At 73.3% G+C, this 56,834-nt stretch carries 53 protein-coding genes and 1 pseudogene (2 of these 54 only partly in view); 18 read left to right on the top strand and 36 right to left on the bottom strand.

Annotation, left to right across the window (positions count from 1 at the left end):
- Nucleotides 1-10, top strand: partial view of an MFS transporter gene (locus ACWPWW_RS12100; RefSeq protein ID WP_454050624.1) — the end only. Its footprint begins 1,286 nt before the window's first position; only the last 10 of its 1,296 coding nucleotides appear in the window; the start codon falls outside the window, past its left edge; its stop codon occupies nt 8-10.
- A 29-nt stretch (nt 11-39) separates the two neighbouring features.
- Nucleotides 40-1,383 carry a glycoside hydrolase family 30 protein gene (locus ACWPWW_RS12095; RefSeq protein WP_454050623.1) on the top strand — a complete coding sequence of 448 codons (1,344 nt, stop codon included), beginning with the start codon at nt 40-42 and terminating at the stop codon, nt 1,381-1,383.
- Between the two features lie 150 nt (nt 1,384-1,533).
- Here ACWPWW_RS12095 and ACWPWW_RS12090 read toward each other — a convergent pair whose 3' ends face one another.
- A complete protein-coding gene (locus ACWPWW_RS12090) occupies nt 1,534-3,054 on the bottom strand; it encodes a family 43 glycosylhydrolase (RefSeq protein ID WP_454050622.1) in 1,521 nt (506 codons plus the stop codon).
- Between the two features lie 192 nt (nt 3,055-3,246).
- Between ACWPWW_RS12090 and ACWPWW_RS12085 the strand changes: the two genes are divergently transcribed.
- Nucleotides 3,247-4,509: an APC family permease gene (locus tag ACWPWW_RS12085; protein WP_454050621.1), complete on the top strand. Its 1,263-nt coding sequence runs from the start codon at nt 3,247-3,249 to the stop codon at nt 4,507-4,509.
- Nucleotides 4,510-4,584: 75 nt separating this feature from the next.
- Here the strand turns inward: ACWPWW_RS12085 and ACWPWW_RS12080 are convergent, their stop codons facing one another.
- Nucleotides 4,585-5,574: a Gfo/Idh/MocA family protein gene (locus ACWPWW_RS12080; protein WP_454050620.1), complete on the bottom strand. Its 990-nt coding sequence runs from the start codon at nt 5,572-5,574 to the stop codon at nt 4,585-4,587.
- A gap of 10 nt (nt 5,575-5,584) precedes the next feature.
- Entirely contained in the window at nt 5,585-7,861 is a 2,277-nt protein-coding gene (locus tag ACWPWW_RS12075) for an AAA family ATPase (RefSeq protein ID WP_454050619.1), read from the bottom strand.
- Nucleotides 7,862-8,023: 162 nt separating this feature from the next.
- On the opposite strand from ACWPWW_RS12075, the gene ACWPWW_RS12070 reads away from it, so the two are divergent.
- The 5 genes from ACWPWW_RS12070 to ACWPWW_RS12050 all read left to right on the top strand — a co-directional run bounded on the left by ACWPWW_RS12070 (nt 8,024) and on the right by ACWPWW_RS12050 (nt 11,341).
- Entirely contained in the window at nt 8,024-8,845 is an 822-nt protein-coding gene (locus tag ACWPWW_RS12070) for an alpha/beta fold hydrolase (RefSeq protein ID WP_454050618.1), read from the top strand.
- 56 nt (nt 8,846-8,901) lie between these two features.
- The gene (locus tag ACWPWW_RS12065; RefSeq protein WP_454050617.1) at nt 8,902-9,750 is read left to right on the top strand and encodes a PhzF family phenazine biosynthesis protein; all 849 of its coding nucleotides are present in this window, start codon (nt 8,902-8,904) and stop codon (nt 9,748-9,750) included.
- 46 nt (nt 9,751-9,796) lie between these two features.
- A complete protein-coding gene (locus ACWPWW_RS12060) occupies nt 9,797-10,501 on the top strand; it encodes a hypothetical protein (RefSeq protein ID WP_454050616.1) in 705 nt (234 codons plus the stop codon).
- A complete protein-coding gene (locus ACWPWW_RS12055; protein WP_454050615.1) occupies nt 10,462-10,989 on the top strand; it encodes an NUDIX domain-containing protein in 528 nt (175 codons plus the stop codon). Before ACWPWW_RS12060 ends, ACWPWW_RS12055 begins: the two co-directional genes overlap by 40 nt.
- A 130-nt stretch (nt 10,990-11,119) precedes the next feature.
- On the top strand, nt 11,120-11,341 hold the full coding sequence (locus ACWPWW_RS12050) for a hypothetical protein (RefSeq protein WP_454050614.1): 222 nt from the start codon (nt 11,120-11,122) through the stop codon (nt 11,339-11,341).
- 19 nt (nt 11,342-11,360) lie between these two features.
- Here the strand turns inward: ACWPWW_RS12050 and ACWPWW_RS12045 are convergent, their stop codons facing one another.
- Nucleotides 11,361-12,845, bottom strand: a complete 1,485-nt coding sequence (locus ACWPWW_RS12045; protein WP_454050613.1) for an amidase — start codon at nt 12,843-12,845, stop codon at nt 11,361-11,363.
- A gap of 148 nt (nt 12,846-12,993) precedes the next feature.
- On the opposite strand from ACWPWW_RS12045, the gene ACWPWW_RS12040 reads away from it, so the two are divergent.
- On the top strand, nt 12,994-13,866 hold the full coding sequence (locus ACWPWW_RS12040; RefSeq protein WP_454050612.1) for a helix-turn-helix transcriptional regulator: 873 nt from the start codon (nt 12,994-12,996) through the stop codon (nt 13,864-13,866).
- 117 nt (nt 13,867-13,983) lie between these two features.
- Here ACWPWW_RS12040 and ACWPWW_RS12035 read toward each other — a convergent pair whose 3' ends face one another.
- A complete protein-coding gene (locus ACWPWW_RS12035; protein ID WP_454050611.1) occupies nt 13,984-14,487 on the bottom strand; it encodes a MarR family winged helix-turn-helix transcriptional regulator in 504 nt (167 codons plus the stop codon).
- A 40-nt stretch (nt 14,488-14,527) separates the two neighbouring features.
- On the opposite strand from ACWPWW_RS12035, the gene ACWPWW_RS12030 reads away from it, so the two are divergent.
- Nucleotides 14,528-15,421 (top strand): DMT family transporter, encoded by an 894-nt coding sequence (locus ACWPWW_RS12030; RefSeq protein ID WP_454050610.1) that lies wholly within the window; start codon nt 14,528-14,530, stop codon nt 15,419-15,421.
- An 11-nt stretch (nt 15,422-15,432) separates the two neighbouring features.
- Here the strand turns inward: ACWPWW_RS12030 and ACWPWW_RS12025 are convergent, their stop codons facing one another.
- The 3 genes from ACWPWW_RS12025 to ACWPWW_RS12015 form a co-directional block, all read right to left on the bottom strand.
- The gene (locus ACWPWW_RS12025) at nt 15,433-16,305 is read right to left on the bottom strand and encodes an RNA polymerase sigma-70 factor (protein WP_454050609.1); all 873 of its coding nucleotides are present in this window, start codon (nt 16,303-16,305) and stop codon (nt 15,433-15,435) included.
- On the bottom strand, nt 16,302-16,874 hold the full coding sequence (locus ACWPWW_RS12020; protein ID WP_454050608.1) for a carboxymuconolactone decarboxylase family protein: 573 nt from the start codon (nt 16,872-16,874) through the stop codon (nt 16,302-16,304). Before ACWPWW_RS12020 ends, ACWPWW_RS12025 begins: the two co-directional genes overlap by 4 nt.
- Nucleotides 16,875-16,953: 79 nt before the next feature.
- Complete coding sequence (locus ACWPWW_RS12015; RefSeq protein WP_454050607.1) at nt 16,954-17,304, bottom strand: UBP-type zinc finger domain-containing protein; 351 nt, start codon at nt 17,302-17,304, stop codon at nt 16,954-16,956.
- A gap of 158 nt (nt 17,305-17,462) precedes the next feature.
- On the opposite strand from ACWPWW_RS12015, the gene ACWPWW_RS12010 reads away from it, so the two are divergent.
- Nucleotides 17,463-17,768, top strand: a complete 306-nt coding sequence (locus ACWPWW_RS12010; protein ID WP_454050606.1) for a F0F1 ATP synthase subunit epsilon — start codon at nt 17,463-17,465, stop codon at nt 17,766-17,768.
- Nucleotides 17,769-17,784: 16 nt separating this feature from the next.
- Here the strand turns inward: ACWPWW_RS12010 and ACWPWW_RS12005 are convergent, their stop codons facing one another.
- Nucleotides 17,785-18,399, bottom strand: coding sequence for a dihydrofolate reductase family protein (locus ACWPWW_RS12005; protein WP_454050605.1), 615 nt, complete (start codon nt 18,397-18,399; stop codon nt 17,785-17,787).
- A gap of 135 nt (nt 18,400-18,534) precedes the next feature.
- Between ACWPWW_RS12005 and ACWPWW_RS12000 the strand changes: the two genes are divergently transcribed.
- Nucleotides 18,535-19,788, top strand: a complete 1,254-nt coding sequence (locus ACWPWW_RS12000) for an alanine racemase (RefSeq protein ID WP_454050604.1) — start codon at nt 18,535-18,537, stop codon at nt 19,786-19,788.
- Between the two features lie 46 nt (nt 19,789-19,834).
- Here ACWPWW_RS12000 and ACWPWW_RS11995 read toward each other — a convergent pair whose 3' ends face one another.
- The 7 genes and pseudogenes from ACWPWW_RS11995 to ACWPWW_RS11965 all read right to left on the bottom strand — a co-directional run bounded on the left by ACWPWW_RS11995 (nt 19,835) and on the right by ACWPWW_RS11965 (nt 27,572).
- Nucleotides 19,835-20,212, bottom strand: coding sequence for a RidA family protein (locus ACWPWW_RS11995; RefSeq protein WP_454050603.1), 378 nt, complete (start codon nt 20,210-20,212; stop codon nt 19,835-19,837).
- A 65-nt stretch (nt 20,213-20,277) separates the two neighbouring features.
- Entirely contained in the window at nt 20,278-21,885 is a 1,608-nt protein-coding gene (locus ACWPWW_RS11990) for an N-acyl-D-amino-acid deacylase family protein (protein ID WP_454050602.1), read from the bottom strand.
- Complete coding sequence (locus ACWPWW_RS11985) at nt 21,882-23,546, bottom strand: beta-N-acetylhexosaminidase (protein WP_454050601.1); 1,665 nt, start codon at nt 23,544-23,546, stop codon at nt 21,882-21,884. The genes ACWPWW_RS11990 and ACWPWW_RS11985 overlap by 4 nt, the downstream gene beginning before the upstream one ends.
- 1 nt (nt 23,547) lies before the next feature.
- A complete protein-coding gene (locus tag ACWPWW_RS11980; protein ID WP_454051804.1) occupies nt 23,548-24,351 on the bottom strand; it encodes an IclR family transcriptional regulator in 804 nt (267 codons plus the stop codon).
- Nucleotides 24,352-24,353: 2 nt separating this feature from the next.
- On the bottom strand, nt 24,354-25,166 hold the full coding sequence (locus tag ACWPWW_RS11975) for a carbohydrate ABC transporter permease (RefSeq protein WP_454050600.1): 813 nt from the start codon (nt 25,164-25,166) through the stop codon (nt 24,354-24,356).
- Nucleotides 25,167-25,374: 208 nt separating this feature from the next.
- A pseudogene (locus tag ACWPWW_RS11970) lies at nt 25,375-25,854 on the bottom strand (carbohydrate ABC transporter permease); the annotation flags it as partial.
- A gap of 416 nt (nt 25,855-26,270) precedes the next feature.
- The gene (locus tag ACWPWW_RS11965) at nt 26,271-27,572 is read right to left on the bottom strand and encodes an extracellular solute-binding protein (protein ID WP_454050599.1); all 1,302 of its coding nucleotides are present in this window, start codon (nt 27,570-27,572) and stop codon (nt 26,271-26,273) included.
- Nucleotides 27,573-27,828: 256 nt separating this feature from the next.
- Between ACWPWW_RS11965 and ACWPWW_RS11960 the strand changes: the two genes are divergently transcribed.
- Entirely contained in the window at nt 27,829-28,314 is a 486-nt protein-coding gene (locus tag ACWPWW_RS11960) for a GNAT family N-acetyltransferase (protein WP_454050598.1), read from the top strand.
- A gap of 109 nt (nt 28,315-28,423) precedes the next feature.
- Nucleotides 28,424-29,086: a Type 1 glutamine amidotransferase-like domain-containing protein gene (locus tag ACWPWW_RS11955; protein WP_454050597.1), complete on the top strand. Its 663-nt coding sequence runs from the start codon at nt 28,424-28,426 to the stop codon at nt 29,084-29,086.
- Nucleotides 29,087-29,124: 38 nt separating this feature from the next.
- On the opposite strand, the gene ACWPWW_RS11950 is transcribed toward ACWPWW_RS11955, so the two are convergent.
- Complete coding sequence (locus ACWPWW_RS11950) at nt 29,125-29,916, bottom strand: hypothetical protein (protein ID WP_454050596.1); 792 nt, start codon at nt 29,914-29,916, stop codon at nt 29,125-29,127.
- 373 nt (nt 29,917-30,289) lie between these two features.
- Between ACWPWW_RS11950 and ACWPWW_RS11945 the strand changes: the two genes are divergently transcribed.
- On the top strand, nt 30,290-32,863 hold the full coding sequence (locus ACWPWW_RS11945; RefSeq protein ID WP_454050595.1) for an AAA family ATPase: 2,574 nt from the start codon (nt 30,290-30,292) through the stop codon (nt 32,861-32,863).
- On the opposite strand, the gene ACWPWW_RS11940 is transcribed toward ACWPWW_RS11945, so the two are convergent.
- The 10 genes from ACWPWW_RS11940 to ACWPWW_RS11895 form a co-directional block, all read right to left on the bottom strand.
- Entirely contained in the window at nt 32,860-35,064 is a 2,205-nt protein-coding gene (locus tag ACWPWW_RS11940; protein WP_454050594.1) for a TniQ family protein, read from the bottom strand. The two genes, ACWPWW_RS11945 and ACWPWW_RS11940, sit on opposite strands and share 4 nt — an antisense overlap.
- Nucleotides 35,057-36,160, bottom strand: a complete 1,104-nt coding sequence (locus tag ACWPWW_RS11935) for an ATP-binding protein (RefSeq protein WP_454050593.1) — start codon at nt 36,158-36,160, stop codon at nt 35,057-35,059. The genes ACWPWW_RS11940 and ACWPWW_RS11935 overlap by 8 nt, the downstream gene beginning before the upstream one ends.
- A complete protein-coding gene (locus ACWPWW_RS11930) occupies nt 36,160-38,223 on the bottom strand; it encodes a hypothetical protein (protein WP_454050592.1) in 2,064 nt (687 codons plus the stop codon). The genes ACWPWW_RS11935 and ACWPWW_RS11930 overlap by 1 nt, the downstream gene beginning before the upstream one ends.
- Nucleotides 38,220-38,915, bottom strand: a complete 696-nt coding sequence (locus tag ACWPWW_RS11925; protein ID WP_454050591.1) for a TnsA-like heteromeric transposase endonuclease subunit — start codon at nt 38,913-38,915, stop codon at nt 38,220-38,222. The genes ACWPWW_RS11930 and ACWPWW_RS11925 overlap by 4 nt, the downstream gene beginning before the upstream one ends.
- 141 nt (nt 38,916-39,056) lie before the next feature.
- Entirely contained in the window at nt 39,057-39,440 is a 384-nt protein-coding gene (locus ACWPWW_RS11920; protein ID WP_454050590.1) for a hypothetical protein, read from the bottom strand.
- Nucleotides 39,441-39,460: 20 nt separating this feature from the next.
- Complete coding sequence (locus ACWPWW_RS11915) at nt 39,461-40,390, bottom strand: hypothetical protein (protein WP_454050589.1); 930 nt, start codon at nt 40,388-40,390, stop codon at nt 39,461-39,463.
- The gene (locus ACWPWW_RS11910; protein ID WP_454050588.1) at nt 40,383-40,544 is read right to left on the bottom strand and encodes a hypothetical protein; all 162 of its coding nucleotides are present in this window, start codon (nt 40,542-40,544) and stop codon (nt 40,383-40,385) included. Before ACWPWW_RS11910 ends, ACWPWW_RS11915 begins: the two co-directional genes overlap by 8 nt.
- A gap of 184 nt (nt 40,545-40,728) precedes the next feature.
- On the bottom strand, nt 40,729-41,094 hold the full coding sequence (locus ACWPWW_RS11905; RefSeq protein WP_454050587.1) for a hypothetical protein: 366 nt from the start codon (nt 41,092-41,094) through the stop codon (nt 40,729-40,731).
- Nucleotides 41,078-41,815, bottom strand: coding sequence for a hypothetical protein (locus tag ACWPWW_RS11900; protein ID WP_454050586.1), 738 nt, complete (start codon nt 41,813-41,815; stop codon nt 41,078-41,080). Before ACWPWW_RS11900 ends, ACWPWW_RS11905 begins: the two co-directional genes overlap by 17 nt.
- Nucleotides 41,812-42,177 (bottom strand): hypothetical protein, encoded by a 366-nt coding sequence (locus ACWPWW_RS11895; RefSeq protein ID WP_454050585.1) that lies wholly within the window; start codon nt 42,175-42,177, stop codon nt 41,812-41,814. Before ACWPWW_RS11895 ends, ACWPWW_RS11900 begins: the two co-directional genes overlap by 4 nt.
- Before the next feature lie 639 nt (nt 42,178-42,816).
- On the opposite strand from ACWPWW_RS11895, the gene ACWPWW_RS11890 reads away from it, so the two are divergent.
- Complete coding sequence (locus ACWPWW_RS11890) at nt 42,817-43,074, top strand: helix-turn-helix domain-containing protein (RefSeq protein WP_454050584.1); 258 nt, start codon at nt 42,817-42,819, stop codon at nt 43,072-43,074.
- Between the two features lie 434 nt (nt 43,075-43,508).
- On the opposite strand, the gene ACWPWW_RS11885 is transcribed toward ACWPWW_RS11890, so the two are convergent.
- From ACWPWW_RS11885 to ACWPWW_RS11860, 6 genes are all read right to left on the bottom strand, one after another.
- Complete coding sequence (locus ACWPWW_RS11885; protein ID WP_454050583.1) at nt 43,509-44,798, bottom strand: cellulase-like family protein; 1,290 nt, start codon at nt 44,796-44,798, stop codon at nt 43,509-43,511.
- 48 nt (nt 44,799-44,846) lie between these two features.
- On the bottom strand, nt 44,847-46,856 hold the full coding sequence (locus ACWPWW_RS11880) for a glycoside hydrolase family 2 protein (protein ID WP_454050582.1): 2,010 nt from the start codon (nt 46,854-46,856) through the stop codon (nt 44,847-44,849).
- Between the two features lie 49 nt (nt 46,857-46,905).
- On the bottom strand, nt 46,906-47,853 hold the full coding sequence (locus tag ACWPWW_RS11875) for a carbohydrate ABC transporter permease (RefSeq protein ID WP_454050581.1): 948 nt from the start codon (nt 47,851-47,853) through the stop codon (nt 46,906-46,908).
- A complete protein-coding gene (locus ACWPWW_RS11870) occupies nt 47,850-48,752 on the bottom strand; it encodes a carbohydrate ABC transporter permease (RefSeq protein WP_454050580.1) in 903 nt (300 codons plus the stop codon). The genes ACWPWW_RS11875 and ACWPWW_RS11870 overlap by 4 nt, the downstream gene beginning before the upstream one ends.
- 79 nt (nt 48,753-48,831) lie before the next feature.
- Entirely contained in the window at nt 48,832-50,181 is a 1,350-nt protein-coding gene (locus tag ACWPWW_RS11865) for an ABC transporter substrate-binding protein (protein WP_454050579.1), read from the bottom strand.
- A gap of 62 nt (nt 50,182-50,243) precedes the next feature.
- Nucleotides 50,244-53,642, bottom strand: coding sequence for a DUF5107 domain-containing protein (locus tag ACWPWW_RS11860; RefSeq protein ID WP_454050578.1), 3,399 nt, complete (start codon nt 53,640-53,642; stop codon nt 50,244-50,246).
- A 56-nt stretch (nt 53,643-53,698) separates the two neighbouring features.
- Between ACWPWW_RS11860 and ACWPWW_RS11855 the strand changes: the two genes are divergently transcribed.
- On the top strand, nt 53,699-54,610 hold the full coding sequence (locus ACWPWW_RS11855; protein WP_454050577.1) for a helix-turn-helix domain-containing protein: 912 nt from the start codon (nt 53,699-53,701) through the stop codon (nt 54,608-54,610).
- Nucleotides 54,611-54,614: 4 nt separating this feature from the next.
- On the opposite strand, the gene ACWPWW_RS11850 is transcribed toward ACWPWW_RS11855, so the two are convergent.
- The 3 genes from ACWPWW_RS11850 to ACWPWW_RS11840 form a co-directional block, all read right to left on the bottom strand.
- Nucleotides 54,615-55,253 (bottom strand): NAD(P)-dependent oxidoreductase, encoded by a 639-nt coding sequence (locus tag ACWPWW_RS11850; protein ID WP_454050576.1) that lies wholly within the window; start codon nt 55,251-55,253, stop codon nt 54,615-54,617.
- A gap of 88 nt (nt 55,254-55,341) precedes the next feature.
- Nucleotides 55,342-56,196 carry an SDR family oxidoreductase gene (locus ACWPWW_RS11845; RefSeq protein WP_454050575.1) on the bottom strand — a complete coding sequence of 285 codons (855 nt, stop codon included), beginning with the start codon at nt 56,194-56,196 and terminating at the stop codon, nt 55,342-55,344.
- A 35-nt stretch (nt 56,197-56,231) separates the two neighbouring features.
- Complete coding sequence (locus ACWPWW_RS11840; RefSeq protein WP_454050574.1) at nt 56,232-56,597, bottom strand: DoxX family protein; 366 nt, start codon at nt 56,595-56,597, stop codon at nt 56,232-56,234.
- A gap of 102 nt (nt 56,598-56,699) precedes the next feature.
- On the opposite strand from ACWPWW_RS11840, the gene ACWPWW_RS11835 reads away from it, so the two are divergent.
- Nucleotides 56,700-56,834 carry the start of a TetR/AcrR family transcriptional regulator gene (locus tag ACWPWW_RS11835; RefSeq protein WP_454050573.1) on the top strand. Its footprint extends 552 nt past the window's final position, so only the first 135 of its 687 coding nucleotides appear in the window; it begins with the start codon at nt 56,700-56,702; its stop codon lies off the right edge, out of view.

Here is a 56,834-nt window from a genome sequence, read left to right as displayed (position 1 = left end):
CGTCCGCTGAGCCCGACCCCACGACGAGGAGCACGCGCAGTGACCACCACATGGACCGTGTCCACGGCCGAGCAGCAGTGGGCCGACGGCGGCGCACCGGGCGCCGGAGCGACCGGGGACAAGGGCCTGACCCTGACCGGTGAGCGGGGCCAGACCCTGCGCGGGTTCGGCGGCACGTTCAACGAGCTCGGCGCCCGTGCGATCCGGGCCCTGCCCGAGGCCGACCAGGAGACGATCTACCGGGAGCTGTTCAGCCCCGACGAGCTGAACTTCCGCGTCAACCGGTCGGCCGTCGGCGCGAACGACTTCGCGACCTCCTGGTACTCCTACGACGAGACGCCCGGCGACTACGCGCTCGAGCACTTCTCCGTCGACCGGGACGAGGAGCTGGTCATCCCGTTCATCCGCCAGGCGCAGCGGTACCAGGACGACATGGTCCTGCACTGCTCCCCGTGGAGCCCGCCGACCTGGATGAAGAACCCGCCGGCGTACAACGCCGGCACCCTGGTGATGACCCGGGAGAACCTCGACGCGTACGCGCAGTACTTCGTGAAGTTCGTCCGGGCGTACGCCGACCGGGGCATCACGGTCAGCCAGGTCCACGTGCAGAACGAGGTGTTCGCCGACCAGAAGTTCCCGTCGTGCGTGTGGACGTCGGAGCAGCTGCGCGTGTTCATCCGCGACCACCTCGGCCCCGCGTTCGAGTCCGCCGGCCTGACGACGTCGATCTTCCTCGGCACGCTCAACGGCCCGGAGGACATGACGTTCACCGCCACCGGCCAGGCGCTGACCAACTACGCGCGGTTCGTCGACGGCATCCTGTTCGACGACGAGGCGCGCCGGCACATCGCGGGCATCGGCTACCAGTGGGCCGGGCAGCACGCGATCGCCCGCACCCGGCAGTCCTGGCCCGAGCTCGAGATCATGCAGACCGAGTCCGAGTGCGGGTTCGGCGACAACGACTGGGACGAGGCCGAGTACGTCTTCCACCTGGTCCGGCACTACCTGCAGCACGGCGCCACCGGGTACACCTACTGGAACATGGCCCTCGAGCCCGGCGGCCTCAGCACCTGGGGCTGGCCGCAGAACTCGTTGTTCACGATCGACACCGCCGCGGGGACCTACACCCGCAACTTCGAGTACTACGTGCTGAAGCACTACTCGTCGGCGGTCCGGCCGGGTGCCGTGCCGCTCGGGGTCACCGGCCGGTTCTCGGCGCAGGGCTCGGCGTACGCCAATCCGGACGGCTCCGTCGCGGTCGTCGTCCAGAACGCGCTCGACCGCACGGAGCGGTTCGCCTTCGAGGACCCGTCGACCCCGTCCCGCTCGTTCACGGCCGACCTGCCCCCGCGCAGCCTGAACACCTTCACCATCCCCGCCTGACGCCACGCGGGCCCACCGAGTGGAGAGTCCTGCCGGACACGCCGCGGCGTGTCGGGCAGGACTTTCCACTTCGTGCGTGCGGCCGGCCTGCGGGACGGGGGTCGGGCTCGCGGGGGGGTGCAGCACGACGGTCGAGGTTGTCCGTCGTCGTCAGCGCTGGACGTCCTGCCCCGCGTAGTCGATCGAGCGGACGTCGACCACGCCCTCGCGCGCGTACGGTCCCGCCACCCGCCCGGTGAACGACTCGGTGAAGTCGGAGGACAGGAACGCCCCGTCGACGCCGCCGATCTCGACCCACGCGCCGCCGTCCTCGACCTCGCCGGTGAGCCGGTCGCAGGAGGCGCCGAACGTCGCCTGCCCGACGGGCGGCGGGTCCGCCACGATCCGGAGCCTGACCTCGGCACCGGCGTCGGTGCGCGGGCGGGCCCAGGACTGCTGCAGGCCGCGGGCGGTCATCGTCATCGTCACCAGGTCCGGGGTGGCCTCGACGTCGAGGTGCGAGTGCTCGTCGTACCGCAGGGAGAGGCCGCCGACGCCGGCCGACACGTCCAGCGTCACGGTGATCACGGCGGCCTCGGAGCACTGCCGGATGCCCAGGAACACCGGGTGCGCGTCCTCCATGCCGACGCCGCGGCCGGTGAGGCGCGCCCAGCCGGGCCGGGCGGTGAGGTCGGCGACGTCGCGCGGGAACGCCCGGACGCCGACGACCTCGCCGTCGAACCCGTCCAGCGACGCGGGCGCGTCCGTCGGGAAGGTGACGGAGCGCTCGACGGGCGCGTGCCGGTCGTCCAGGAGCACGGGCTCGGCGTGCGGCCAGCCGTCCTGCCACGTGACGGGCACGACGAACGTCTCGCGGCCCATCGGCGCGAACGCCCGGGTCATCGACCTCGGCCGGGTGCCGAGCAGCACCATCGCCCAGCTGCCGTCGGCCAGCTCGACCAGGTCGCCGTGGCCGGAGTTCTGGACCGGCCGGTCGGAGCCGCGGGCCGTGACCAGCGGGTTGTGCGGGGCGCCCTCGAAGGGACCCTCCGGCGAGGTGCCGCGGGCGATGGTGACGGCGTGCCCGCGCTCGGTGCCGCCCTCGGCGATCATCAGGTACCAGTACTCCCCCACCTGGTAGAGGTGCGGGGCCTCGGGGAACATGCCGCCGGTACCGGACCACAGCGAGATCGGGTCACTGAGCGCCGCGCCGGTCTCCGGGTCGAGGCGGACCTGCGTGATCCCGAGGTGCTTCATGGTGCCGTCGTCCTCGATGCCGAGCCCGGACATCGTGACGTAGCAGGTGCCGTCGGCGTCCCAGGCGATGTCGGGGTCGATGCCGAACACGTCCATCACGACGCCGTCGGACCACGGGCCGGCCGGGTCGTCGGCGGTGAACAGGACGTTGCCGCGGCCGGTGCCCATCATGTCGGGCACCACCAGCCAGAACCGGCCGTCGTGGTGCCGGATGGTCGGCGCCCAGGTGCCCCCGCCGGTCGGGACACCGGTGGTGCCGAGCTGGCCGTCGCGCACGGCCACGTGCCCGATCAGCTCGACGTGCTCCAGGTCGGTCGACCGGAACACCGGGATGCCGGGCAGGTACTCGAAGGTCGAGGTCGCGAGGTAGTACGTGTCGCCGACCCGGCAGACGCTGGGGTCGGGGTGGAAGCCGGGGATGAGGGGGTTGCGCACGGGGCGTCTCCTGACGTGCCGGAGGGACGGGTCGTCGCCGCGGGCCGCCAGCGCTGGAGGCCGGTCCCCGTCGACGGCTCCTAACTTACCAAACGGTAGGTATTGCCGCGGTCGCCGCGGCCACCTCCCGGACACCTTCCTCGGTCAGACTGCCACGAGGGGCCGGCGGTCGGCCCGGACGGGAGGTCACGCGTGAGCGGCTCGGCCGGCCTCGCGCGCCGCCTCGGCACCGGCGACGCCGTCCTGATCGGCCTCGGGTCGATGGTCGGCGCCGGGGTGTTCGCGGCGTTCGCCCCCGCGGCGCAGGCGGCGGGGTCCGCGCTGCTGGCCGGGCTGGCCGTCGCGGCGGTGGTCGCCTACGCGAACGCCACGTCGTCCGCCCAGCTCGCGGCGCAGTACCCCACGTCGGGCGGCACCTACGTGTACGGCCGCGAGCGCCTGGGGCCGTGGTGGGGGTTCGTCGCGGGCTGGTCGTTCGTCGTCGGCAAGACCGCGAGCTGCGCGGCGATGGCGCTCACGTTCGCCGCGTACGCGGTGCCGCCGGCGTGGCAGCGGCCCGCCGCGGTGGGCGCCGTCGTCCTGCTGACGGGCGTGAACCTGCGCGGCATCACCCGGACCGCCCGGCTGACGCGGGTGATCGTGGCGGTCGCGCTCGCCGCCCTGGTGACGGCGGTGGCGGCCGGGCTGCTCGGGGGCGACCCGTCGTGGGCGCGGGTGGACCTGGCGGGGTCTGCGACGTGGTCCGGGGTCCTGGGGTCGGCGGGGCTGCTGTTCTTCGCGTTCGCCGGGTACGCCCGGATCACGACGCTCGGCGAGGAGGTCCGGGACCCCGCGCGGACCATCCCGCGCGCGGTGCAGCTGGCGCTCGGCCTGGCGCTGCTGGTCTACGCCGGCGTCGCGGTGGCGCTGCTGACGGTGCTGGGGCCGGACGGCACGGCCGCGAGCGCCGCGCCGGTCGCGGCGATGGCCGAGGCGACCGGCTGGTCCTGGGCGGTGCCGGTGGTGCGGGTCGGGGCGGTGGCGGCGTCGCTCGGGGCGCTGCTCGCCCTGGTGGCGGGCGTGAGCCGGACGGCGCTGGCCATGGCCCGGGGCGGCGACCTGCCGCGCGCGCTGGCGGCCGTGCACCCGCGCCACCGGGTGCCGCACCGCGCGGAGCTGGCCGTCGGCGCGGTCGTCGTGGTGCTGGTGCTGGCGGTCGACCTGCGGGGGTTGATCGGCTTCTCGTCGTTCGGCGTGCTGCTGTACTACCTGGTCGCGAACCTGGCGGCGCTCACCCAGGCCGGGGCGCACCGGCGGTTCCCGCGCGCGCTGCAGGTGCTCGGCGTGGCCGGCTGCGCGGTGCTCGCGGTGACGCTCCCGCTCGCGGCCGTGGCCGGCGGGGTCGTGGTGCTGGCGGCCGGGGTGGGGGCGCGGCTGCTGCGGCTCCGGGCCGCCGGTGCCGGACGCCGCGGGTAGCGTGCGGGACGTCCCGGCTTCGAGGAGGAGCACGCCGGTACCCGCTGCCCGGCCGGTGAGGCGGGGCAGCGGTCGTCAGGCCAGCGGCGCCGGCTCGCGCGGCGCCATGCCCGCGGCGCGGTAGGCGTCGTCGACCAGGCGCATCGCCGCGACGGCCTGCGTCGTCCCGGACACCGGATCGCCGCCGTGCAGCACCGCGTCCGCGAACGACCGCAGCATCCACACGTACGACCCCGTCGGGTCGACCGGCTCCTCGGTGCTCGCGCCGTCGCGCTCGACGACGATGCGGCCGCCGTTCTGCGGCGCGTACGGTGCGTGCACCGTGATCGTCCCGGCGGTGCCGGTGATCCGCGCCCACGCCCGCTGGTCCTCGGTCTCGACCATGCTCGCGCGCAGCGTGCCGTCGACGCCGCCGGGCAGGTCCAGGTGCACGACGATCGACGCGTCGACGCCGTCGACCTCCACCGCCTCGGCGGAGCGCACGGTCGGCGCCCCGAGCACGTGGGTGAGGAACCGCAGCGGGTACACGCCCAGGTCCATCAGGGCGCCGCCGCCCATCGACTCCTGCCAGCGGATGTCCGACCGGTCGGCGATCTCGACGCAGAAGTCGGCCTCGGCGCTGACGACGTCGCCGATCGCGCCCTCGGCGAGCAGCTCGCGCAGCCGCGCCCACGACGGGTGGTGCTGGGAGTGGAACGCCTCCATCACGACCAGGCCGGAGCCGGCCGCGGCGGCGGCGACGTCCTCGGCCTCCGCCGCGTTCGCCGTGAACGGCTTCTCGCACAGGACGTGCTTGCCGGCGGCGATCGCGCGGAGCACCCAGACGCCGTGCAGGGCGGCGGGCGTCGGCACGTACACGGCGTCGACGTCGGGGTCCGCGAGCAGCGCGTCGTAGTCGTCGAGCACGCGCGGGATGCCGTCCCGCTCCGCCATCTCCTCCGCCCGGGACCGGTCGCGGGCGGCGATCGCGGTCACCTCGACCTCCGGGACGGAGGCGGCGGGATCGACCACCGCGTTCTTGAGGATGCGGGCAGCACCCAGGACTCCGAGACGCACCGTCGACATGGTCCGCACCCTAGCCCGCGGGCACCGGCGTCGGCGCGCCGGCGGCCCGCACCTGCTCCAGGGCGGCGAGCGCCGCCGCCAGCGGCACGTCGAGCCCGAGCTCCCGCCGGGTGGTCACCGCGACCTCGATGTCCGCCACCGCGGCCCCGGTGTCGCCGAGGGCGGCGTGCGCACGGCCCCGGGCCAGGTGCGCGGACGCCACGATCCGTGGCACCCCGAGCGGCGCGGCCAGGCGCAGCGCCTCGGACGCGGCCTCGCGCGCCTCGGCCCAGCGCTCCGCGCTCACCAGCGTGCTCGCCAGGTGCACGTGCGCGTTGGCCTCGGTGTACGCGGCCACCTGGGCCCGCGGCCGCGTCCGCGGGTCGCGGACCCGGGCGATCGTCGCCCGGACGGTCGCGATGCAGTCGTCGTAGCGGGCGAGGCTGGCCTGGGCCTTCGCGAGGGCGAGCATCGCCTGGGGCGCGCCCTCGGCGTCGTCCGCGGCGACCATGAGGTCGACCGCGGCGCGCGCGTCCCGCTCGGCGTCGGCCAGGTCGCCCGACTGCGAGAAGATCCACGACCGGTAGCTGAGGGCCCAGCCCTCCTGCGCCGTGTCGCCGCAGCGCCGCGCGGCGGCGAGCGCCCGGTCCGCTGCCGTGCGGGCGCGGGGCAGGTCGCCCCGGCAGATCGACTGCGCCCACGCCCGGTACCCCTCGTGCACGGCGATCAGGCGGTCGTCGCCCAGGGCCGTCGCGGCGTCCGCCGAGCGGTCGTAGACCTCGGCCCAGCGGTCCCAGGTCGCCCACAGGTCGGAGAACCAGTGCAGCGCGTCCGCGACCTCGGCGACCCGGGCGTGCTGCCCCGCCGCCGACGCCCGGCGCAGGGCCGCCAGCCAGCTCACCGACTCCGCGCGGAGCCACGCCTGCGCCGCGTCCTGCTCGCGCAGGTCGAGGTCCCCCGTCCCGGCGCCGCCCGGCACCGGGTCCGCCGCGTGCTCGGGCTCGAACCGGTACCCCGCGCGCACGGTCGTCGTCAGCAGCCACTCGTCGGCGGCGGCCCGTACCGCGGCGTGCGTGGCGGCGTCCTCCTGGTGGTCCAGCTCCGAGCGCGCGTACAGGCGCAGCAGGTCGTGCAGCTGGTAGCGGTCGCCCGGCAGGTGCTGCACCAGGCTGAGGTCGACCAGCTCGTCCAGCAGGTCCTCCGTGCGCCACACCGTCTCCCCGACCAGCGCCGCGGCCAGCCCGGCGCCCGCGGTCGGCGCGTCCACGAGCGCGAGCCGCCGGAACAGCCGCTGCGCCCCGGGGCCGAGCTGCTCGTACGAGGACGTGAACGCGGCCCGGACCTGCTGGTCGCCCGCCGCGAGGGAGTCGAGCCGGCGCTCGTCGACGGACATCCGCCGCACGAGCCCGGCGATCGACCAGCCCTGCCGCGCGGCGAGCCGGTTGCCCGCGATCCGCAACGCCAGGGGCACGTCGTCGCACAGCGTCGCGAGCTGCTCGAGGTCGGCCGCGCTCCCGCGTCCGGGCAGGATGGCGTCGAGCAGCGCCACGGAGTCCGCCGGCGCCAGACGGTCGAGGGTCGTGCGGTGCACCCCGCCGAGCCCGGCCAGCACGCGCCGGCTGGTGATCAGCACCGCCGCCGGTCCCTCGGCGGGCACCAGGGGCCGCACCTGCTCCTCGGAGGCGGCGTTGTCCAGCACGAGCAGCACCGGGCGGCCGACGAGCAGGCCACGCACGTGCTCGACCGCCGCAGCGGGGTCCGGCGGCACCGTCCCGGACGCGAGCGCCTCGGCGACCCGGCGGACGGCGGCGTCCGGCGCGACGGGCTCGTGGTCGACGCCGCGCAGGTCCAGGAACAGCTGCTCGGGGAACCGTTCCCGCAGATCGCGGGCCACCTGGGCCGCGAGGGTGGTCTTCCCGAACCCCGGCGGCCCGGTGACGAGCGCGACCGGCGACTCGTCCCCCTCCCGGGCTCCGGACAGCACGGCCGCCAGCGCGGCGCGCTCCAGCTCCCGGCCCGTGAAGTCGCCGACGCGCCGGGGCAGCGGCAGGGCGTGCGGCGCCGCGGTCCCCGGACGGCGGCGGCCCTCGCGCGCCAGCCGCAGCAGCGCGTCCCGGTCGTCGGCACCGAGCCGCAACGCGTCGGCGAGCGCGACGACCGTGCGGTGCTGGGGTCCCCGGCTGACGCCGCGCTCGATGTCGCCGATCCCCCGGTCGCTGACGCCCGAGGCCGCAGCCAGGTCCTCGATCGTGAGGTCCGCCTCGCTGCGGTGCCTGCGCAGCAGCTCGCCCAGCCCCTGCTCGCCCACGTGACCCGCCCTCGCTCGCGGCAGGACGCACGTGGTGCGAGTTCTGCCGGTCTTCTTCCTGGTGACCGCGCGGCGCTGCGCGGTCTCATGGTCCACGGGGACGGACATCCCGGGCAAGTGCCGGGGATCGGTCGGTCCGGACCCCGATCCAGAGGAGGCACCATGCCCTACATCACCACGCCCGACGGCGCCGAGATCTTCTACCAGGACTACGGCCAGGGCCGCCCGGTCGTGCTGAGCCACGGCTGGCCGCTGAGCTCCGAGGGCTGGGCCTACGAGCTCAAGGTGCTGGCCGACAACGGCTACCGCGCCATCGCGCACGACCGCCGCGGCCACGGCCGCTCCTCCCGCACCAACGGCGGCAACGACATGGACACCTACGCCCGCGACCTGGCCGCGCTGGTCGAGCAGCTGGACCTCACCGACCTCACCGTCGTCGGCCACTCCACCGGTGGCGGCGAGGTCGTCCGCTACGCCGCGCAGCACGGCAAGGGCCGCGTGTCGAAGGTCGTGACCGCCGGCGCCGTCCCGCCGATCATGGTCAAGTCCGAGTCCAACCCGGAGGGCACGCCGATCGAGGTGTTCGACGGCATCCGCGAGGGCGTCCTGAAGGACCGCTCGCAGTTCTACCAGGACCTGTCGGAGTCGTTCTACGGCGCCAACCGCGAGGGCTCGACCATCAGCCAGGGCCTGCGCGACGACTTCTGGCGCATGGGCATGCAGGCCGAGCTCCAGGCGGCCTACGACTGCGTCGAGCAGTTCTCCGAGACCGACTTCACCGAGGACCTGAAGGCGCTCGACGTGCCGATCCTCATCGCGCACGGCGACGACGACCAGATCGTCCCGATCGCCGCCGCCGCGGAGAAGACGATCGACCTGGTCAAGCTCGGCACGCTGAAGGTCTACCCCGGCGCGCCGCACGGCATCTCCGGCGCCTACCAGGAGGCCCTGATCAAGGACGTCCTGGCGTTCATCGCCGACTGATCCCCCGACGCGCGCGGCCGGCACGTCCCGGCCGCGCGCGGCCGTAACCTGGCCCGATGCAGCCCACGGCCCCGCACCGGTTCTCCCAGGTCGACGTCTTCACCGCCGAGCCGTACCTCGGCAACCCCGTCGCCGTCGTGCACGACGCCGACGACCTCACGGACGCGCAGATGGCTGCGTTCGCGCGGTGGACCAACCTGTCGGAGACGACGTTCCTGCTCCAGCCGACGACGCCGGGCGCGGACTACCGGCTGCGGATCTTCACGCCCGGCGGCGAGCTGCCGTTCGCCGGGCACCCCACGCTCGGCTCGTGCCACGCCTGGCTCGCCGCCGGCGGACGCCCGGCGGACGCCACCGACGTGGTGCAGGAGTGCGGCGTCGGGCTCGTGACCCTCCGGCAGAGCGCGGCCGGCCTGCAGTTCTCCGCGCCGCCGCCGTTCGTCGACACCCCGCTGGACGAGGACACCCTGCGCCGCTTCACCGCCGCGCTCGGGCTCCCGCCGGAGGCCGTGGTCGCCCACCGGTTCCTGGACAACGGGCCCCGCTGGAACCTGCTGCTGCTCGACTCCGCGGAGCGCGTGCTCGGGCTGCGTCCCGACTTCCCGGCGCTCGGGTCGGTGCACCTCGGCGTGATCGGCCCCTACCCGGACGGCAGCCCGGTCGCGTTCGAGCTGCGCGGGTTCACCACGGCGATCGACGTCCCCGAGGACCCGGTCACCGGCAGCCTGAACGCCGTCGCCGGGCAGTGGCTGATCGGCACCGGCCGGGCGCCCGAGCAGTACGTGGCCGCCCAGGGCGCCGTGCTCGGCCGCGCGGGGCGGATCCACGTCGAGCGGGACGCCGCCGGCCAGGTGTGGGTCGGCGGGGCGACCGTGACCTGCGTCGACGGCACCGTGCACATCTGAGGCCCTCGACGGGCGCCGGCGGCCGGTCCTTGCCAGGGTGGACGTCATGCGGACCAGGAAGCGGCTCCTGACCATGACGGCGTGCGCGCTCGCCCTGGCGGGCTGCACCGCGGCGGACCCGGCGGCGTCGGACCCCGCGTCCCGGCCGGCGTCGACGCCCCCGGCCACCCCCTCGGCACCGGCCACCTCCGCGGCCTCGATGCCGGACGTCGCCACGGACGTGCCCGCCGAGGCGCTGCTGCCCGCGACGGCGTGGCCGGCGTCCCCGGGTGCGCGGCAGGACACCGCGGGCGTCGTCGACTGGCGGCTGCCGCAGGACTGCGCGGCCGGGGGCCCGGCTGCGGCGGTCGCGATGCGCACCGTCGGCCAGGGCGACGGCGCGGAGGAGGCACCGGTCGGCGTGCAGCAGGTGGCCGTGTTCGCCGACGCCGACGCGGCGGTCGCGGAGGCGGACCGGCTGGCGGCCGCGCTCACTGCCTGCACCGCCGGCAGCACCAGCTACGTCCTCGAGCCGCTGGCCGTCGGCGCCCAGGGCCTGGGGCTCGCGACGGACTACTACGGCGCGTCCGCCGACGGCGGGCTGGACGGCTCGGTCGGCAGCTACCTGGCCGCCACCCGGCGCGGCACCGCCGTCACGGTCGTGGCGCTGGAGGGCGGCGAGAGCAACGTCGCCGCGGCGCGCGAGACGGTGACCGGGGCGACGCAGGCGGCGTGGGAGCTGCTCTGCGGGTACGACACGGCGGGCTGCTGATCCCCGTGGCCGCGCCCGCCCGGACCAGCGCCGGACTGCTGCTGCACCGCTCGGGCCCCGACGGCCCCGAGGTGCTGGTCGGCCACATGGGCGGGCCGTTCTGGGCGCGCAAGCAGGCCGGCGCCTGGACGGTGCCGAAGGGCGAGCCGCTGGCCGGCGAGGACCCGCGCAGCACCGCGCTGCGCGAGTTCGCGGAGGAGGTCGGCGTCCCGGCGCCGGACGGGCCGGAGGTCGACCTGGGCGAGGTGCGGCAGCGCGCGGGCAAGGTCGTGCACGTCTGGGCGCGGGCGGCGGACCTCGACCTGGCGGCGCCGCGCGGACCGGTCAGCCAGGTCACCGTGCAGTGGCCGCCCCGCAGCGGGCGCACGGTCACGTTCCCGGAGCTCGACGAGCTGCGCTGGCTGCCGCTCGCCGAGGCGCGCCTGCTGGTCGTCGCCGCGCAGGCCGAGCTCCTGGACCGGCTGCGCACGCACCTCGCGCCGGGCTGACCGGCCGTCAGCGGTCGATGTGCTCCCGGACCACCCGCGCCGGGTTGCCGACCGCGACGACGTCCGCCGGGACGTCCCGCGTCACCACGGAGCCGGCGCCGTGTCAGTGGTCGCCCGTACCGTGCCGGCCATGAGCACGCAGCCGATCGACCACGCCCGGCTGACCGAGGTCAGCGAGAGGTTCTTCGCCGCGGGGCGCCGCCAGCCGCCCCGGGACGCCGCGGAGCAGGCGGAGTACGACCGGCTCGCGGGCGAGATGATCGAGGCGATGGGGCTGACCCGCGCGGAGTTCGACCGGATGGCCGCGGCGTACGCGGCCACACGGCGACCGCACCGGGGCCGCGCGGCCTGAGCCGTCGGCGGGCCGACGCTCACCAGACCGGCGGTCGCCGCTCCTGCCAGCGCAGCCGCTCCTCCAGCTGCGCCGCCAGCGCCAGCAGCGTGTGCTCGCCGCCGGGGCGCCCGACCAGCTGCACGCCCATCGGCAGCCCGGCCGGCGCGCCGGCGTCCGGCGCGGTCCAGTGCGTCGGCACCGTGATGGCCGGCAGGCCGCAGACGTTGATCATCGACGTGTACGGCGTGTACTGGCACTGCTGCGCGAAGTTCCGCTCCGGGTCCTCCGCGTCGTACCAGCCGAGCGGCCGGGGCGTCATCGCCAGCGCCGGCAGCAGCACCGCATCGTGCTGCTCGACCCGCGCGACCATCGTGCGCTCGAAGGCCGCGAGCGCCGCGACGGCCTCCACCAGCTGCCGGGCCGGCACCGCCCGACCACGCTCGACCAGCCACCGCGTGAGCGGCTCCAGCAGCGCCAGGCGCTCCGGGTCGTCGACCGGCACGGCGGACGCCCCCGCCATCCACAGGGTCCGGAACGCCGGTGCGTACGCCGGGTCGGGGTCCCAGGCGCCGGCGTCGACGACCGCGTGGCCCAGCCCGTCCAGCGCGGCAGCGCCGGCGTCGAGCGCCGTGCGCGCCTCCGGGCCGAGCGCGATGTCGTAGGCGCCCTCCCAGGCGCTGAACGTGCTGACGGCGACGCGGAACGCCCGACGGCCGTCCGGCGTCTGCCCCCGCTGCGCCGCCTCCAGGTACGACCCGGGCGTCCCGGCCGCCGTCCGCAGCGTCCTCGGGTGGTCGGCCGAGCCGTCCGCGCGCCGGGGCAGCATCCCCTCCAGCAGCAGGGCGGCGTCGGCCGTGGTCCGGGCGATCGGGCCGTGCGTGACCAGCCCGCCCAGCGACTCCACGCCGCCGCCCGCCGGGAGCAGCCCGCGCGTGGTCTTGAGCCCGACGAGCCCGCACGCCGCCGCGGGGATGCGGATCGACCCGCCACCGTCCGACCCCGGCGCGACCGGCAGCAGGCCCGCCGCCACGGCCACCGCCGCACCGCCGCTCGACCCGCCCGCACCGCGGTCCCGGTCCCACGGGTTCCTGGCGGGCGGCCCGACCAGCGTCTCCGTGTACGACGGGAACCCGAGCTCCGGCGCCGCGGTCTTGCCGAGCGACACCACCCCCGCCGCGTCGAGCACCCGGGTGACGTCGCTGCTGACCTCCGGCACGTACCGGTGCGGGCCGGCGAACGCGCGGGAGCCGAAGCCGGTCGGCACCCCGGCGCGGTCCGTCAGGTCCTTGTCCGCCGACGGCAGGCCCCACAGCGGGGTGCCCGGACCCGGGCGGCTGTCCCGGCGCAGGGTCGCCGCGCGCTCCCGCGCCGCTGCCGGCGTGACGGTCGCGAAGGCACCGAGGCGGGCGTCCCGCTCGGCGATGCGGCGCAGGTAGTGCTCGACGAGGTCGGCGGGCTCGAGGTCGCCGGACCGCAGCAGGTCACGCAGGTCCACGGCGGTGCGGTCGTGCAGGGCTGTCACGCGGCCAGCGTAGGCACGCCGGGGCGCGGGTGGCCTGGTCCAGGCGGTGCGGACCACCCGGCGTGAGCCGCGGCGACCGGACGCCGGGCGCGTGACGGGTACTGCCAGGACCTGCCAGGTCCGCAGTGCTGGACGTACCGTCGTCGGCATGGACAACCGGGACGAGGTGCGGGACTTCCTGGCCTCGCGCCGCGCGCGGATCACGCCCGAGCAGGCAGGGCTGACGGCCTACGGGTCGAACCGCCGCGTCGCCGGGCTGCGGCGCGAGGAGGTCGCGATGCTCGCCGGGGTGTCCTCCGACTACTACGTGCGGCTGGAGCGCGGGAACCTGGGCGGGGTCTCGGAGTCGGTGCTCGAGGCGATCGCGGGCGCCCTGCAGCTGGACGAGGCCGAGCGCGTCCACCTGCACGACCTGGCCCGCGCCGCCGGCCCGCGCCCGCGGACCCGCCGCCGCCCGGTCCGGGCCGTGCCCGCCAGCGTCCAGGCGATGCTCGACGCCATGACCGGGGCACCGGCGGTCGTGCGCAACGAGCGCCTCGACATCCTCGCGACCAACGCGCTCGGCCGGGCGCTGTACGCCCCGCTGCTCACCGGTCCCTCGTCCGCCGAGGGCCGGCCCGCCAACCACGCCCGGTTCGCGTTCCTGGACCCCGCCGCCCGGGACTACTGGGTCGACTGGGAGAAGGCCGCGCGGGACACCGTCGGCATCCTGCGGGGCGTCGCCGGGCGGGACCCGTACGACCGGGCCGTGCAGGACCTGGTCGGCGAGCTGTCGACCCGCAGCGACGAGTTCCGGGAGCGCTGGGCCCGGCACGACGTGCACCTGCACCGCGGCGGCACCAAGCACATCCAGCACCCCGTCGCCGGCCGGCTCGACCTCATGTACGACACGCTGCCGATCGCGCAGGCCCCCGGGCTGACGCTCCTCGTCTACACCGCGGCCCCCGGCACGCCGACGGCCGACGCGCTGCAGCTGCTGGCCAGCTGGGCGGCGACCGAAGCGGAGCCCACCCGGCGCTGACCCGCCCGGCCCTCTCCACCGAGTGGGCACCGGACACGTCGAGCGCGCATCCCCTGGGTACTCGTTCGCCGTGTTCCGTGCACGCTCGGCGACTGCCGCGCGGTGGGGGCGGAGCGGTCAGGCCGGGTCGTCGAGGGCCTGGAGCCAGCGGCGCAGCACCGCCTCCAGGGCGTCGGCGTCCGCGTCGCCGATCAGGTCCAGCAGGCGGCGCTCGTTGGCCATGTGCGCCTCGAACGCGCGGTCGACGACCTCGCGCCCGTGCGGCGTCAGCGCCACCACGCGACCACGGCCGTCGTCGGCGCTGGGCCGGCGACTGACCAGCCCTGCGCGCTCGAGGCGGTCGACGCGCTTGGACATCGCCCCGGTGGTCACCATCGTGTGCGCGGCGAGCTCGCCCGGTGCCCGCTCGAACGGCGCCCCGGCCCGGCGCAGCGTGGCGAGGACGTCGAACTCCCCCTCGCCGAGCCCGTGCTCCCGGTAGACGGCGGTCAGCTCGTCGGTCAGCGCGGCGGCGAGCCGGTGCAGCCGCCCGATGACGCCCTGCGGGCGGACGTCGACGTCGGGGCGCTCGCGGGCCCACTCCTGCTGGATCAGGTCGACGTGGTCGGGGGTCTCCGGCATGCACTCGACTCTACCTTCCGCGGAAGATACTATGTCTTCCATGGAAGATTCCCGCCGGTGGCTGCCCGTGGCGGCGCTCGCCCCGGTCCTCTGGGGCACGACCTACTACGTCACCCGGCACACGCTGCCCGCCGACAGCCCGCTGTGGGGCGGCGTGCTGCGCGCCCTCCCGGCCGGCCTGGTGCTGCTGGTGCTGGCCCGTCGGCTGCCGCGCGGGTCGTGGTGGTGGCGCTCCGCGGTGCTCGGCCTGCTGACCACCGGGGCGTTCTTCGCGCTCGTCTACGTCGCGGCGCAGACGCTGCCCACCAGCATCGCCTCGACGGTGATGGCCGTCGGACCGGTCGCGATGATGCTGGCGGCGTGGGTGCTGCTCGGCCAGCGACCTCGGCTCCGGGCCGTGGTCGGCGGGATGCTCGGCGTCGCGGGCGTGGCGGTCATGCTCCTCGGTGGCGAGGCGGGCGCGGGCCTCGACCCGGGCGGCGTCGTCGCGTCGGTCGCCGCGATGGTGCTGTCGTCCGTCGGCTACGTCCTGGCGACCCGGTGGCGCGGCGAGATCGACGTGCTGCCGCTGACGGCCTGGCAGCTCGTCGCCGGCGCGCTGGTGCTGCTGCCGGCCGCGGTGGTGGTCGAGGGTGCGCCGCCGGCGCTCGACGGCACCGCAGTGCTCGGGTTCGCCTACGTCTCGCTGGTGGCGACCGCGCTGGCGAACGTCGCCTGGTTCGCCTCCCTGCGGCGCCTCGGCCCGTCGACCGTGGGCCTGGTCGGGCTGCTGAACCCGGTCACCGGGGTGCTGCTCGGGACGGTGCTGGCCGCGGAGACGCTCACGGGCCGGCAGGTGCTCGGCATCGCCGTGGTGCTGGGGGCGATGGTGCTCGGCGCGACGGCGAGCCGGGAGCGGGCGCCACTCGCTCCGGCCGCAGGAGCTCCGGGGTGAGCGGCGAACGGCTACCGCGCCAGCGCGACCTCCTCGTCGACCCGTCCGAGCTTGCCCGGGTTCACCACCGAGTAGAGCCGGGTGATGCGCCCGCCCTCGACCGTCATGCCCACCACCGCCGCCAGCTCGCCGCCCGCGTCGACCCGCAGCCCCGGCTCCCCGTTGCACCACATCGCCGTCGCCCGGATCGGCACCGGCGCCTTCGCCATCCCACCGACGAGGTACCGGGCCAGCTTCAGGGCGCCGGTGATCGGCCGGCGGGTGGCCTGCACCACGCCGCCCCCGTCGGCGACCAGCACCACGTCCGGCGCGAGCACCGCCAGCAGACCGTCCACGTCGCCGGTGGCGAGCGCCGCGAGGAACCGCTGGACCACGCGCTCCTGCTCGGCACGGTCCACGCGCGTGCGCGGACGGCGTTCGGCCACGTGGTCCCGTGCGCGCCGCGCCACCTGGCGCACGGTGGCCGGGGTCCTGCCGACCGCCGCGGCGATCTCCTCGTACGGCGTGTCGAAGACCTCGCGCAGCACGAACACCGCGCGCTCCGTCGGGCCGAGCGTCTCCAGGACGGTGAGCATCGCCAGCGACACGCTCTCCGCGAGCTCGACGTCGTCCGCCACGTCGGGGCTGGTGAGGAGCGGCTCCGGCAGCCACTCGCCCACGTAGTCCTCCCGGCGGCGGGACACCGAGCGCAGGTGGTTGAGCGCCTGCCGCGTGACGACCCGCACCAGGTAGGCCCGGGCGTCCCGCACCCGGTCGTGGTCGACGCCCGCCCACCGCAGCCAGGACTCCTGCAGCACGTCCTCTGCGTCGGCGGCCGACCCGAGCATCTCGTAGGCGACCGTGAACAGCAGGCTGCGGTGGGTGACGAACGGGTCGACGGTCATGCCGGGCTCGCCAGGGCGGGCATCCCGCAGCTGTCCGAGAACCCCTGGGACGTGATCCCCAGGGCGATGTTGGTCCGGGCGCCCGCGTTCATCATCCCGACCTTCGCGGTCAGCTCCACGAGCGCGGCCGGCCCGAGGTCCGTCAGCAGCGCGGCGACCAGGTCGTCGGTCACCTCCGGCGGCGTCCGGCTCATCGCCTCGGCGTACTCCATCACCCTCCGCTCCGTCGCGGTGAACACGTCCGAGGTCCGCCACCGCGGCACCTCCCGCACCCGGGCCTCGTCGCGGCCCGAGCTGTGCGCCATGAAGTAGTTGAGGTCGAGGCAGAAGCTGCACCCGACCGTGCCGGCCGCCGCCATGACCGCGAACGTGGCGACGTCCGGGTCCAGCCGGTCCCAGCCGTCGGCCTTGCGCGAGAAGCCCATCATGTCCTTGAGGACCCGCCGGTTGTGCCACATCACGCCGGCGGAGTCCGGCACCTGGCCCAGCATCTTCGTGGCCAGGCGCTTCAGCACCGCCCCGTACAGCCCGGTGATCTCTGCTGCCGGGACCCGCGTCGTTCCGTCCATGTCTCCTCCAGGTGTCGTCGCGACGCGTCGGTGCGTCGGCATGAAGACACCGGCCGGCCGCGCCGTGTGACACCCGGGGTCAGCCGAGCAGCGACTCCCAGTCCGCCGGGACCCGCCCCCGCGGCCCCGGCGCGCCCTGGTCCTCCGGGCGGTGCGCCGGCGGCGCGAGCTCGGGCCCCGAGGCGTAGGTCTCGTCCGACGCGAAGTCGTAGAACCACTCCTCGCCGGGCTCGAAGCTCCGGACGACGGTGTGCCCGGTGGTCTCCGCGTGGGCCCGGGCGTGCCGGCTCGGGGAGCTGTCGCAGCACCCGACGTGCCCGCAGCTCGCGCAGCGGCGCAGGTGGAACCACCACCCCTGCGGGTCCGCCGTCTCGCAGTCCGCGCACCCCGGTCCGCTGGGAGCCGCTGCCGGCTCGACGAGCTCTGCCATGGTCGGTGCTCCTGTCGTCGGTGGGTGCCTCGCGTCCCGAGTCTGCCCGACTGCGCACACCCGCGGACCGGGTGCCTGCGACCAAAGGCCGCCCGACCGCCCCGCCGCGCACGGAAGACTCGGGAAGCTCCACGTCCCCCGCTGTGAGGAGCCCCGCCGTGCCCGACGCCCGGACCCCGCCCACCGACGCCACCCCGCCGGCAGGCACCGCGCGATCGCTGGCCGTCCAGGTCGTCGCCCCCGACGGACCGCTCTGGTCGGGGGACGCCACCAGCGTGGTCGTCCCGTCGGCGTCGGGGTCGCTCGGGATCATGGCGCAGCACGAGCCGACCGCCGCGGTGCTGGTCGCCGGCGAGGTGCGCGTCCGCCCGGCCTCCGGCCCGCGGCAGGCGTTCGCGATCACCGGCGGGTTCGTGGTCGTCGACGACGACGACGTCACGGTCCTGGTCGACGCGCTGGCCTGACCAGGCGGGGAGCGCGTCAGGCGTCGGCTCCCACCACCCCGGTCCCCGGGTCCTCGCCGGTCGGCCCGTACCGCAGCCGGACCACCCCCGCCCCACCGGTCACCGCCGGCGCCAGCAGCGTCAGCGCGGAGGGCCGGACGCCGTCGGGGAACACCTTCTTCCCCTGCCCGAGCAGCACCGGGTAGACCCAGAGCGTCAGCACGTCGAACAGGCGCTCGGCGAGCAGGGTCTGCACCAGGTCGACGCTGCCGATGACGTGCACGCTCGCGTGCCGGTCCCGCACCGCCCGCACCTCGGCGACGAGGTCCGGGCCGAGCAGCGTGCTCCCGGACCAGCCCAGGTCGGGCGTGCCGCGGCTCGCCACGTACTTCGGCACCGCGTTCAGCTGCCGCCCGATCGCGTCCTCGTGGTGCGGCCAGTACCCGGCGAAGATGTCGTAGGTCCGGCGCCCGAGCAGCAGGGCGTCCATCTCCGCGATGCCCGCACGGACCTCGCGGCCGACCATCTCGTCGTCCAGCGGCGCCTGCCACCCGCCGAAGGGGAAGCCGTCGGACGGGTCCTCCTCAGGGCCGCCCGGCGCCTGCGCGACGCCGTCGAGGGTCACGAACAGGTCGATGTGCAGGCGGCCCACGAGCGCTCCCCGGTCGGTCCTGGTGCCGGACCGTCCGAGCGTAGCCCCGGGCCCGCGCGGCACGGCCGTGCGGTCCGCACACACCTCCCGCCGGGGCCTCCCGCTCCCGGCGTGCCGCGACCTAGCGTCGGCGCCGTGGACTCCCTCACCCGGCCGGCGACCGCCGCGGCCCCCGAGACCGTCGGACCGTGGACCAAGGGCCTGTGGCAGCCGGAGCCGGTCGCCGCGGACGCCTGGCTCGGGGACGGGAGGCACCTGCTCGACGGCTCGTTCACCTGGCCGCTGCTGACGGTCGACGGGGCAGCGGTGGACCACAACGTCGCCACGATGGCGGCGTTCGCCGCCGACCACGGGCTGCTGCTCGCTCCGCACGGCAAGACGTCGATGGCGCCGGGCCTGTTCGCCCGCCAGCTCGCCGCGGGCGCCTGGGGCATGACCGTGGCCACGGGCAACCAGGCGCTGGCGGCGAGGTCGGCCGGCGTGCGCCGGCTGCTGGTCGCGAACCAGGTGCTGGACGACGTGGTGCTCCGCTGGGTCGCGGGCGCGCAGCAGCCGGAGGCGGAGGTGGTGCTCCAGCTCGACTCCGGCGCGGGGCTCGAGCGGCTGGCCGTGGCAGTGGACCCCGCTGCGCCCGTCCCCGTGCTGATCGAGATCGGCCACCCCGGCGGGCGGACCGGCCTGCGCGACGACGCCGAGGTGCTCGTGCTGGCCCGCGCCGTGCGGGCGACCGCCGGGGTGCGGCTGCTCGGCGTCACCGCGTACGAGGGCGGCCTGCCGGGCGTGGCGGAGGTGCGGTCGTTCCTCGAGCGGCTGCGCGACGTCGCGGCGGCGGTCGCGGCCGCGGGGCTGGTGGACGCCGAGGAGGTGACCGTGTCGGTGGGCGGGTCGGCGTACTTCGACGTGGTCGCCGACGTGCTCGGCGGGCGACCCGTGCTCGGTGGCCTGCCGGCGCGCATCCTCCTGCGCAGCGGGTCGACGGTGACGCACGACCACGGCGTCTACGCGGCACGCACGCCGTTCACCCGGGTTCCCGGCGGGCTCCGGCCGGCGCTGCGGGTGTGGGCGCAGGTGACGTCCTGCCCGGAGCCCGGGCTGGTGATCGTCGGCGCGGGCAAGCGCGACGTCCCGGTCGACGAGGGGCTGCCCGTGCCGCTGCGGGTGCACCGGCCGGGATCCGCGCCCGAGCCGGTGGACGGGTGGGTGGTGACCCGGACCAACGACCAGCACGCCTACCTGGAGCCCGGCGCGACCACCCCGACGCCCCTGCGCCCCGGCGACCTGCTCGAGCTGGGCGTGTCCCACCCGTGCACCGCGTTCGACAAGTGGCGCGTCGTCCCGGTGCTGGACCCGGACCTCCGGGTCACGGAGCTGCTGGCGACGCTGTTCTGAGAGCGCGCCGCGGTCGCGGGAGGGGTCCGCGGCGCGCTCCGCCGTCTCAGGCGGTGCGGCCCGCGACCACGTCGATCTCGACCTTGATGCCGGCCAGCTGCGAGCCGACGGTCGTGCGCGCGGGCGCGGGGTCGGCGAAGAACTCGCCGTAGGCGGCGTTGAACTCGGCGAAGTCCGCCAGGTCCGCCAGGTGCACGGTCGTCTTCACGACGTCGTCCATCGTGAGCCCGGCGGCCTCGAGCGTGGCGCGGACGTTGCGCAGCACCTGGCGGGTCTGCTCGGTCACCGAGCGGGCGACGGCGCCGGTCTGCGGGTCCTGCGGGCCGAAGCCGGCGGTCCAGAGCAGGTCGCCCAGCCAGACGGCCTGCGAGTACGCGCCGGCCGGCTGGGGGGCGGCGTCGGTGCTGACGGCGGTGCGGGTCATGGTGGTGCCTTCCTCGTGGTCCGCCGGACGGTCCGGCGGCTGGGTGGTGGGTGCTGAGGACGGGGTCACCGCACCCCGCGGCCCGGCAGGCGGTCGGTGCGGGCGCCCTGCCACAGGACAGGGTCGCCCGCCACGAGCACGTCGCGCACCCCGCGTGCCGGCGACCGCGGCACGGCGTACGTCGCCGTGTCCGCGACGGTGCGCGGGTCGAGGACCACGACGTCCGCGCGGGCACCGGGGCGCAGCACGCCGCGGTCGGCGAGCCCGAACCGGGCGGCCGCGGTCCCGGCGAGGTGCTGGGCGGCGGTGCCCCAGTCCCAGTCGCCGAGCTCGCGCACGTGCGTGCCGAGGAACCGGGCGAACGTGCCCCAGCCGCGGGGGTGCGGGTGCCCCCCGACGTAGATCCCGTCCGACCCCGCGCAGTGCGCGGGGTGCCGCAGCAGGGCGCGGACCGAGTCCGCGGACGCGGTGGGCGGCTGCTCGAAGACGCACCCGACCCGCAACCCCGTGGCGACGAGCAGGCGGAGCGCGGTCAGGGCCGCGGGCTCCCCCAGCTGCTCGGCGACGTCCACCAGCCGGCGGCCCTCCGTCCACCGGTAGTCCGGGTGCGGGACCGAGGCGAGCGTGACCCGGGGCCAGACGCCGGCGCGCGCGGGCAGGTCCTCGGCGAGCAGCCGGGCGCGCACGTCGTCGTCCTGCAGCAGGGCGGTCGCGCGGTCGAGGTCGGCCAGCGGCAGCCACGTGGGCAGCGCGACGAGCGCGAGCACGGATGCCCCGCGCAGGTACGGGTAGCTGTCGAAGGTCAGGTCGTACCCGTCCTCGAGGGCCGCGTCGAGCAGCGGGACCACCGTGCCGGCCGGTCCGTGCAGGTGAGACACGTGGGTGGCCACGCCCGTGCGGCGGGACAGCTCCAGCAGCTCGGCCAGGGCCACCGGCACCTGGTCCTCGTAGCCGCGCATGTGCGACACGTGCGGCAGGCCGCGGCTGGCGAGGACCGCGCACAGCGACAGCAGCTCGTCGCGCTCCGCCCAGCACGCGGGCGCGTACTCCAGGCCCGTCGACATCCCGCGGGCGCCGGCGTCGAGCCCGGCCGCCAGCAGGTCCGCCATCGCGCCGATCTCGTCCGGGCGCGCCGGGCGCGGGTCCGGCCCCATGACCGCGTACCGCAGGGTCCCGTGCGGGACGAGGTAGGCCACGTCGGCCGTGGTCGCGCCGTCGTAGGTCGCGAGCAGGTCGCCGACCGCACCCGCGGCGAACGCGGGGTGGTCGCCGTCCACGGCGGCGAAGTAGCGGCGGACGAACGCCGCGGCGTCCGGGCCGGAGCCACCCCGGGCGTGCGAGGGCGCGTACGACAGGCCGTCCTGGCCCACGACCACCGTGGTGACGCCCTGGTGCGCGAGCGCGTCCTGCACGCCGCCGTCGAGCACGCCGCCGTCGACGTGCACGTGCGCGTCGACGAACCCCGGCATCACCACCATCTCGCGCACGTCCACCACCTCGGCCCCCGCCGGGCTCAGGCCGGGGGCGACCCGGACCACCTGGCCGCTGGCGACCAGCACGTCCGCGGGCTCCGCCGGCGCGCCCGTGCCGTCCGCGACCACGCCGCCGCGCAGCAGCAGCGCCTTCCCCGGCCCGGGGACGCGCGCTCCCGCCCGATCGGTTGCCGCACTCACCGCGCGCCGTCCTCGGCGTGCACCAGCCGGCCGAGCTCGTCGAACCGCAGCGGCCACCCCGGGACGGCGGGGCGCCGCTGCCACGGGTGCGGTCCGTCCAGCGGGCGGTACTCCACGCCCGCGGCGTCGAGCCGCGCCAGGTGCGCACCCCGCAGGCGGCGGTCGAAGTCGGACCAGTCGCGCCGCTCGAGCGGCGACCAGACCACCTCGGCGAACGCCGTCAGCCGCGGGTAGGCGGCGTAGTCCACCCGCCGCCCGCTGTCGAGCTGCTCGGTCCAGATGTGCGCCTGCGCCCCGAGCACGGTCCCCGCCCCCGGCTCGCCGGCGGCCTCGGCGACCTGCTCGGTCAGGGGCTCGAAGCGGTAGACGTCCTCCACCGTGTGCACCGTGCCGACCGGCGCCGGCTCGTCGAGCCCCGCCGCGGCGCGGTGGTCGAGGTAGACCTCGTGCTCCGGGCAGACCACGACGTCGTGCCCGTCCCGCAGGGCGTCGATGCCGCCCCGGTACCCGCGCCAGGAGTTGACCACCACGTCCGTCGGCACGCGGGCGCCGCCGACCTCGTCCCAGACCGTGGCCCGGCGGCCGTGGGCGCGCAGGTGCTCGGCGAGCTGCGCGACGAACCACGGGACCAGCTCGTCGACGTCGTCCAGCCCGAGCTCGGCTGCGCGCGCCACGATCGCGGGGTCGGTCGCCCACTCCTGCGTCGGGACCTCGTCGCCGCCGAGGCAGATCATCGGGGCGTCGAAGATCTCCATGACCTCGTCGAGCACGGTGCGGAAGAACGCGAGCACCTCCTCCGAGACGCCCAGCGCGTGCGGGTTCAGGCCCCACCGCGTCCACACCTGCTGCGGCGGCAGGTGCGGAGCGAGGTGCGGGTAGGCGGCGATCGCGGCCTGCGAGTGGCCCGGCACGTCGATCTCCGGGACGACCACCACGCCGCGGCTGCGCGCGTACGCGACGATCTCCCGCAGGTCGTCCTGCGTGTAGTACCCGCCGTGCGGCGTGCCGTCCCGCAGCGGCGACCGCGAGGACCCGACCTGCGACTCGGTGCGCCACGCGCCGACCTCGGTGAGCCGCGGGAACGCGCGGACCTCCATCCGCCAGCCCTGGTCGTCGGTGAGGTGCAGGTGCAGCACGTTGAGCTTGTGCGCGGACGCGAGGTCGATGAAGCGCAGCACGCCGTCCTTCGGCATGAAGTGCCGGGCGACGTCGAGCAGCACGGCCCGGTGGCCGAAGCGGGGGCCGTCGTCCACCAGCACCCCGGGCAGCAGCACACCGTCCACCGACCCCGTCGGCACCGTGCGGAACGCCGCGGGACCGGCGAGCTGCTGCAGCGTGCGCACCGCGTGCCGGGCACCGGCGACCCCGCCGGCCTCGACCAGGACCATCGGCTGCCGCGCGCCGTCGACGGTCAGCCGGTAGTCCTCCTCGGGCATGCCCGGGTGGTGCGTGACGCGGACGGCGGCCGGTGCTCCGCCGTCGGGGTCCACCGTCACCGCGCAGCCCAGGCGCACGGCGAGGACGTCCAGCAGGACGGCACGGGCGTCGGCGAGCTGCGGGTCGAGGTGCGCGACGAACGCCGCGGGCAGCACCGCGTCGTCGCCGAGCAGCACGGCGTCACGTGGCGCGGGGACGAGGCCGAGCGGGGTGGAAGCAGTCACGTCAGACCTCTCGGAGGGGTTGCGGCGCGCGGGTCCAGCCCATCGCGCGAGACAGGGTGCGGGCGACCTCGGCGGTGGCACGGGCGTGCGTGCGGATCGCGGCCGGCGGCATGCGGCTGTGGTCGGTGGACGTGGAGACGGCGGCGACCACCGAACCCACGTGGTTGAGCACGGGCGAGGCGACGGCCCTGATGTGCAGGTCGTGCTCGCGGTCGTTCAGGGCGAAGCCGCGGCGGCGCGTGCGGTCGAGCTCGCCCCGCAGCTCGGTGGGGTCCGTGATCGTGCGGGCGGTGAAGCTCTGCAGGCCGGTGGCGATGGCCCGGTCGATCCAGGACGCGGGCGCGACCGAGAGCACGGCCTTGCCGAGCGCGGTGCAGTACGTGGGGAGCAGCGTCCCCACGCCCGCCCCGCTCGGGAGCCGGCCGCCGTCGCCGACGCACGCGGCGATCCGCACGGTCCCGCCGGTGGGCAGACCCAGCACGCAGGTCGCTCCCGTGCGGGACGCCAGGTCCCGCAGGTACGGCGCCGCGAGACCCGCGACGTCGAGCTCGTCCACGTAGGACTGCCCGAGCCGCAGGGCCCCGGGCCCGAGCCGGTACCGGCCGGACGCGTCGCGCGCCAGCAGCTCGTCCTCCACGAGCGGGGCGAGCAGCCGGGTCGCGGTCGACCGGTGGACGCCGATCTGCTCGGCCAGCACGGCCACGGGGACCCCGCGCTCGGCGGTCGCCTGCTGCCGCACCTGCTCCAGCAGCTGGAGGCTGCGGCGCACGGACAGCGACTCGTTGCGGCTCTGGGACTCGTCCACGCTCACCCCTTCACGGCTCCCGCCAGCCCGGAGACGAGGTGCCGCTGCACGAACACGAAGAAGACCAGCACGGGCAGCGTCATGATGACCGAGCCCGCCATGATCGCGCCCCAGTCGTTCTGGTCGGGCTTGAAGAAGTTGAGGATCGCCAGCGGCAGGGTCTGGTTCTCCTGGGCGGAGATGATGAACGTGCGCGGGTACAGGAAGTCGTTCCACGTGGAGATGAACCCGAAGATGCTGACCGCCACGAGCCCGGGGGCGACGAGCGGGAACAGGATCGAGCGGACGAACCGCAGGCCGGACGCGCCGTCGAGCCGCGCCGCCTCCTCGACCTCCTCGGGGACGGCAGCGACGAACCCGCGCAGCATCCAGATCGCGAACGGCGTCGAGAAGCAGATGTGCACGAGCATCAGCGACCCGAGGTGGTTGAGGCCCAGCTCCGGGACGACCATCCCGAGCGACCGGAACAGGAAGAACAGCGGGATGGTGAGCGCCTCGACCGGGACCATCTGCGCCACCAGGACCGTGACCAGCAGCGTGGTGCGCAGCCGGAACCGGTAGCGGGTCAGGGCGACCGCGGCGAAGAACGCGCAGAACATCGCACCCGGCACCGCGACCGCGGCCACGAGCACCGAGTTGAGCAGGTACCGGCCCACGTCCTCGACCGACAGCACCCGGGCGAACGCGTCGAGCGTCGGGTGCAGCGTGTACGGCAGGGCGTCGCCCGACATCAGCTCGGTCGTGGGCTTCAACGCGGACAGCAGCATCCAGTACAGCGGGAACGCGACGACCCCGGCGACCACGACGGCCAGCACGTCGGCACCGACCCGCGGCCGCCGGCGGCGGGCGACGGGGGCCGGGGCGGGGGGCGGGGCCGGGGGCGGGGGGGGGGGGGGCCGCCCGGCGGCGGGCCCGGGCCCCCCCCGGGGGGGGGGGCACCCCGGGGGCGGGGGGGTAGGCGAGCGTGACGACCATCAGCAGCATCGTGGTGATCACGCCGACTGCGGAGCCGAGCCCGTACTGGGAGGCCGCGAACGCCTGCTGGTAGGAGTACACGTTGAGCACGAGGTTCTGACCGGCGATGCCGCCGCCCCCCGTCATGACGTAGATCTGCGTGAACACCTTGAAGTCCCAGATGATCGACTGGATGGTGATGATCGCCAGCACGGGCCGCAGGATCGGGGCGACGATGCTGACGGCGACCCGCCACGTCGACGCGCCGTCCAGGCGGGCCGCCTCCTGGATCTCGGTCGGCACGCCGATGATCCCGGCGTAGAGCGTGACCATCACGAACGGGAACGAGCACCAGACGACCTCGGCGCCCACGAGCGCGAAGGCCGACCACTTGTCGTACGTCCACGAGTGCCCCGCGAACCCGTCCAGCCCGATCGCGGTGAGCGTCTGGTTCACGAAGCCGAGGGTCGGGTCGAACAGGAACAGCCACACGGCGGAGCCGGTCATCGCCGGCGTGGCCCACGCGCCGAGCGACGCGAGGAAGAGCACCGTGCGGGACCACGGCCGCAGCCGCGTGGCGAGCAGGGCGAGCGCACCCCCGACCGCCAGCGTGGCCGCCACGCACGCCGCCGCGAACACCACCGTGTTGCCCAGCACCGTCCAGAACGCGTCGTCGCCGAGCAGCCGGGCGTAGTTGTCCAGCCCGATGAACCGCAGCGGCGCGCTGCCGGACACGTTGGCCTGGCGGTAGTCGTACAGGGAGACGACGACGAGCTGGTACAGCGGGTAGGCCAGCAGGCCGGCGAGCACGACCCCCGCCGGGACCAGGTAGAACCGCGGCTCCCACCGGCGCGCCCAGCCGGTCCCCCGGCCACGCCGGGCGAGCGGCTGCCGACCGCGGGGCGTACCGCCCGGCACGGGCAGGGTGTCCCCGCCCGTGCCGGGCAGCGCGGCGTGCGTGGCCGTCACTGCGCGCCGAACGCGGCGTCCAGGGCCGCGGTGGCTTCGGCGGTCGCCGTGTCGACGTCCGCCGCGCCGGTCGCGACGCTCTGCACCATCGTCGGCAGCACGGCCTGCGCGTCCACCGTGCTCCACGCGGGCGTCACGGGCACGAACGACGTGCCGGCGGCGAGCGTCTCGACGAACGGCGCGATCGCCGGGACCTGCTCGGCCACGTCGGCCTGCACGTCGGTGAAGACCGGGATGTTGCCCATCGCGTCGAACATCCGCTGCTGGTACTGCTTGCCCGCGAGCAGTTGGACGAACTCGGTCGCCAGCGTGCGGCGCTCGGTGGAGGACAGCACGGCCAGGTGGTTGCCACCGCCGAACGCCGGGGCGATGGAGCCCTCCTCGACGCCCGGCAGCGGGACGACGCCGTACAGGTCGCCGACCGCCGACTCGTCGACGGCGCGCCGGTTGAAGTCGCCGCCGATGGTCATCGCCGCGTTGCCGGCGACGAACTCCTGGACGGAGGCGTTGCCACCCCACTCGGCGCACGTCTGCGCGGGGCAGATGTCGTCCTGCAGCAGCCGGGCGTAGGCCGCGACCCCCTCGCGGGCCTCCGGGGAGTCGAGCGTGCCGGACCAGGCGCCGTCCCCGTCCTGCTCGGCGATCTCGCCGCCGTGCGCCCAGATGTAGGGCAGGAAGGCGAACTGCGCCGCGCCGCCCGTCGCGATCCCGACGAGCTCGGGCCGCGCGGCACGGACCGCGCGGGCCGTCTCCTCCAGCTCCGCGAGCGACGTCGGCGGCTCGAGACCCAGGTCGGCGAACACGTCGGTCCGGTAGTACAGCGCCCGGACTCCGATGTACCACGGCACGGCGTACGACGCGCCCTCGATCTCGGTCGTCGCGAGCACCGAGGGGTCGATGTCCGCGCTCTCGTCCCAGTCGGCGATCGCGTCGGTCACGTCCATCAGGCCGCCCGCGTCGACGAAGCCCGCGAGGTCGGTGTTGCCGATCTCCGCGACGTCCGGGGCGGACGCCGGGTCGTTGAACGCGCCCGTGAACCGCTCCGAACGGGCGTCCACCGGGATGTACTCCACGTCGACCTCGACGCCGTCGTGCGCCTGCTCGAACTCGGCCACCGCCTGGTCGACCACGGCCTCCTTCGGATCCTGCGTGACCTCGGAGAACAGCCAGACCCGCAGGGTGCCGTCCTGGACGTCCTCCGTGGCGGCCGACCCGCCCGACTGGGCCGGGGCGCAGGCGGCGGTCGCCGCGAGCGTGATCGTGGCGGCGAGCGCCACGGCAGCGGTACGAGATCTCACGTCTTCCTCCAGGGGGTGGCGGCGGGTCGACGCACCAGGCGTCCGCGCGCCGGCGGCTGACGCGTCCGGGGGTCCGGACGGGATGCGCTGACGCTAGGAGCGCGGAGGTCCCCGCCGGGAGGACCTGGTGCGGAATGCGCGCCGAGCGCGCGCGGACGGCCGCCCCGTGGCGGCGATCCGGGGTGGTCGACGGTCGCGGGCGTGCACTGCACACACCCCGCGCAGCGCCGCCCCGGGCGCGCGGCAGCATGAGGGCGTGCCGAACGACCCCGACGTCCGCCTCCGTCACGCGATCCCGGGCGACGCCGCGGTGCTCGTCGGGCTGCGGGCGGAGATGCTCACCGAGATGGGCAGCGACCCCGGGCCCGCCGGCAGCCCGTGGCGGGTCGCCGCCCGCGCCTGGTTCGCGGAGCGCCTGGCGGCGGGCACGGTCCTCGCCGTGGTGGCGGAGCACCCGGTGGACGGCGTGGTGGCCGTCGCCGTCGGCGCCGTGGAGCAGCACGCGCCCAGCCCGAGCAGCCCCGACGGGTCGCACGCGCGGCTGTCCACCGTGGTGACCCGCCCCGCCTACCGCGGCCGGGGGCTCGCGCGCCGGTGCACCGCCGCGCTGCTCGACCGGCTGCGGAGCGAGACGACCGTGCGCGTCGTCGAGCTGAACGCCACGGCGCCCGCGGAGGCGCTCTACCGGGGACTGGGCTTCAGCGAGCCGCGGTACGTCGCGCTGCAGGCGCGCGTGCGCTGACCCGGTCCTGCCGACCGGGCGTGGCTGAGCCCGCGAGCGTCCCGGGCGCGGTGGACGATGGGCACGTGACCGCCGGCGCCCGCCCGACGGCGCTGACGCGGAGGCCACCGTGAAGCTCCTCCTGACCTCGGGCGGGGTGACCAACCCGAGCATCCGCGCGGCCCTGGACCGCATGCTGCCCCGGCCGGTCGCCGAGTCCCGCGCCCTGTGCGTGCCCACCGCCCAGTGGGGCCACCCGATGTGCGGTCCGGAGTCGGTGCGCGGCCTGGTCGCCGCCGACAGGGGCACGCAGCACCTGACCGGCCTCGGCTGGGGGTCGCTCGGCGTCCTGGAGCTGACCGCGCTCCCGACGACCGGCCCGGACCGGTGGGTCCCGTGGGTGCGCGAGGCCGACGTGCTCCTGGTCGACGGCGGGGACGCCACCTACCTCGCCCACTGGGTGCGCGCGTCCGGCCTGGCCGAGCTGCTGCCGACGCTGCCCGACCTGGTCTGGGTCGGGGTGAGCGCCGGCAGCATGGTCATGACCCCGCGGATCGGGGAGATGTTCGTCGAGTGGGCGGGCGCGCCGGACGACCGCGCCCTCGGCATCGTCCCGTTCTCGATCTTCCCGCACCTGAACGCGTTCCCGACGAACACCCCGGCCGCTGCCGAGCGGTGGGCCGCCGGCATCGGCGGACCGGCCTACGCGATCGACGAGCAGACGGCGATCGCCGTCGTCGACGGCACCGTCGAGGTGGTGTCCGAGGGCGAGTGGACGCGGTTCGACGGGTAGGGCGACGACCGGGCCGCCGGGGCCGGAACCGCCGCCCGTCAGTGCGGAGGCCGCAGGTCGGCGAACGCCGTCCCGGCGGTGCACCCCAGCTCCCCCGGCAGCAGGTACACCGACGGCACGTGCACGTCCCGGACGACGCCGTCGGACGAGCGCGCCACCAGCACGCAGTCGTCCTCGTCACCGGTCGCGACCGCGATGGTCCCGCCGTCGACGGCGACCGTGACCTCCGCGAGCGGCGTCACCCCGTTGGCGTGCGGCTCCAGCAGCGCCGTGACCTGCGCGGCGACGTCGGCCTCCGGCGGCAGGTCCGCCGGCAGGCCGGTCAGCACCGACCACACCGCCTCCTCGGCGTTCGCGGCGATCCGGGGCCGCTCCGACGGCGGCGCGTCCACCGCCACCAGCTGCTCCGGGCAGTCGGCCCCGCGGATGTCGTCGACGCCCCAGTGGTCGAACGCGACGCGGAAGCAGTACGGGCCCGGGTCCTGCTCCCGCTCGGACCCCCAGTAGCCGGTCGGTGCGCGGGTGTCGGAGACCGTCAGCCCGAGGGTGATCCAGCCGATCGCCTCTCCGTCGTCCCGCGCGGACGCATCCCCCTCCTCGACGCCGAGCAGCACGATCCCGCCGCCCTCCGTCGCGCCCTGCACGTGCTCGGCGAACTCCACGATGTCCGGGGCGTACGAGTGGAAGACCGTCGGCTCGAGCAGCTGCACCACGGCGTCGCTCGCAGCCCGCTCGCCGAGCTGGGTCGGACCCGAGCAGCCGACGAGCGCGAGCGTGGCCGCGGCGACGGCGAGGAGGACGCCGGCCGGGCGTCGCGCGAGGCGGGGCATGGCGGCACGCTAGCGGTGCGGGCGGCGCGCCGGGCCGGAACTCCCGCACACGATCGGGCCGGGTGCGACCGCGCCCGGGTCCAGGAGGCTCCCCTGCACGGTGAACCGCGGCAGAGGCAGGTGTAGGGCCCGGTTGATCCTTGTGACCCTCGCTTGGCTGACCAGCGCCTATCCTCTTGTTCCGGGCGGCGTTGTGGTGCTCGTTCCGCTGCTCCGGTGTGGGATCCGCATTGACCCCTCAGGCGTGCCCGCGTGTCGTGCTAACGCGGTTGGGCCGCTGCGCTAGGACCTAGGTCCGTGGGCTTGTAGGAACGACCGGGTGCACGGTGTCTTGACGATCTGGTCCGCATCGACGCGACCGCAAGGGGAGTACGTGAGCGAGACCGAGCCTGCCGTCAGCGCCGGAGTGGACGCGCGGGAGCTGCTGAGCACCTGGGCGAACGGCACCGATGAGTGGGTGCGCGCGATCGTGCGGCGGGTCCTGAGCGACGGCCGCGCCCTCCCGGCCTCCGAAATCGACGACGTCTACGCCCTGTTTCGCCAGGAGAAGGCGCTCGACACCCGCGCGTTGCCGAAGGAGCCGCTGCTGGCTGTTGCCTCTTCGCCGACCGAGTCCGACGAGGTCCTCCGGATCACGTCGCTGTCCCAGATCACAGGAGTCAACGCACTGGTTGGCGGAGCCGTGATCGAGCCACACGAGGGGCTGACGATCCTCTACGGCGAGAACGGCACCGGGAAGACCGGGTACTCCCGGCTGTTCAAGACCCTCGCCGCCAGCAGGACCGCGGACGAGATCCTCGGCGATGTCTCCCAACCGACCGTCACCGCGCAGAGCGCCTTGATCAAGTACGACCTCGGCGAGACGCCACACACGTTCCGCTGGTCCGGAGAGGCCGGGGGCGTGTCACCGTTCACTCGCATGTCGATCTTCGACAGCCCGTCCGTCAGCTATCACGTGGACTCCGACCTCGAGTACGTCTACGTGCCCGCGAGCCTGGCCCTGTTCAATCACGTTAACGCTGGCATCCAGGCCGTCGAAACGCGGATCACCGCCGACCTCAACGCACTCACGAGCGGCACATCGGTCCTGTTGTCCCGCATCCCTCGCGACGCGTCCGCCTACCCACTGGTGGAGACGCTCGGCGCCTCCACCGACGTCAATGCATTGCGGGGTATGGCCGACGCCTCGGACGACGTCGACGCGCGTATCGCCGATCTCCAGAAGGCCGTCGCGGCGCTCGAGGCCGACACGCTGCCGACGACGATCAAGGCGCAGCAGCGCATCGTCCGAGTGCTGGGTCAGGCCACTGCGGTGGCGACAAGCCTCGAGGCGTTCGACGTCGACGCGTACAACGCGACGCGGGCGACGATCGACACCCTGGAGGCCGAGTACACCCTGGTTCGCACGGAGCTCTTCGCCGCGGCTGATCTTCCTGCGAACCCGGACGACACGTGGAAGACGTTCATCGAGGTCGGCGAGACCTACCGGCAGCACCTCGTCACCCTCGGCGCTCACGACGAGAGTCGCTGCCTGTACTGCCGTCAGCCGCTCGGCGACCGCGCCCAGGAGCTCGTGACCAAGTACGCCGGGTACCTCGCCGACAAGATCGGCGCCGATCTCGCCGCCGCGAAGAAGTCGCTCGCGAAGGCGGCAGCTGCAGTCACGAGCGTCAACGCCCCCGAAGTGACCGCGTGGGTGGAAGAACTGAAGGACGAGGGTGAGCGCCCGCCGTACTACGCTGCCGTCGAGTCGATCGCGTCCGTGCTGGACTCGCTGAAGGTCGGCACGAACAGCGGCGCCGTCCTCGACCGCGCGCTCGCAACCCAGGTCATCACGGCTCATACTGACCTCACTGCCCGGCTCGCCGAGGTCGAGCGCGCCGTCCGGGCACTCGAGGGCGAGCACGCCAACCGCTCCGACGCGCTGCGGGCGAAGCGCCGCGATCTGGCCGAGCTGACCGCCGCCGCCGAGCTCGGCCGTTCCTGGGGGCTCATCGAGACGCAGGTGAAGAACGCGAGGGAGGCCGATCGCCTCACCGCTCTCGTGCGACCCGCTCCCACCTTGCGTCGTGCCGTGACCACCCTCTCGAAGACGGCCAGCGACGCCCTGATGAACCAGAGCTTCGCCACCTACTTCGCCGAGGAGTGCATGTCGCTTCGGGCGCCGTCGCTCAAGGTCGAATACCTCGGGCGAGACGCCACCGCAAAGCGGCGGAAGGTCCTCGACAAGAAGCACCGGCCATCGAAGGTGCTGTCCGAGGGCGAGCAAAAGGTCCTCGCCCTGGCCGACTTCCTTGCCGAGGCGCGCCTCTCGGGCATCTCGGCACCCGTGGTCTTCGACGACCCGGTGTCGAGTCTGGACCACCGGCGGATCCACGAGGTCGCTGAGCGGATCACAAACCTGGCCCAGACCGCGCAGGTCATCGTCTTCACGCACGACATCGCGTTCACGATGACGATGCTCAACCTCATGGAGAAGTCGAAGCGCTGCGCGTACTTCCAGATCGACGACGAGCAGGGGAAGGGCCGGGTTACCCGTGCCACACACCCGCGGTGGGACACGCTGAACGGCATCAAGCGCAAGATCAACGAGACCATCGCCGCCGCTCGCACCCAGGACGGTGAGGCGCGAGCCGCGCTGGTCCGCACCGGCTACGGCTGGATTCGTTCCTGGTGCGAGGTGTTCACCGAGACCGAGCTGCTGCAGGGCGTAACCCAGCGGCACCAGCCCGCGGTGCACATGACGCAGCTCGAGAAGATCAAGGGAGAGGCGCTGGCTGCAGCCAGCGGACCGGTCGTCCGCATCTTCGGGGCGGCGTGCCGATACATCGATTCGCACTCCCAGCCACTGACGACCCTGGACGTCGCGCCGACGCTGACGCGACTCGAGGAGCACTGGGCAGAGCTCGAGGCCGCGCGCAGCGCCTATCTTCTCGCGGACGACTAGCCCCCACGTACCGGGGCGTCGGACATCCGTAGCTCGAGCGTCGCCAGCTCGGCCAGGAGGGTCTCGCCAACCGCCGTCGTGTGCTGCGGGCGACCCCGCTCGGCACGTTCGACGAGCGGTGCGCCGGCGTCGCGCTCGAGCCGCTGCATCTGCAGCACCCACGAGCTCTGGTTCAGCCCGAGATGTGCAGCGGCAGCGCTCATGGTCGGGTACTGGACGGCGGTGGCGAACCGGCGGACACGGAGGAGCCCGCCGTCGGAGTTCAACGTCCTCTGCATGAGCGGAAGGTCGTGCAGAGGGAACCGACTGGTCGACGGCGGTCGTGAGCCACCACCACGGGCTCGCAGGTCGACCTCCGCGTCTCTGAGGTGGCGCGCAACCGTCGCTGGAGAGACACGGAGCCTGTGGGCGATCTGGTAGGTCGTCAGGTGCTGCTCCTCGTACAGCACCTGATAGGTCTCGGCGGTGTACCGCGGCCGGCCGCGCATGGTCCGCGCCGGCTGCCCTCGTAGCGCCGGGTCGGTCTCCAGACGCAGGACACTCACTTCATGCCCCCGGACACCCCCGAGCAGGTCCGGGAGCGAACGCTCCGGGAGGTCGGGACCGGCGTCCGTGAGCGGTTCGTCAATCCCTTGGTCACCCAGCCAGCGTTCGCCGTACCTGACGAGGCTCTCGTAGACCGGGCCGGGAAGCCGCCGGAAGAGCAGGGAGGCCCGATCGTGCAGGTGCGACAGGTCTTCGCCGAGCATGAGGTTCCGCAGAAGGGTCCGGGCTCCGGGGTGCACCCGCCACGGGGACGGCCAGCGCGAGGTCTGGGCGATGATGTCCCACTCGGCGAACGGCAGCAGGGTCCCGTAGTCCAGAGCACGTCGGCGCGCGTAGTCGATGATGACCGAGGAGCTGTCGATGGCGTCTGCCATCTCGGCCAGGCTCCGTACGACGTCGTTCCGGTCGTCGTCGCCGAGACGAGTCAAGGGCAGCATCCGGCGGACGGTGCCAAGGTGCTCCATCGCGGTCTCGTAGCTCATCGACTTCGCCCCGACGTGGAGGAGCGCTATAGACGCAGCGCCCCGAAACCCGCCGAGCGAACCGTACTCGGGCCTCCACAGTGACGCGGTCGCTCTTGGCCACAGCGCAGCTGGGACACGCCGCTCGCGTTCCTCGATGGCGTCAGAGTCGACGTCCGGCCAGCGCATCGTCGGTGTGCTCAGCCGGAACCTCAGGGCCATCGGCAATGTGGCGGTCGCTCCCTTGATCAGCGGCAGAGCGGCGGCCGTCAGCGTGGGGCTACGCCCTCCCCACTTCTTCAGCCGGGCGTCCGGCGAGCAAGGGACCTCGCGCATCTCCGCTTCGAGCTCGGGTCGGATCACCTCGGTCGCCTCGCCGAGCGTCGGTGCGCAGAAGAGCCGCCGGGTCCACTCCGTCGCCACGACGAGGACCGGGGACGCGACCTGGTGCGCCAACGCTACCCGGCCCTGTCGGGCGCCGCGCCGGTCTGGTCCGTGATCCGCGAGCTGAGCAAGGCGGACCTCCTGCTCGAACGGGTTACCCATGGACCGGGCGACGGCGGAGATGTCGGAGCGGATGAGCCGGGTGGTGAGCAGGTGGAGCGCGGTGAGGACGTCGCTCGCCTCCTCCACCGGATCCCTGAGCCGCCCGCCGAGCCACTCCTGCGCTTCCACCGCTACGGCCGACGGTCCGTCGTGCCAGTCCGTCAGCCCGCTCACGGCACTCAGGTCATCGCGCACGTTCCACATGCGCAGCAGTCGACGTGGCGCACGCTGAGCCAGGTAGCAGTCGTGGCGCGTGCAGTAGAAGGACCACGGCGTGCACCAGACCAGCGGCCACCGCCCGTCGTCCTCGTCCAGGCACTCGGCGCAGAACCGCACCGTGGTGGCTCCCCCGAGGCCGACCGCGGCGGCGTTGCGACCGTTCACCTGGAGCTTTTCGTTCCAGCCAGCGAGCGTCATGCCGGTGAACACCTCGGGCGGCTTGCCCGTGAGCTCGCTCAGCTCGCCGACCCACTCGGGCTCGAGACGGAGCAGGAGGTCTCGTCTGCTGGTGTCCGGGGGGATCCCGAGGAAGTCGAGGAGGTCGGGAAGCGAGAACATCACCTCTTCGGCCTCGGCCTGCAGCCACGACACGATCGACTCCCCTGGAAGCGGAGGCGCGATCAGCGGGAGCCGCAGGGGGTTAGTCATGAGCAGCCGGTGCCTCAGGTTGCTGACGACGCTGCCGACGCCGCTCCTTCTCGGCCCGCAGGCGCTTGGTGCCGTCCTCCGCGGCTCGCGAGAGGATCAGGCTGTCGAGGAGCGTGGGGGTGAGGCGTTCACCTCCGGAGTCGATCGCCACCTTCGTCGCGAGGTTCACCGCGTCCATCAGGGTCTGGATCGATCCCTGGGTCCGCTCGAACAGGAGCTCGGCCATGGCGGGCAGATCCCCCGGGCGGTGGTGGGTTAGCACGATCCTCTCGTCGATCGTGCGGAGCAGGGTGGCCCACTCCTTGCGCTGCTCAGCCGTCCGCACCGAGATCGAGTCCATGTGCAGGAGCGTCCACCGGCGCGACGTCTGCGAGAGGCTCGGTGTGACGCCAGAGTTCTCGTCCTCCCACATCGGCATCGTCGCCAGACCGACGCCGATCAAGATGAAGGTGGCCGACACCTCCTCCGAGATCCCCTTGAGGTGGTTCGAGATCGCCACCGGGTCGCCGTTCTCGAGGAAGTGGAAGTCGTCGACGATGACCAGGACGGTCTCCTTCTCCCGCGCGTACCGGAAGAACCGGTCGAGCGCCTGGGCCGACGACCGGCCAACGGCGCGACCGGAGTACGACGTCGCGAACGACTCGTTGATCGCTCTCTCCGTGTTCGAGCCCTTCAGGCTGATTCGCGTCACCGGCGCCCGCACCTGACCGAAGCGCGTCCTGTCCCCGAAGAGGTCGATCTGCATGTGCCAGACCTCGCGCGCGAGCATGTAGACGGCTGTGGACTTACCCGTACCGGCCTGACCGTCGAGACCGAACGACGGACGCAGGCGCGTCGCGTCCTGGAAGTTGCCCAAGACAAGGGGATCGGCCTGCGAGCGGAACCGCGTGACCGACGGCGTCGCGAACGGCCCCAGGTTCGAGTGGTGCATCGAGCGCAGCACGTTGTACCGGAAGCGCTCCCGGTCGGTGAGCGACGCGTACTCGCGCCGTGTCAGGCGCGGCGGGTCAGGCGGCTTCGGGGCGTTGACGTACTCCTCCCATCCCGCGGTCGACGTCAACCGGAGGGACGGCCGCACGGGGAAGTCGAAGTCCATCACGCCTCCGGGTACGTGGAGTCGTCGCCGGCGAACACGTCGTCCCAGTCCTCCGACTCCAGATCGGCAGACTCAACCGCCGCGGTCCTGGCGATCTGCTCGAACACGTCGAGCGTCAGGTCTTCGTCGGGTCCGCCGGCGAGCGTCCGCACATCGTGGGTGAGGGGGTCGCGCCGCTTGATCGTCTCGCGGACTAGGGCCTTGCGGCCGGCGACGCTGTGAGCGGACGCCAGCGGCAGCCTCGACAGGACGTCGGCCACGGACATGGGGCCGCGGCGCTTGCCCGCCGGGTGCAACAGCTCCTTGACAGCGTCGAGCATGCTCATGCTGAGCGGGCCGCCGACGGTGTCGTTCTTCTGCCAGTGGAGGAGGTGCCACGTGCCCCGCCCGTCCTGGAAGAACACGCGGCGCACGTCATCCGGGTCGAAGGCGATCGGCCAGAGGTTGGCCTTCTTCGTCTTCCCGCCGATATGGCTCTTCGTGTTCTTGTACTTCTGGAGCGCGTTGCCGTTGTAGATGAGCCCGGCGAACTCAACCCCGTAGTGGTTGATCTTGCGGTAGACCACGGGGAGGAAGTCGATCGCCAGGTCAGCGCGCGCTGGCACCCTGATCTGGCCGGTGATCCCGATCCTCAGGCGGTACATCTCCTCCGGAGACAACTCGACGCCGGGGGCGAACTCCGAGCGCAGACCACCATGCTCGTCACGGTGGTACACATCCTCGATCCAGTCGCGGAGCAGCCCCTCGAGCTCATCGATGAAGTAGTAGGCGTCCTCCTCGACATGCCGGCCGCGGCTCGCGAGGTCGGGTCCTGTGTACCCAGCCAGGTGCTGGAGGAAGCCCTCGCGGATCGTGCGGAAGTACCGCTCCAGGATGCCCTTGTCCGACCCGCGACCCTTGCGAGCAGGCTGGATGTGGATCCCGAAGCGGTGGCACATGCTCACCACGTGCCGGGAGATGTACTGCCGACCGTGGTCGACCACGATGCCCTCGGGGAAGAGCGCCGGTCCGAGCGGCCGGCCTCCGAAGATCGTCTTGGTCTCGTCCACGACGATGTTCTCCGGAACGCCGACGTACGGCCAGCTCTTGCCGTCGATTACGGGGCGCGGCAGCACCACCTGATAGAGCACCGAGGCCACATCCTTGGCCTTCGTCGAGTGCGCCGTGAGGCTGAGCCCGACGATGCAGCGCGTGCACCAGTCCATCGCCAGAGTGAGCTGGCACCTGACCCACTTACCGTCCAGGGGATTCATCGCGAAGACGTCCAGCACAGTGGTGTCCAGCACGACGTACTGCGCGGGCCGCGTGGCGTTCTTGTACGCGTAGGCCCGGTCAGGCACGGCAGCGCGTCCGCGCTCGGTCTTCGTGGAGCCCGTGAAGTACTGGTGGTTCGTGTCGAGCTCGTCGAGGATCTCGTACTTCACGGACTTGCTCGGGATAGGGGCGCTCGGGGACTTCGTCCGAACCTGCTCATCGATCATCGGGATGACGACGTTCTTGCCCACGCGTGTCTTGTCCGTGCGCTCGGCGAGCAGCGCCGCAGCGACGTCCCGCCAGGTCGCGAAGTGGTCGACGCGAGGAAGTACCTTCCTGGCGTCGATCAACCCGTCGGGACCGGATTCGCGGAACTTCCTTATCAGGTTCTCGATGGTGCGCGGGTGAACACCGATCTCCGCCGCCTTGGCGTCATTGCGGCGCTTCTGGGAGAGGCGGGGGTCGTACTCCGGGCGGGGCTCGCCGTCGAGAGCCTGACCTCTGTCGCCAGACTTGAACCCGGTGAGCGCCTCGCGCACGTGCGAGGTCCTCTCGTCGAGCTCCTTCTTCTCCTCGGGAGTCAGGAGCTCCTCGATGGCGATCTCGGAAGCGGCGACCGGGGTGCCGTCACCGAGCGCTGAGAACGACGGGTCGAGGACCAGGTGCTGAATGGAGAGGGCGATGCGCTGACCCGTCGCAGCTCGGGCCTGGAGCGACCCACCCTCGGTGAACGCGGTCACCGACCAGGTGCGCCCGTCGTACCGGAATCGTGCGCCCGTCCGGAGGTCGAGGGCGTATCCGGTGCTCACGACTGGCTCCACAGCAGCGTGGTTCGCTCGATCGGGAGGTCCATGTCGCAGACGAGGTCGTGGCGCCACAGCGCGGCGCCGACGTATGCCCGGGCATCCTCTCCGACGAGGTGCTCCAGGACGAGCACGGCCTCGCTATAGGTGAGGCCGTGGAGCGCGTCGGGCCGGACCGGAAGGTCGAGCGCGAGCTGAGGACGCATGTACGCGGACAGCGCGTCCACGTTCGCGACGAAGGCGCGCGGGGAACCGGTCCAGACCTCGTGCTCCCACCCCACGGCCGCCAGGTCCTCAGTCACGCGGGCGAACTTCTCCCGCACCTTCGGCTTCGCGGCATCGTCCGGCCGCTTGACGTTGACGATCGTGATCGTGCTGTCCCGGTGCACGAGCATGAGGTCAGGGATCTGGAAGAGCTTGTCGTCGTGATACAGGTCGAACGGCTGCGAGACGATCCTCACCACGCTCGGGTCGAAGTCGGCAAGCATGACCCGGACGCCTTCGTGCTGGGACTCGTGCGGGACGTGACCCGAGTTGGTGACCGTCCAGCGGTACCCCGGGATGTGCCGCTGGTTCGGCCGCCAGGAGAACCGCTCCGGGCGGTGCTCCGCCTGCCGTACCGCAAGCAGGTGCTGGCCCTCGGCCAGCTCCAGCGCCCTGGGCCTGTGGTCGACCCGGAACCGGATCGTCATCGACATCGGAACCTCCTCGAGGCGCGGTGCGAGAGGGGTCGTGTCCGTCCGACGGTAGGCGCGTCCGGGCCTCGACGCAAGGCTACACACGCCGCTGACCTGCGGCTATACCTCAATGTCTTGACGGTGACGTACGTTGGCGGGCCCTCACATCCACGGACTCGTCGAGCACAGACGCAGCGCAGATACCGCACCCTCCTCGGCACTCGAGATCGTCCGGACCGGCCCCTGGTTCCACCATCGGAAGTCGGTCGCATCGGACTCCGGATCGAAGTCGTAGGTGTAGCGGTGCCGGTCGCCGACCTGCACGAAGCCGTTCATGCGGTGCTCGTAGCCGATGACCGCGACGAGCGTGATCCAGAACTGCCCGCCGTGGTGCCATTCGGGATCACCTCCGTAGCACCACAGCGCTCTGAACGAGTCCACGTCGACGACGACGACCGTGTCCGATGACGCGATCGTCCAAAGTCCCGTCGCACCCCTGATCGGGCGTCGATCGACCTCCTGACTCACCTGAGTGGCCTCTTCCACGAGTTCGCGGTCCCGGCTCGTCAGGATGGCTCGTCGCCGAACCGGCGCACGGCGTCCTGCTCGTCGACGTGCAGGACGAGCGCGATCAGCCACCACGGGTCACCGGCCGCGCGTGCACGCTGGATGGCGCCGCGGAGCTGGTCGTCGGCGTCCCGCCAAGCGCGGTCAGCGGCCCCGATCGCCCGCAGGTGCTGGCCGGTTCGCCAACCATCGCGCTCGTCTTCGCCCTGCGGGTGATCCCGGTCGGTGCGGATGGGCGTCGCCTCGTCTCGCAGCGGCACACCGCACTCCGGGCAGAAGCGGTCGGCGTCGTCGTGCGGGTGCGTACACGCCTCCCGGCGCAGCTGCGTGCGCACGCCGGCGGCGATCACCCGCAGCGCCCGGCGGTAGTTCACCCACCGGCCGGTGAACAGGTCGGCGGAGTCACCGCTGCGCACGACGACGAGACGGGCACTTGCGGGAGCGCGCCAGGGGTCAAGATCGGGGTCGTCAGCGGGCGCGACGACGACGGTGTACGTCTCCCATCGATCGCGGAGGTAGTACCGGCGGCCGTCGACGCGCCCGACGATCACCCAAGGCGCACCCGGGACCTCCTCGGACGCCTCGATGTCGAGCTCCGCCGCGGCCGCTGCCAGGGCCCGAGCGTTCTCCAGCTGCAGGGCTTCCTGTTCCGGGCGCTGCTGCTCGATGACGCGTTTGAACTCCGCGAGGTGCGCTGCACGGTCGGGGTCGGTCCACTGGCACGAGCACAGGTCACCGCCGTGCCTGTCGGGCTGGCCGGGTCGTGGGTGGCAGGAGCACTCGCAGGCGGCCGCGGCGTCGAGGTCGCGGATGTTCCCGGGCTGGACATCCAACAGCTGGCGGCGGGCCGCGGTGCGCTGCTCGCGGTTGCGCTCCCGCTCGTCGTCGCCGGCGCCCGTCGGCGCGGGGTCGGGGTCGTCGTCAGCCACGTGCGCCCACCTCCGGCAGCTCGTCGACCGCGATGACCGGAGTCGTGCGGCGCAGGGTGAGGTCGGCGGCGGGGTCGAGCGGCTCGAGGGACAACCACATGTCCTGCCCCACGACGATCCCGTCGCCGATGATCGTCCCGATCCGGTGTTGCACGCCCGTCACCTGCAGGGCCTGGTCGTCGCGACGGAGCGTCCCCAGTGGGTACCTGGGGTCGTCGCCGGCCGGCCCGGCGGTCACTCGGGTCACTGTGACGGTCCCGCCGGGCCGGGTGGACTCGATCAGGTGCATCGCCCCGGACGCAGTCGTCACCAGCCATCGCCCGGCGGTGTGCATCGGGTCAACCGGACTTCTCATCAGGACCACCGTCCTCGCCTGGATGCACGACCGGGTGCAGGGGTTCCTGCATCGGGGGCCGTAGGTACTGAAGGACGTCCCAGCCGAAGCCGGCGGCGTCGAACCGTCCGGTACGCCAGTGCGCCCAGGACAGCGCAGCGGCGTACAGGTAGCGCTCGTGCTGCAGGGTCCACAGGTCCCACGCCACGATGACCGCGATGCGCGTTCCGCCGTCGGTCAGGACGACGGGGGTGCCCGCGTTCAGGCCGCTTGCGAGCTCGTCGTAGTTCGGGACGACCTCGGCCACCGGCAGGACGCGCTCGATGTGCTCCCACACGGACCCGTGGGACTGTTCAGCGGATCCGCTCATCGCCGTCACCCTCCTCCACGGCGACCTCTTCGTCGTCGCCCGGGACGGGGCCCGACTTCGGACCGGGCTTGTGCAGGATCGTGGTCACGTCGGTGGCGTACCCCGCGACGTCGAACACCCCGCTCCGCCAGGCGGTCCAGAACGCCGCGGCCGCGGCGGCGAGCTTCTCGCGCAGGCCCACGTAGTCCGACCACGCCATCAGAACCGCGAGCCGCCGACCGTCGTCGACCAGGACGACGCGGGCACCCTGCTCGATCCCGTCCAGCAAGTCCTCGAGGCGGTCGTCAGCCTCGTGGACGGGGATGAGGATCTCGCGCGGGTTCGGCTCGTCGCCCGGTCCGTGGTTGACGGGCTCGTCCTCGGACGGCTCCTGCTCGGCGTCGGGGTCCTCACTACCCGCAGGGGACTTCCGGTAGCCACGGGTCACCGCATCGATCGCCGCTTCGAGGCCGCGTACCAGGACCTCCATGCCGAGGTCGGCACCGAGGTCGACCTGCCCGACCAAGAACTTCACGTCTCCGGTGACGGTGACCCCCGCGGGCACGTCCGGGTCCTGCTCGGTGGTTGTCGGAGGCTGCATCAGCCCGGTGCGGAACGCCTGGTCGATCTGACTCTGGGTGAACCGGACCTCCTCGTAACCCGTCTCCTCGAAGTTGATGACGGCGTCCTCGGCGAGCTCCACCCGGACCGGCAACAGCCGCGAGGAGTTGGGGCCGGTCACAGCGGGTCGTCCTGCGGAAAGGAGGGCAGCTCGGCAAGCTCCTCGGCTTCGACGTAGTCGATGGAGGTGACCAGCCTCTGGATCCAGTACCCGTACTCGCTGCCCGTGAGGTCCCAGTCGTAGAGGTACCGGTGCCGGTCGCCGATTCGGACGACTCCCAGGTCCCCGCGGAACAGGGCCTCGACCGAGACCAACGGGACCCACCTGCCGTCGCCGGGGCCGGGCGAGGAGTCCGGACCAGGCTGCCGGAGCAGCAGCGAGGAGTCGGCGTCGACGTAATAGACAGTCTGGCTGAGGGAGCGGACGGCCCACACGCCGGTGGCGTCGGCGAGGACGAGCTCGTCGACGTGCATGCCGCTCATCGCCGGCTCCGGTGCACGACGATCGGCTGGTGCTCGTCCCACGGCTCGGGGGTGGGGTCACCGTGCACGGCCGCGCGGACCTCCACGTCGGCAGTCCTGCCCGCCGAGTGCTGGACCATAGCGCGGACGGCGCTCTCGTAACCCCTGCGCCATCCCTTCCTGAACTCTTCGCGCGCTCGGATCCCGCCCGAGCCGGCCACGACAGTGATAGCGAAGCAACCGAGAGTGACCGCGATCGGCTCCTCGGCGAGCAGCGACGCTATGCCACCGATGAGCGTGGCGGCGGCGATCGCCAACGTCGGCGCCCACCACAGCACTGAGGCGTGTCTCGGACGGGGAGGAAGTGGTGCCGGGTTCGGGGACGGGTCTCGCATGGCTGCCTTCCCTCCCGTGGTGGGGGCGGCGCATCTCGCGGGGGTGCGGGCTACGTCGGAGTGCCTCGCTAGGTCGGCGGCATCAGCGCTGTCGTCGACGACTCCACTCATAGTAGACATGCTCGCGAGCGCGTCAAGAGCCGTCGTGCCGCTGAGCCCACTTTGCCGCTCGCCAACGTGCTGTAGCGTCTAGACAATGCGGGTCGCTTCAGACTCCACTCATAGGGGGTCGCAGCCGACCCTCTCGACTTCTAGCGTCGAACGAGTGCAGCGTCAGGAACCGGAAGCGACTCAGCTGCGCGCCTTCGGTGCCACGCTCCGGTTGATCAGGACCGATGCCGGCCTGACACAGGAGCAGCTCGCCCACGTCGCGGGCGTCGGACGCACTTACATCGGGGAAGTCGAGACGGGCGTGCGCAACCCCACGCTCACCACCGTCTGGCAGCTCGCCTCCGCGCTCCGTGTATCGCCGCGATCCTTCTTCCCGCACGTAGAGCCAGAGGATCCCGACAGCCGAGCCTGACGGCAACGGGCGCGCACGTGAGACCCGACGTCGTCCCCTCAGGGTCGGTCCACCGTTTGCTTGTCGTGTCGCACAGGTCGAAGACGGCCAGCGTGAGGCCCGCTCGACTCGCCTTCGGCAGGATGACACCGTTGGGGCAGCTGTACCGCTTCTGACTCAGCGTTCCGTCCCGGCGAGCATTCCCCTCGACGTCGAGGGCGGAGAACCCCCGCGCAGGGCGGCGCGACGCGCACTGCTGGTGCGCCAAACGGCGCATCGGCCGCACGACGAGGCGCCCAGACGTCACGAGACTCGCACATGAGGCCCCGACGGACATCGACGGAGGCGGTCGCTCGTCAGTGGCGAAGAGGGACCCGGTACCGCGCCGTCGCACGTCCACCCACATCAGGCTAGGCTGTCGCCGCTCATGGCACGAGCGGCGACAGCCGCAGCGTTCAGACCTGCGAGTCTCCCGCGAGCAGCCGCCGGTTCCACCGCTGCTGCCACTCGACGTTGCCCCACCCAGGGTGGTGCGGCGCCGAGTTGGACCCGACGACCGTGCCCCAGACGCCGAGCTCGATGGCGCGGGTCATCGCGTGCTCGGCGATCGCCTGGCCGACAGGCCCGTCCTCGAACTCCGCCAGCAGCGGTGTGTACCCGATCCAGCCCTCACCGATGACGACCGGCGCATCGTGCCGCTCGCCCCAGCGCGCGTACACCTCGAGCCGGTCGTCGAGGGCCTGGACCATCGCCTCGCGCCACTGGCCGTAGTGCTCGTACAGCCACGCGTCCCACCGGGTCGTGTCGACCCAGTCGTAGCTGTAGAACATGCTGGTCGAGACGCCGGTCGCCGCGAGGCGCCACGGGTCGACCTTGCCCTCGTAGGTCGCCACGTCGGGGGCGTCCTCGCGCAGCAGCGACTGCAGCTCCGCGGACGGGAAGCCCTCGGTCGCCCGGACTCCGGCCCACTTCTCGAGCGCGCCGAGCACGCCGTAGATGTACACGTGGAAGTGCGCGACCTGGCCGTTGTCGGGGACGGCCGCGATGTCCAGGTGCGGCGGGATGCCGTAGCAGGGGGTGGCGAGGATGTCGGGGTGCCGGTCGCGCATCAGCGCGACGGCGGCCTCGACGTAGGGGCGCTGCGGCCAGAACGGCTCCTCCTGCGAGCCGCCGCCGGCGAGGACGAGCCGGCTGAGGTCGACCTCGTTGTGCAGCTCGGCGTAGGCGATCTGCTCGGCGAGGCCCTCGTCCTTGAGCAGCTGGACCAGGTCGGCCATCGCCTCGGCGAGGACGCGGTGCCGGTCGTCCGCGGGCACCGCCTTCAGCGCGTCGTACCACTCGGGCCCCTCGAGGAACGCGGGGCTCTGCTGGTACTCCCAGGACGACAGGATGACGACGCAGTCGTGCCGGCGTGCGGCCCGGAACAGCTCGAGCAGGTGGGCGCGCCCGTCCAGGACCGCGCCGCCCTCGGCGTCGTACCAGCGCGTGCGCTGCCCGACGTCCCCTCCCATGCCGACGAACCGCAGGGCGCTGGTGTCGATGCCGTGGTCGCCGAACAGCAGGAACGGCATCGCGCAGATCCGCACGGTGTTGTAGCCGCGCTCGACCGCCTCGGCGAAAGCCGCGTCGAGGTCGGCGAACGGCTCGCCGGGCGTGGTCTGGGTGTACCAGGTGAAGTCCCAGAGCGTGATGGTGAGGCGCTCGGGCAGGTGGTCGGGGACGCCGAGAGGACGGGTGACGGTCACGGGTCGTGCCTTTCGATCGGGTGCGAGGTGCGCGGGGGGTGGTGCGGCTCAGCGCGGCGGCTGGGCATCCCGGTAGGTGTCGTAGGCCAGGCGCCGGGTCGTCGAGTCCCAGCCGAGCAGGCCCATGGCGGAGATCCCGTTGAGGTCCATGTTGTAGCCGAGGCGCTGCTTGTAGTCCTTGAGCACCCAGTGCGTGTAGCCGGCGACGTAGGGGCGGGCGGTCACCTGCTCCCAGTGCGACGCGAGATTGGCGGCCTGCCAGTCCTCGGTGCCCTCCTCGTCGGCGCTGCCGCGCTGGCCGAGGTAGGACCAGGAGCCGTTCTCGGTGATGAGGATCGGCTTGTCCGGGTGCGCGGCGTGCACGGCGTCGATCGCGGGCCCGAGGTCCTCGTTGGCGCCGTAGAAGTAGCCGAAGTACTCGTTGAACCCGACGACGTCCGCCAGGTCGAACGCCGGGTCGTTCGTCGTGCTCGACGCCCAGGTCACCGGGCGGTCCTGGAGGTCGAGCGCGGTCACGGCCTCCTTCATGTCCTGCAGCCACGCCCGGTACACAGGTGCGCCGCCGGCGTCGATCTCGGACTCGTTCTGCAGCCCCCAGAGGATCACCGAGGGCCGGTTGTGCTGGTTCCAGGCCATCGTGGCCGCGAGCGCCCGGGACAGCCCGTAGCTCTCGGTCTGCAGGCGCTGCTGGTCGGTGTTCAGCCACATGTTGTCGACGTCGTCCATCATGAAGACGCCGTGCTCGTCGGCCCACCGGTAGGCGTAGGGGTGTCGGTTGTAGACCGAGTTGCGCAGCAGGTTCACGCCGAGGTCCTCGGCGTGCCCGAGCTCGTGGTCGTACTCCGCGGTCGTCATCGACCGTCCGCTCGCGCCGGTCTCCTCGTGCCAGTTGAGCCCCTTGAGGAAGACGGGCTCGTCGTCCACCAGCAGCGACGCGTCGGCGACGTCGACCGAGCGCATGCCGTAGGTCGTGGCGAGGCGGTCGACGGCAGGGCGCTGCGACTGCTGCGGGCCGGTGCGGAGCTCGGTCACGAGGTCGTACGTCTGCGGGGCATCCGTGGTCCAGGCGGCGGCGCCGGGCAGCGCGGTCTGGGCACCGACGACGCGAACCTCCCCCGCGGCGAGCCGGACCGGGACGGCCACCGGCGCGGCACCGGTCCCCTCGCCGGGGTGGAACCGGACGTAGCCGGTGAACGGGCTGTCGCCGGTGTTCTCCACGACGGCACGGGCGTCGAGCTCGCCGTCCTGCGCGGACACCAGGGTCTTGGCCACCGTCACCTCCGGCACGGCCTCCAGGCGCACGGACCGGGTGATGCCGGCATACGGCCAGTAGTCGACCGGCTTCCACGGGATCGCGTACGGGTCGGTGACCGGACCGGTACCCGTCACGTAGTCCTCGAAGGACGCGCGGCGCTCGGCGCGGACCACGATCGTGACCTCGCGACCGGGCCGCAGTAGGTCGCCGACCGGCAGCGCGAACGGCGTCTGCCCGCCCTCGTGCGCGCCGGCGAAGGCGCCGTCGACCCAGACGTCGGCCCGGTAGCTGACGGCGAGGAACGCGAGCCGGACGTGGTCGGAGCGCCACGACCGCGGGACGCTCACGGTGGTCCGGTACCAGGCGGCGCCGTCTTGGAACGCGGTCCCGGTGCCGAAGTCCGTACCGTCGTAGCCGTCGAAGCCGGGGGTGTCCTTCAGGTCCCAGGAGGACGGCACCTCGATCGAGTCCCAGCCGGTCCCGCCGGCACCGGGCTGCTCCCAGCCCTGGTCGCGGCCGACGTCGTCCGGGTCGAACCGGAAGTCCCACGTCCCGTCGAGCGCGAGCGCGTCCCGGGTGCTCTCGTCGGTCTCCCACTGGTCGAACGCGGGGACGACGTGGTCGTACTGCAGCAGGACGTTCGTGCCGTCCACCTGCTCGATCCGGGTCGCCGCGGGCTCGTGCCGGGCGGCCGGATCGGCATGGTCGGTCTGGTCCGCGGCGGCGCCGGGCGCCAGGGCGAGGGTCGCGGCGAGCGCCAGGGTGCCGGCAGCCGCTGCTGTGGTCGTGCGGGGCGGTCTCATCGGTGAGTCCTCACGTACGGGTGGTGCGAACGGTGGGAGAGGGCAGCGGTCAGCCCTTGACGCTGCCCTCGGCCAGGCCGCCCCGCCAGTACTTCTGCAGCACGACGATGGCGATCATCAGCGGGACCACGGACAGGAAGGCGCCGCCGACGGTGAGCTGGTAGAGCTCGGGCAGCCGGTCCGCGAAGGAGTGCCAGGAGGTCAGGCCGAGGGTGACGGGGTACAGCTGCGGGTCGGACAGCATCACCAAGGGCAGGAAGTAGTTGTTCCAGATGCCGACGAACTGGAACAGGAACACGGTGACCAGGGCTGGGGTGAGCAGCCGGAGAACGAGGGTGCGGAACACCCGCACCTCGCTCGCGCCGTCGATGCGGGCGGCCTCGAGCACGGAGTCGGGGACGCCGGCAGCGGCGTAGATCCGGCACAGGTAGATGCCGAACGGGCTGACCACGGACGGCAGCAGCACCGCCAGGTAGGTGTTGCCGAGCCCGAGCTGGCTGAACAGCAGGAACAGCGGCAGTGCCAGTGCCGTGCCGGGGATCAGGACCCCGGCCAGGATGGTGTTGAACACCGCCTCCCGCCCGCGGAACTCGAACTTGGCCAGCGCGTACCCGCCCATGCTCGCCAGGGCGGTCGCGATCGCCGCGCCGACGCCGGCGTAGAGCACGCTGTTGAGCACCCAGCGCACGTAGATGCCGCCGTCGTAGGTCAGCACGTGCCGGATGTTCTCCAGCAGCCGGAAGTCCGAGAACCAGAGCCCGAACGACCCGAACAGGTCACCGGTGTCCTTGGTGGCGGCGACCGCGAGCCAGTAGACGGGCACCAGGAAGTACAGCGCGCAGACGGTCAGCAGCCCGATGACGACGATGCGCCACGTCAGTGACGACCGCCCGCCCGCCCGTCCGGTGCGGCGCCTGCGGGCCAGCCGCGTCGGCGGGACGGCGGGCGGCGTGGCGCCCGCCTGCTGGGTGTCGGTCACGAGGTCGGTGGTGCTCATGCGTCCGGTCCCTTCCGTCCGACCAGCTTGAGGAAGCCGAACGACAGCACGCACGCGACCAGGGCGAGGATGACGGCCTGGGCCGCGGCGAGGCTGTAGTTGTTGTTGACGAACGCCTGCGTGTACGCGGCCAGGTTGGGCGTGTAGCTCATGCTGATCGCGTTGCTGACCGGCCGGAGCACGAGCGGCTCGGCGAACAGCTGCAGGCTGCCGATGATGGTGAACACCGAGGTCAGCACGAGCGCCGGCCGGATGAGCGGCAGCTTGATGCGGCGCACGATCTGCCACGCGTTCGCCCCGTCGATCCGGGCGGCCTCGTACAGGTCGGCGTCCACGGACTTGAGCTGCGCGACGATGATCAGCACGTTGTAGCCGGCGAACTGCCAGGTGACGATGTTCAGGATCGACCACAGCACGGTGCTGCCGCCGAGGAAGTTCACGTCGATCCCGAGCGACCCGAGCACGTCGACGATCGGGCTGACCCCGGGCACGTACAGGAATCCCCAGAGGATCGACGCGATCACGCCGGGCACCCCGTACGGCAGGAAGTACGCGCTGCGGAAGAACCGCACCGCGCGGGCCGAGGCGGAGTCGAGCAGCAGCGCGAGCGCCGTCGCCAGGCCGATCATCACCGGCACCTGGACCAGGCCGAACACGCCGACACGGACGAGGCTGTCGACGAACGCCGAGTCGGAGAGTGCGGCCTGGTAGTTGGCCAGGCCGGCGAACACCCGCTCGGAGCCACCCATACCGAGCGGTCCGGTGCGGACGGTGGTGAGCAGGCTCTGGTAGATCGCGTAGCCGATCGGCAGCAGGAACACGGCGACGTAGAGGACGAAGAACGGGGCGAGGAACCCGGCCGCTGCCCGGCCTCGCCGCTTGCTGGGCGTCATGGACATGACTGCTCCTTGGTGTCGGTCACCCGCCGCCCCGGCGTCGCACCTACACGTGCGGCGCGGCGGGGCGGCGGGTGACGCCTCACGGTGCGGTGGCCTGCAGCCCCTTGGCCTCGAGGTCGGCGATGGTCTGGGCCTGCGCCTGCTCGACCGCCTCGACGAAGGTGCCGTTGCCGGCGATCGCCTTCTGGAACCCGTCATTGAGGTGCTGGTAGGTGGCGGCGGTGGTCGGGACCCAGGACCAGTCGCGGTCGATGGCCTGGTCGGCCTCGGCGAAGACGTCGTTGATCTTCTGGCCGCCGAAGAACTCGTACTCCTGGTCCAGCGACGACCCCTCGAGCGCGTCGGCGGCAGCGGGCCAGCCGTACCCGCCGTCGATCAGCAGCTCGATGCTCTCCGGGTCCGTGTTCAGCCAGACCGCGAACTTCATCGCCTCGGCGGCGTAGTCCGTGCCGGTGACGACCGCGGTCGACGAGCCGCCCCAGTTGGCCGAGGCGAAGTCGCCACCCTCGTCCCACTGCGGCATCGGCGCCACGCGCCACTTGCCGGCCGTGTCGGGGGCGTTGCCGGCGATGATCGCGTCACCCCACTGCGCGCTGACCCACGCGGCGATCCGGCCCTGCTGCAGGTCGCTGTACCAGCCGTTCGCGAAGTCGGGGTCGGTCTTGACGAGGTCGTCCGCGACCATTGCGTCCCAGTACTCCGCCACCTCCCGGGTGGCCTCGTTGTCGATGTCGACGGTCCACGTGTCGCCGTCCACGCCGAACCACTGCCCGCCGTTCTGCCAGGCGAGCGCGGTGAACCACGCCGAGTTACCCGGCGGGAACGTGGAGATGTACGCCTCCGGGTCGGCCGCGCGCACCTGCTCCGCGGCGGTGCGGAACTCCCCCCACGTGGTGGGCACCTCGATGCCCCACTGCGTGAACAGGTCCTCACGGTAGAAGAGCCCCATCGGGCCGGACGCCTGCGGGATCGCGTAGACCCCGTCGCCGAAGACGCCCTGCTGCCACTGCCAGTCCACGAACTCGTCCGCGTACTCGTCGGCGCCGTAGTCGGCCAGGTCGACCAGGCCGTTCTCGAGCAGGAACCCGGGGATCTCCTGGTACTCGACCTGCGCGAGGTCCGGGGCGCCGGTGCCGGCCTCGAGGGCGGAGTACATCTTCGCGTAGCCGCCCGCGCTGCCGGACGGGATCTGCTCGAGCTTGACCTGGACGTCCGGGTTCTCCTCGTTCCACAGGTCCACGGCCTTGTCGACGCCGGGGACCCAGGACCAGAACGTCAGCTCGATCTGCTCCCCCGGGGCCCGGGTGCCGGCCGGGGCGGCCTCCTCGGAGCCGCTGCCGCCGCCGCACGCTGCCAGCAGCAGCGCGGTCATCCCCGCCGCGGTCAGCGCGGTCAGGCGCCGGCCCGTCGTCGTTCGTCGTGCCGTCATGGGACTGTCTCCTCTCGTACCGCGCGGGCGCCGTCGCCCGCGCGGGTGGTGCCGTGGTGCGCTCAGGGCCGGACGGCGTCCGGCGCCCGGGTTTCCGCCAGCTCGCGCCGCAGGTCGAGGGCCCGCACGTCCGCCGGGTCACGCGCGAGCACGTCCTCGGCCCCGGTGGCGGCCTCGTCGAGGTCGCCGTCCAGGACGGCGAGCTGCGTCTGCAGCAGCCGGGCCCGCGTCTCCTGCGCCGCCTGCAGGTCCTCGGTGAACAGCAGCATCGCGGGCAGCGAGGTCGCGAAGTAGTCGACCCGGGCGGGCGTCCTGCGCAGCTCCGCCACGTAGGCCCGGAGCCCCTCCACCAGGGCGACTGCTCCGTCGTCGTCGGCCAGGCGCCGGCACGCGAGCACGGAGAAGTAGGTCATCTCCGAGTACGGCACGGTGCTCATGCCCTGGAAGTCGCCGGCGGACGTCGCCGCCCGCAGCCACGCCTCGCGCGCCGCAGCCTCGTCGCCGGCCGCCGCGCGCGCGTCGCCGAGCGCCAGCAGCAGGTGCGAGCAGTTGGCGAGCAGGTGCCGCGCCTCGCCGAGGTTGGCCGGCGGGTCGAGGGCGTCCTGGAGCAGCGTCACCGCGCGCTCCGGCTCGCCGTCCGCGAGCGCCGCGCGGGCCAGTGCGAGCAGCGCCTCCTCCCACGCCTGCAGCACCTGGCCCTCGCCGCCCTCCCACGGCTGGAACTGCCGGCCCTGCATGATCCGGCGGGCGTCGTCGGCCCGGCCGACCGCGGTGAGCAGCTGCACGTGCTCGACCGTGAGGTCGTCCCGGCGCCGCACCGCGTCAGCTGCGGCGTCCAGCCGGTCCAGCCGCTGCTCCGGAGCCTGGCGCGCCCGCTTCGCGAGCTGGTCCGACTCGTACACCAGGCGGGCGTCGTCCGGCGCGAGCTCCAGGGCGCGGACGTACCAGCCGGCCGCCGCCGCGGCGTCGCCCCGGACGTTGTGCGCCGCGACGGCCAGGTTCCGGCGCACCACGACGTCACCGCCGTCGATCGCGACCGCCCGCTCCCAGGCGGCGATCGCGTCCTCGTACCGGCGTTCGGCGTACAGCCAGTGCCCGAGCAGGGCCGGGACCCGCGCGTCGTCGGGAGCGCGCTCGCCGACCCGGTAGAGCATGTCGACGTCGTCCAGGCGGGACGCGAAGCAGTAGGTGTCGTCGGCGGCGCGGGCCGCGGCCAGTGCCGCCTCGGCCTCGGCGCTGCGGCCGGCCCGGTGCAGCAGGTCGCCGCGGTGGTAGTGCGCCAACGGCGCGACGCCGACCTGCCCGGGGAGCGTCGGCAGTGCCGCCGCGTGCGCCAGCAGCCGTAGCGCGGCGTCCGTCTCGCCGACGGAGGCGTACTCGAGCGCGACGTCCACGCAGGTCGGCGCGTCGGCCTGCACCGGCTTCCCCGCGAGGTCACGGGCCCACCAGTCGAGCGGGTCGGTCGCCAGCGTGCCGGCCAGCAGCGCGGCCGCCTCGTCGTCGCGTCCCCGGCGGCGCAGCAGCACGGTCGCGAGATCGCGGGCCTGCAGCTGCTGCCCGTCCAGGCCGAGCACCTCCGTCACCCGGGCGAGCGCGACGTCGTCGCGGGACGCACGTGCGTCCAGCCGCGCCATGGCGACGCCGGACGGCACCCGCCACGCGCCCGACCACGCCGCCTTGCCGTACGCCTCGTGCGCCTGGTCCAGCCGGCCGGTGCGCTCCAGGACCCGCCCGAGCTGGTAGAACGCCTCGCCATCGGCGGGGTTCGGGTTGAGCGTGGTCTGCCGGCCGATCGCGGCGCGCAGGTGCTGCTCGGCCTCGGCGTACCGCCCAGAACGCAGCCGCCGCACGCCGAGCGCGAGGTGCGCCCGGCTGTCCCCCGGGTCGCGGCGCAGCGCCTCGAGCCAGTACGGCTCCGGGGAGCGGGTCGCGTGCCGGTACTGCGCCAGGTGCGTCGCCGTCAGGTGCAGCTCGTCCGCCGAGGCGATGTCGGCGGGCGGCGCCGGCTCGCGCGCCGGGTCCGGCACGCCCACCCGCTCCGGCGCGGGGCGGTGCCGCCAACGAACCAGCTCTCGGCCGTCGTGCCGCACGACGAGCGTCAGGTCGGTCGGCTGGTGCACGCCGCCCAGCACCACCTCGTCCACGAGCGCGCTGCCCGGGTCGGCGTCGGCGGTCCGGGACCACGCGGTGGTGCCGTCCGCAGCGATCAGCTCGACGTGGACGCCCGCACGCGGCGCGGTCACGGCGACCCCGACGGCGACCCGGGTCCGTCCGGGCTCGCCGTCCGCGGGCGCGACGTCGAGCCGGACGGCCGCGGCGAGGGTCGCCTGGTGCACCGGGCCGATCTCCTGGAACGGGTACCAGTACTGGCTGAAGCTCTTCGTCTCACCCGGCGCGATGAACGTGAAGTCCGGCTGGTTGTCGGTGAAGACGCCGGCCATCAGCTCGACGTACGGCCCGTCGCCGTCGGTGAGGTTGTCATCCCACGCCCAGCCGAAGGGCGCGTTGCCCCAGGTCCACTGCTTCTTGCCCGGCGCGATGCGGTGGTCGGCCCAGTGCACGAACCCGGCGCCGACGCCGTGGTCGTAGCCGCCGAAGAAGTCGTCCTCGGTGCCGAGGCACATGTAGGAGCTCGGCACCGGGATGTTGCGGTACCAGTCGATGCGGTCCGCGTCGGGCCGGTCTGCCGTGACGCGGTCCGGGTAGTCCACCCCGTAGTACGGGCGGTCCGCGGCCGGGAACGCCGTCACCGCGCGCTTGGCGTGGTCGGCGACGTAGTGCACGTCGGTGGGGAAGAACGACTGGTAGTCGTCGTTCACCTTCGCGGCCGTGTTGGCCCACCACAGGAACGTCTGCACGTCCTCGGTCCGGTTGAACAGCCGGACCCGCAGCTCGATCAGGTTGCTGCCCGGGCGCAGGCGCACCCCGTGCATGCCCTTCATCCGGGCGAACGGGTCGTGGTCCGAGCACCACACGGTGACCGCGCCGTCGTCCTCGTGCTCGATGTACGCGTCCGACGGCAGGAAGGTCGCGGGCCGGTGGTGCTGCGGCCAGTTGAGCTCGACACCGCCGGAGATCCACGGCCCGGCCAGCCCGACCAGCGCGGGCTTGATGACGTTGTTCCGGTAGAAGAAGTCGTACCCGTTCGACTTGTCCAGGCCGACGTGGATGCGGCCACCCAGCTCCGGCAGGATCATCAGCCGGACCCACTCGTTCTCCAGGTGGATCGCGTCCCACTGCCGTGGCGCCTTGTCCGGGCTGATCCGCTCGTGGAACGGCAGCGGGTAGATCCGGCCGGACGACCCCTGGTAGACGCGGCTCTCGAGGTAGGCCGGGTACCGGTCCGGGGCGTCCGGCAGGTACGTGTCGATCGTGACGGGCTCGCGCCAGCCGGCGACCGCGGCACGGGCGAGGGCCGGCGGCACCGGCGGGAGCTGGAGGCGGGACTCTTCAGCGAGCATGCCGCGACGCTAAGCCGGGTGCCGGGGCGCCGAGAATGTGTGATCCTGCGATCCTCATGGACGAATCGACGATCTCCGCACGCGACGAGGCGAGGGCCCGGCGGATCCGGGACGGCTTCCCCGGGCAGCGCATGCGGGTGCTCCCCCGGCCGCTGATCAGCCAGGCGGCGGCGTCACCAGCGACGTCGCAGCTGCTCGTGACCGACGTCGGGTTCTTCCCCCGGGCGTCCTCGCACGGCCGGGTACGCGGGAAGGGCGCCCCGCAGCACATCGTCATCGTCTGCGCCGCCGGCCGGGGCACGTGTCGCCTGCCGTCGGGGACGCACGCCGTGACGGCCGGCCAAGCGCTGCTGATCGCCGCGGGCACCCCGCACGTGTACGAGGCCGACCTCGACGACCCATGGACCATCTGGTGGTTCCACGTCGTCGGGCGCGCTGTGCCCGAGCTGTTCGCCGCGACCACCGCGAGCACCGAGCGTCCCGTGATCGGGCTCGGCGACCCGCCCCGCGTCCTCGCGCTGATCGACACGATGATCCGGCGGATGGAGCGCGACGAGACGATGTCCAGCCTGGTCGCCGCGTCCGGTGCGGCCTGGCACGCCCTGGCGCTGCTCGCGGCCGACCGGCGGGCAGTCGGGGCGTCGGCGCACGACCCCGTCGAGGGGACGCTCGAGTTCTTGCGGGCGAACTTTTCCGAGCGCAGCTCGGTCGGCGAGCTGGCGGAGATGGCCGGGCTGAGCCGCTCGCACTACGCCGCCCGGTTCCGCCGGGCTACCGGCTTCGGGGTGCTGGAGTACCAGACCCGGCTGCGGATGGCCGCCGCGCGCGAGCTTCTGGACACCACCGACCGCACCGTTTCGTCGATCGCGCAGCAGGTCGGGTACGCCGACGCCCTCTACTTCTCCCGGCAGTTCCGCCGCATCCACTCGACCAGCCCGAGCGAGTACCGGAGCCACGAGCGCGGGTGAGCGCTCAGTTGCTGATGGCGGGTGCCCGGCGGATGTAGATGGGGTCGTCGACCTGCGCGGCGGTGAACGCGGCGATGTCGGCGCGGCTGACCGCGAAGCCGAGCTTGTCGGTGCCGAAGAAGCCCACGCGGGTCGGCGCCTTCGGGGTGTTCTTCGGCGCGATGAACCGCACGATGGTCCAGTCGAGGTCGGACGCCTTGACCGGGTCGGTCATGCCGATGATCTCGTCGTAGGCGCGCCGCATGAAGGTGCGGGGCATGAAGCCGATGAGCCGCGTCACCATGGTCGGCGTCTCGTGGGGGTCCAGGACCGCGGGGGTCGCCTGGCCGATGTACCGGCGGACACCGTGCCGATGCATGGCCTCGAGGATGTGGCGGGTGCCCTCGACCAGCGGCAGGCCGGTTGCCTTGCGGTCCATGCTCGGCCCGAGGGCGCTGACGACGGCATCGGCGCCGGCGACGGCGCTGTCGATCGCCTGGGCGTCGGACATCTCCCCGACGACGACCGTGACCCGGGACTTCCAGGACGCGGGGACCTTGCCGGCGTTGCGGGCGTAGGCGGTGACGGTGTGGCCGCGCTCGAGGAGCTCGGTGACGGTGAGGGAGCCGATGGCGCCGGTGGCGCCGAAGACGGTGACGTTCATCGGGGTGGGGCCTTTCGTGGTCGTGCGGGAGGGTGTCCGGAGGGGCCCGCACGAGCGGTGCGAGCCCCTCCTGCCGGGCTGGTTCGGGTCAAACCCAGCGGCGCAGGGTCGTCTCGACCGGCTCGGTGGGGCGGCCGATGAGGCGGGCGAGGTCGCCGGGGGTCGGCGCGAGGGCGCCGTCGCGCATGTTGCCGTTGAGGGCGACCATGAAGCCGGCGGTGCCCGCATCGAGCCCGAAGGCCAGGAGCTGCTCCTGCTCCTGCTCGGGCGTGAGCGCCTCGTAGCGGACGGGGGTGCCGAGCACCTCCTGCGCGGTGGCGGCGAAGTCGGCGTAGCTCCACGCGACGTCACCGGACAGCTCGTAGGCACGGCCCTTGTGGCCGGGGGTGGTGAGCACGACCGCAGCTGCCTCGGCGAAGTCCTTGCGCGAGGCGGTCGCGAGGCGGCCGTCGCCGACGGAGTTCGCGATGACGCCGCGGTCGCGGGCGGCGCCGAAGTCCTGCTGGTGGTTCTCGGTGTACCAGCCGTTGCGCAGGAACGTCGCCGGGATGCCGGAGGCGGTGATGAGCTCCTCGGTGGCCTTGTGCTCGGCGGCCAGGCCCAGGATGGTCGTGGGCGCCTGCAGCGCGGAGGTGTAGACGAGGTGCGCGACGCCGGCGCGACGCGCGGCCTCGATCGCGTTCCCGCGGGGCGCGAGCGCCTGGCCTGGCATCCCGACCGAGATGAGCAGCAGCTTGTCCGCACCGGCGAGTTGGGCGGCGGTCGCGTCGACGTCGTCCAGGTCGAGGGGCGCGGTGCGCAGGCCGCGCTGGGCGAGGGCGGTGAGACGCTCCGCGTCGCGCCCGAGGGCGAGGAGGTCGGCGGCGGGGACGCCGCGCTCGAGCAGGGCGTCGACGGTCAGGCCGCCGAGCTGGCCGGTGGCGCCGATGATCGCGATGGTCATGGGAGTAGTTCCTTTCGCGGGTGCTGCGGTGGGGGTCAGAGGGTGGCGAAGCGGGCGACGGCCACGAACAGCGCGAGGAGCAGGAGCACCGCGTTCATCGGGATGACCTTCGCCTCCTTGCGGCGCACGTGGACGGCGATCGCGAGGGCCTGCACGACGACGAGGCCGGTGGCCGCGATCGGCGTCAGGACCGGCGCGATGCCGGTCAGCCACGGCAGGATCAGGCCGATACCGCCGAGCAGCTCGGCGATGCCGATGAACCGCACCGTGCCGGCCGAGTAGTCCTGCGCCCACGGCAGGCTCTGGTCGAGCTTGGCCTTCGGCTGGGTGGACTTGGTGATGCCGGCGCCGATGTAGGCGACGGCGAGCAGTCCGGAGGTGATCCAGAGAGCGATGTCCATGAGGAGTGGCGTCCTGTCGTCGTACCGGAGCGGACGTTCCGCTTTGCCGACCCTAACACGGTATCCGGAACGGCTATTCCACTAAGCGGGTAGGCTGGCGTCATGAGTGATCACACGAGCACGGAAGCCGAGAGCAGAGGGCGACGCTGCCTGCGCGCGGACGCCGAGCGGAACCGGGCGCGCGTGGTCGAGGCGGCCCGGGCCGCGTTCGCCGAGCAGGGGCTGGAGGTCTCCACG

The organism is Cellulomonas sp. Marseille-Q8402 (assembly GCF_965119525.1).
Note: the sequence above shows the minus strand (reverse complement) of the source record. Positions and strands in the feature narration are given on the sequence as shown.

Bases quoted from the DNA above. Each gene is read 5' to 3' on its own strand.
- ACWPWW_RS12080 (WP_454050620.1), bottom strand. From the start codon at position 5,574: ATGTCGACGGTGCGTCTCGGAGTCCTGGGTGCTGCCCGCATCCTCAAG.
- ACWPWW_RS12070 (WP_454050618.1), top strand. From the start codon at position 8,024: ATGCCCTACATCACCACGCCCGACGGCGCCGAGATCTTCTACCAGGAC.
- ACWPWW_RS12065 (WP_454050617.1), top strand. From the start codon at position 8,902: ATGCAGCCCACGGCCCCGCACCGGTTCTCCCAGGTCGACGTCTTCACC.
- ACWPWW_RS12060 (WP_454050616.1), top strand. From the start codon at position 9,797: ATGCGGACCAGGAAGCGGCTCCTGACCATGACGGCGTGCGCGCTCGCC.
- ACWPWW_RS12050 (WP_454050614.1), top strand. From the start codon at position 11,120: ATGAGCACGCAGCCGATCGACCACGCCCGGCTGACCGAGGTCAGCGAG.
- ACWPWW_RS12040 (WP_454050612.1), top strand. From the start codon at position 12,994: ATGGACAACCGGGACGAGGTGCGGGACTTCCTGGCCTCGCGCCGCGCG.
- ACWPWW_RS12035 (WP_454050611.1), bottom strand. From the start codon at position 14,487: ATGCCGGAGACCCCCGACCACGTCGACCTGATCCAGCAGGAGTGGGCC.
- ACWPWW_RS12030 (WP_454050610.1), top strand. From the start codon at position 14,528: ATGGAAGATTCCCGCCGGTGGCTGCCCGTGGCGGCGCTCGCCCCGGTC.
- ACWPWW_RS12025 (WP_454050609.1), bottom strand. From the start codon at position 16,305: ATGACCGTCGACCCGTTCGTCACCCACCGCAGCCTGCTGTTCACGGTC.
- ACWPWW_RS12020 (WP_454050608.1), bottom strand. From the start codon at position 16,874: ATGGACGGAACGACGCGGGTCCCGGCAGCAGAGATCACCGGGCTGTAC.
- ACWPWW_RS12015 (WP_454050607.1), bottom strand. From the start codon at position 17,304: ATGGCAGAGCTCGTCGAGCCGGCAGCGGCTCCCAGCGGACCGGGGTGC.
- ACWPWW_RS11995 (WP_454050603.1), bottom strand. From the start codon at position 20,212: ATGACCCGCACCGCCGTCAGCACCGACGCCGCCCCCCAGCCGGCCGGC.
- ACWPWW_RS11950 (WP_454050596.1), bottom strand. From the start codon at position 29,916: ATGCCCCGCCTCGCGCGACGCCCGGCCGGCGTCCTCCTCGCCGTCGCC.
- ACWPWW_RS11940 (WP_454050594.1), bottom strand. From the start codon at position 35,064: ATGACTAACCCCCTGCGGCTCCCGCTGATCGCGCCTCCGCTTCCAGGG.
- ACWPWW_RS11935 (WP_454050593.1), bottom strand. From the start codon at position 36,160: ATGGACTTCGACTTCCCCGTGCGGCCGTCCCTCCGGTTGACGTCGACC.
- ACWPWW_RS11925 (WP_454050591.1), bottom strand. From the start codon at position 38,915: ATGTCGATGACGATCCGGTTCCGGGTCGACCACAGGCCCAGGGCGCTG.
- ACWPWW_RS11905 (WP_454050587.1), bottom strand. From the start codon at position 41,094: ATGAGCGGATCCGCTGAACAGTCCCACGGGTCCGTGTGGGAGCACATC.
- ACWPWW_RS11895 (WP_454050585.1), bottom strand. From the start codon at position 42,177: ATGAGCGGCATGCACGTCGACGAGCTCGTCCTCGCCGACGCCACCGGC.
- ACWPWW_RS11880 (WP_454050582.1), bottom strand. From the start codon at position 46,856: ATGAGACCGCCCCGCACGACCACAGCAGCGGCTGCCGGCACCCTGGCG.
- ACWPWW_RS11875 (WP_454050581.1), bottom strand. From the start codon at position 47,853: ATGAGCACCACCGACCTCGTGACCGACACCCAGCAGGCGGGCGCCACG.
- ACWPWW_RS11870 (WP_454050580.1), bottom strand. From the start codon at position 48,752: ATGTCCATGACGCCCAGCAAGCGGCGAGGCCGGGCAGCGGCCGGGTTC.
- ACWPWW_RS11865 (WP_454050579.1), bottom strand. From the start codon at position 50,181: ATGACGGCACGACGAACGACGACGGGCCGGCGCCTGACCGCGCTGACC.
- ACWPWW_RS11860 (WP_454050578.1), bottom strand. From the start codon at position 53,642: ATGCTCGCTGAAGAGTCCCGCCTCCAGCTCCCGCCGGTGCCGCCGGCC.
- ACWPWW_RS11855 (WP_454050577.1), top strand. From the start codon at position 53,699: ATGGACGAATCGACGATCTCCGCACGCGACGAGGCGAGGGCCCGGCGG.
- ACWPWW_RS11850 (WP_454050576.1), bottom strand. From the start codon at position 55,253: ATGAACGTCACCGTCTTCGGCGCCACCGGCGCCATCGGCTCCCTCACC.
- ACWPWW_RS11845 (WP_454050575.1), bottom strand. From the start codon at position 56,196: ATGACCATCGCGATCATCGGCGCCACCGGCCAGCTCGGCGGCCTGACC.
- ACWPWW_RS11840 (WP_454050574.1), bottom strand. From the start codon at position 56,597: ATGGACATCGCTCTCTGGATCACCTCCGGACTGCTCGCCGTCGCCTAC.